Origin of the sequence: Streptomyces sp. NPDC002680, from assembly GCF_042889145.1 — a bacterium.
Taxonomy (GTDB): domain Bacteria; phylum Actinomycetota; class Actinomycetes; order Streptomycetales; family Streptomycetaceae; genus Streptomyces; species Streptomyces adonidis.
In genome coordinates, this window is sequence record NZ_JBIAQP010000004.1 from 1 (window position 1) to 57671 (window position 57671).

The window sequence follows — 57671 nt, forward strand, 5'->3', positions numbered from 1 at the left end:
GCGCGCGGTCTGCTCCGCAGACACGACGCGCCGCCGCTACGCGGCGGGCCAACTCCCTTGCTCCGCAAGGGAGTTGATGGATCGTCACTCCGTGACGATCGGCCGAATTGCTCCGCAATTCGGCCAGGAAATTCGCTCCGCGAATTCCACAAACGCACCTGCTGGGTCGGGTTTCGTCCGATCTGATGACCGGTCAACTGTCCTTGTTTCTGCTTCCATTGCAAGCGTCTCATTTCTTTGGGAAGGATTTCCGAATCCCTTTTCTGGACTCGAATCTGATCTCCCCTCAATTCTATTCATTATCAAATCAATTACGCGCCATACGAGTCAGGTTCGTCGTGCCTTCCGGAAATCCGTGGCCGGAACCCCTTCGCATTGAGGATGGGATCCCGTGTCGAAGGAAGTGCACGTTTCCGCTACGACGGCCCGGGGTTCGCCGCACCCGAACACACCTCTGTCCGCACACTGCCCCAGCAGGCCTGCCAGGGTGATCCGTCTTCGAAGGAACCGTCCGGCCGCGTCACCACTGACCGGACGACCATGGGCCCGGACGCTCACACGGCGGTCTGACCACCAAGCTGCACCTGGTCGTTGCGCAGCGCCAAGAGCCCGGCGTCGTGTGACTGACGACCGACACGCAGACAGACTTCCTGCGAGCAGGCGATGGCCGCTGTCTGAAGGAGTGGCAATGTGCTCAGCCGGTGGCTCGTGAAGTATCCAGGGAACGGGCGAAGCCGGCGAGCGTGCGGAAGTCGGCCTCGTCCCAGCAAGATCGGCACTCATCCACCACGAGTGTCGCTGGCCCCGCCTTCGTACTCATACAGGGAGTCGCCCAACACCGTCGTGACGATGATGAAGGTTTCGGCAGGCGGGCGTGGCGGCAAAGGGCCGGTCTGCGGGAGCTGTCACCTCTTCGACCAGGGAGAAGACATGCGCAGTGTCCGCCGGATCTTCAGCGTGGGAACGGCTGCGTTCGTACTCGGGGCAGGGCTCTTGGCCGGTTCCTCCGGTGCGGTCCAGGCGGCGGCGTCCGACTGTACGGCAGGCGCCAACGGTTTCACCGACATCCCCGACAGTCTCAGCGGACGGGGTGTGGCGGGGGCGGGAGCGCTGGTGATCGGCAATTCCCCACGCCGTCGCCTCGTGGGCGATGCAGGCCGGCACCGTCGGCGGCAGACAGATGGGGTGGGGTGTCCTGAGCACCGGAGGAGCCGGCGATTGGGGACCCGGTGTCAGGGCCGGCGTCTGGATGGATGTCACCAACGACGACAGAGTGTCCTGGATCCAGTGCGGCCCGTTCGAGGTGAGGTCGGCCGGTGTCAGGATCACGACCCCGGCCTACCTGACCAGCAGTTCGGCGAGCCGGGCCTTCCGGGTCTGCGCGGTCCTGTCCAGCCCCGCAGATACCGACGGCATCACCTGCACCCCCTGGTGGTAGACCCTCGGGAGGCGCCACAACGCAGCCCTCACCTGCCTCACGGGGTTCACCCCCGTCCCGTTCGGCCACGATCACTATCCGGGCCGCCAGCTCGGCCAGCCGCCGAATCACCATCTGACGGTTCAGCTCCGGAACTGTCTCCCACCACGGGATCTGGGGAGTTCCGCGACGACTTCATCGGACACCGCGACTCACCATCCTCGCTCTCACCGGCTCGTCGCTCCCGCAACTGCCGCACGACAGCAGCGGCCTGGAGCAAGCCGTCCACCCCTACGACCGGGACATTCCCCGCCCCGGAGTCGTCTATGTGTGCATTACGGCTTGCTCCTTGAGTGCGGCATCAACCGGCTCAAGCAGTCCCGGGCCGTGGCCACGAGATACGAGAAACTCGCGGTCCGCTACGAAGCGACGGTGCTGGTCGCGGCCATCAACGAATGGCTGTGACCAGCACGCCTACGACTGGCACGACGGCGTCGAATCGGTCAGCGACTTGAACAGGTGCACGTCCGCGTGCCCTCCAGGGATACCCAGGGTCCGACCGGTCTCGGCATAGCCGTGGCGCCGGTAGAAGCCGGGAGCCTGGAAGGTGAAAGAGGAGACGGCGACGCGATCGCAACCGCGTCGCCGTGCCTCTGTCTCAGCTGCCTGCAGGATCCCGCTACCCCACCCGTCCTTGCGGCTGTCCTCGCGAACCCACAGCAGCTCGATGCCGCAGAGGCCGCCCCAAGCCCATGCGGCCAGCCCGCCGACCAGTTCACCTGCTTCATCGGTGACCTTGATCGAGAACGTTCCGCGGTCAGTCGCACCTGTGGCGGCCGTGTTGAAGGCGACCAATTCCTCGGTCAATCGGTCGATGAGGTCGGTGTCGCGCTCGCCGATGGTCAGAGTCGGGCCGGAGCCGTGGTCAGTCGTCACGGCGCGGAGTATGTCAGTCCGTCCGACTCCACAGCACGCGATTACTCAAGACCTTGATCCACTTTCGCAACAGACCCTAGTTGGCGCTCAGCTGATGCGAGCTCCCGTGCCGCTGACACGAACGCGCGGGTCCCCCGCGCGCAGCGTCACGGTGAGTTCGCCGGGGCGGCCCAGGTCCTCGCCCTGGTGCAGGGTGAGGACCGCGTCCTCGGGGACCAGGCCGAGTTCGCGGGCGTACGCACCGAACGCGGCGGCCGCAGCGCCGGTGGCCGGATCCTCGACGACGCCGCCGACCGGGAACGGGTCCCGGACATGGAAGACGGCGGCCGACTCGCGCCACACCAGCTGGAGCGTGGTCAGGTCCAAGCGGTGCATCAGGGCTTCCAGGCGCGCGAAGTCGTACGCGAGATCCGCGAGGCGCACCCGGGTCGCCGCACCGAGAACGAGATGGCGGGCACCGGCGAACGCGATCCGCGGCGGAAAGTCCGGGTCGAGATCAGCGGCCGGCCAGCCGAGCGCGGCGAGCGCCTCGATGAGATCCGCCTCGGCGATCTCCTCGACGTGCGGCTCGACACTGGTGAGTGTGGCCCTGACGATCCCGTGCTCCTCGGCCACTTCCACCGGCACGGTGCCTGCGCGCGTCGCGAACACCAGTTCCCCGGGTTCTGTCCGCTCGGCAAGAGCGACAGCGGCCGCGACGGTAGCGTGCCCGCAGAACGGCACCTCGGCCTTGGGGCTGAAGTAACGGATGCTGTACGCCCGTCCTTCCTGGCCGAGGCCCTCCGGGGGTGCGGACAAGAACGCGGACTCCGAGTACCCGAGGTCGGCGGCGATGGCCAGCATGTCGCTGTCGTCCAGGGCGGCGGCATCCAGCACGACGCCCGCGGGGTTTCCGCCGTCAGGGTCGCTGGAGAAGGCGGTGTATCGCAGTACCTCGGGCCAGGGAGCATCCGTCGTCATGCTCGCGGGAACACGGGACGGGCCTGCGGCTATTCCTGGACGCGGAAGGAGTTCCCGGCCGCCGAACGGGATGCGAAGCCGGACCGGATCAAGGAAGTCCTTGACCGCTTCTCCGACCAGGTATCCGCGTTCGACGAGTTCGGCCCGCTCGGGATCTGGCCCACCGCAGGCTCGTGCTGGGCCCAACAGAAACGTCCCGACCGGGTGCCGGCCACCTACCACCGCACCCACGGAGTGCACTGCTTCCACGGTTGTCGCTCGGTCGACGACGACCGCTTGTGGGGTTTCCATCGCCGCAGGAAAGGTTCTGGCAACACGCTGGCCGCGCTGAAGTCGATGGCGTCCCTCCGAGTGGTGTAGCTGGTCGAGGGTCGTGAACGCGTGGGTGTCCGCCCGGGGCGTGCACCCGCTGTGGGTGAGTGCTCCCTGAACAGAGGCAGGCCATCGCGCAAGTCTCCCTGGTGAACGGGCGGTTCGACCGGAGGAGCGCACGATGGCCTTGTCCCGGTCTGACCTGATGCAGCTGCTTCAGTCACTACGTACGGCCGACGGAGTTGAGACGATCAGGATGCTGTGCGAGCGCATCCTGCAGGAACTCATCGAGGCCGAGGCGACCGAGGCCGTCGGCGCCGCCCGGGGTGAGCACTCCGAGACGTGCACCACCTGGCGCAACGGCCACCGCGAGAGGCTGCTGACCACCCAGGCAGGCGACCTCGACCTGAAGATCCCGAAGGTGCGGACCGGGTCGTTCTTCCCCTCTCTGCTGGAGCGGCGGCGGATCGACAGGGCTCTGTTCGCCGTGGTGATGGAGGCATACGTGCACGGGTCTCGACCCGTTCGGTCGATGACCTGGTCAAAGCCATGGGCGCCGACAGCGGGATCTCCAAGTCCGAGGTGTCGCGGATCTGCGGCGAACTCGACGCCGAACTGACCGCCTTCAAGGAACGGCCGCTGGACCACACCGTCTTTCCCAACGTCTTTCTGGACGCGACCTACTGCAAGGCCCGGGTGAACCACTGGATCGTCTCGCAGGCGGTGGTCATCGCGACCGGGATCTCCGCCACCGGGCTCCGCGAGATCCTCGGAGTGATTGTCGGCGACAGCGAGTCGAAGCCGTTCTGGACGAAGTTCCTGCGCAGGCCGCGGGCCCGCGGCCTGGACAACGTCCAGCTGGTCATCTCCGACAGCCACAGCGGCCTGGTGGCCGCGATCCGCACCGTCTTCCTCGGCTCGGCCTGGCAACGGTGCCGGGTTCACTTCGTGCGAGACGTTTTCAGCGTGATCGAAAAGGGTTCGGGAGAGATGGTGGCGGCGACCATCCGCACCGTCTTCGCGCAGACCACCGGCGAGGCCGTGCGCATCCAGCTGAACGTGGTCGCCGACAAGCTCGGACCGCAATTCCCGCAGGTCAAGCGCATGCTGCTGGACCGCTGCGACAGATATCACCGCGTTTGCGGACTTCCCGGCCTACACGGCAGCCGTCGTCGACCTGCTCGCCGACCGCGCGCCCGGCCTGCTGCGCGCCCTGCGCGAGGCCGCCCCTGACTACGTCCTGCTCGACGGCACCCTGGCGGAGTGTGACCGGGTCGGCGACAGCCGGGCCGACTTCTCCCACAAGCACCGTCGGCACGGGGTGAACGTGCAGGTCGTGACCGACCCGGGCCGGGCGGCTGCTGTGGATCTCACCCGCACTGCCCGGCCGTGCCCACGACCTGACCGCGGCCCGCGCCCACCGCCTCATCCGGATCTGTGAGCGCCAGGGCATCCCGGTCCTCGCCGACCGTGCCTACATGGGAGCCGGACCGCGGGTGACGACGGCCCTCAGACGCCCTCCGGGCCGTGACCTCACACCCACCCAACAGACCGTCAACCGCGCGCTGTCCGCGGCGCGGGCACCGGTCGAGCGCGGCATCGCACGACTGAAGTCCTGGCGCATCTTCCGCAGGGCCCGGTGCAGTCCGAATCGAATGACGTCAATCGCCGCCGCCGTCCTCACCCTGGAGCGGCACCGCTGAAAATGCTCCCTACGTTGTTCTGCGGGACGTGGTGAGCCCTTCGTATGGTTCATCCACCCAGGGGCATCGGGTGTGGTTCAAAAGGCTCTGCCGCACGTGGCTCGCACTGATTGGCCGCCCGATGCCCCACGACGACCCGGCTGCCAATTAGGAATTGCGAATGATCGCTCTGTAGGGAGTCGACAGCGAGGTCGTCCGTGGGAGGAACCAGCAGCACACCGCACGGAGGCATCACATGGCCGCGATCTGGGCCGGCATCGACGCCGGAAAGACCCACCACCACTGCGTCGCCATCGACGAGAGCGGCCAGTGCGAGCGCGGCCAGGCAATTACGGACGAGGCTGCCGATGTAGCCGCCGCTGGCCCGGACCATGTCCAGCGGGTGGTGCGCGTCGGCGACTTGCCGCAGCAGAACGCGGGCGGGGCTCCGTCACGGTGAAGAACTGACCTCCCTCCCCTGCGCCTTACGCGACGTCACCGATGACTTCGCTGGGCCCGCCGTCTGGCGCCCCAGCGGCGCAGGTAGTGGGCGAGCGCGGCGTACATGGCGACGATCGAGGCATAGCCGGCGAAGAACCCCACTGTGTCGTTCTCGAAGTCCCAGTAGCCGAACGAGTAGTAGCCGACCAGCTTGGTACCGACGTCGAGGTCGAAGGACGCCTTCACTCCGTAGGCGACGGCCACGACCACCAGGATGCGCAGGGCCACCAGGGCGGCGCGGGAGGACGCAAGACGCCCGACCATGGATCGGGCCACCCCCATCACCGTCTGCCAGTACAGCCCAAGGTGGATGGCCACCAGGATCAACGTCGCTGTCGCCGCGAGGATGTGGATCTGTCGGCCGGTCGCGCCGCCCGACAGGCCCAGGAATGCGAAGACCTCCCGTGAGACGACCAGGCTGCTGCCCAGCAGGACGGTCATGCTGATCAGCAGCAGGACGTTGACCAGGATGGTGAGCCGATGACGCCGATTGCGGGCGTTGCGTGGAAGCCTGGCATACCAACTCAGATGGATGGCGTTGTGGATGGGGACCCCGGCAAAGAGCACAACACCGATCAACTCGTGGTACAGGTCCCCAGTCCACTGATGGGCCATCGCGAACAGCATCAAGGCCAACATCACCGTGACCAGCCCGATCCTGAACAGCCACCGGCCACGACGGCGCGACACTTGGCGAGCGGGCCTCAGGCCGACAGTCCCGACTCCTGGACCCACGATGCCACCTCCCCACGCGAGTCCTGTGCCCCGGGTCCGCGAACGGCCAGGCCGTCACGCAGTTGCGCGCCAGGGCACAGCTTTGCGATGTCCCGCTCACTACCAGCGAGCCCGCTGCCTTCGTGGGTGCAGAAGGGGATGACAATCTTGCCGTTGAAGTCGTATTCCTCAAGGAACGTGAACATGGCCATCGGCATGGTGCTCCACCAGATCGGGTAACCCAGGAGGACGGTCGTGTAGTCGGCCATGTTCTCCACACGGGTACTCAGCCGGGGTCGAGCGTCGGAATCCTGCTCCTCGGTCGCCCTGTCGTTGGTGGCGTCGTAGTCCTCCGGGTACGAGTTCCGGGGCACGACCGGGACCAGATCGGCATTGGCTTCGCCGGCGACGTACTCGGCCACAGTCCGCGTGTTCCCGGTCCGGCTGAAGTAGGCGATCAGCACCCCGGACCCGCCGGCTGCTGCCGACCTCTGCGGCCTCTTGGACATGGACGGGTTGGCGGTCGGCCCGCTCGATTGGTCCTGGGTGCTGTTGGAGCAGCCCACCAAGGTCAGCCCGGCGCCCCCTGCCGCCGCAAGGAACCCGCGCCGACCCAGGTCAGCTCCCTGACGGCCCCCGCTCGGTCGCCACAGCTCGCTCATCGATGGACTCCTCTCACCCCCCGTCAAGGGGACGACCTGTTCAAAATGTGAATTCCAGGCGATTCGACCCACTCGGCGCCGAGCAGCTCCGCAGACGTCTCGTCCCGCTGCGGGACTCTCTACACAGCGCGACGAGAGCGACTACGGCAGCTCTTCAGCCGCGATGACGTACGCCCCCGTCGGCGTGCCGCCGGTCCAGTACGCCGCTTGACCCCTTCGGCCTCATTCAGAGCCACGCCCCGGCCACGCCTTCGTCGGCCTGCCTGCTCCGTGCCCTGCCGGTGGGCTGTGAAAGGAGAATTACATCTGGAGAGAGTTCCAACCAGGTAGAAAAGTCTGCCTCCCACCGCGGTCTATCCGATGGCATGGTTACGGGCGGCTGGTGTTTCAAGCCGCCGGGTCGCATTGCCGGATGCTGGGCCGGAAGTCAAGAGAACTGGGGTGCCGATGACGGGACCCGATTTGATGAACTGGTCAGGGGATGTGGGACAGCATGAATGCCATGACAACCAAGGGTGCCCAAGAACACCCTGGCGAGCGGGCGCATCCAGATCCCATCCGGCTGCTCGCGATCCGGGACACACCGCTCCTGCTGGACGATGTGTTCCGAGCGGTCGGCGACGACGCGGCCGGTGGCACGGCGCTGTTCGTCGGCACGGTACGCAACCATGACGGGGGTGCGGACGTGGACGCCTTGGGGTATTCGTGCCACCCGACCGCCGCCGCCGAACTGCGCCGCATCGCTGAAAAGGTCATCGCGAACCACCCGGTTCGGGCGCTGGCTGCGGTGCACCGCGTCGGTGATCTGACCGTTGGCGATCTGGCCGTGGTTGTCGCGGTTTCCTGTGCCCATCGGGCAGAGGCATTCGAAGCCTGTCGGCAGCTGATCGACGACCTCAAGCACGAGGTGCCCATCTGGAAGCGTCAGAAGTTCTCGGACGGGACCGAGGAATGGGTCGGGGCTTGTTAGATCGGCTCCCAAGGACACTCCTGCAGATGTCGGCACGCCCAGTCCGCTCAGGTCGGCCTGGCATCCCTACTGAATTCCACGCCCCTCACAAGCAGTTGCGGTTACAGGCATCGTCCGGTCCGTCCCGTTGTACGGCGTCGCAGAACTGTCCTCATCGGCACGTGTGTCCCCGCTGCGGTGCCGTCAGCACCAAGACGATCGCCGCCTCGGACGCCGACTACTGCACCCTCGACCGTCTGTAGGGGCCAGACAAAGCCCTTGAAGCCAACAGGTCCAACCGCTGGTTCGCCCAAACCGCGTACCGCGCCTCCTCGATGCTGTGCGCTGACATCTGCGCGCGCTACGACATCCCGAGAACGTCTAGCCGCCAATCGCGGACATCGGCCGGTCCGGCTGGACAAACGTCGGGGCGTCCAGGCCTGCTCCCGCCTTCTTGCCCCACATCGCGAGCCGCCAGATGCGGGCGATCTCCTCGTCGGGGGCGTCGGAGCGGAGCGCGGAGCGCAGGTCGGTCTCCTCGCGGGCGAACAGGCAGGTGCGTATTTGGCCGTCGGCCGTCAGCCGCGTACGGTCGCAGGCCGCACAGAACGGGCGGGTGACCGAGGCGATCACCCCCACGCGGTACGGGCCGCCGTCGACGATCCAGCGCTCGGCCGGGGCGGAGCCGCGCTCGTCGGAGCCCTCCGGCGTGAGCTCGAAGCGGGTGCGCAGGGAGGCCAGGATGTCGCCCGCGGTGACCATGCCTTCGCGCTTCCAGCCGTGCTGGGCGTCGAGGGGCATCTGCTCGATGAAGCGCAGCTCGTAGTCGTGCTCCACCGCCCAAGCCAGAAGGTCGGGGGCCTCGTCCTCGTTCAGCCCCGGCATCAGGACCGAGTTGACCTTGACCGGTGTCAGGTCCGCCTCGCGGGCGGCGTACAGGCCTTCGATGACGTCCTTGTGGCGGTCCCGGCGGGTGAGGGTCTTGAAGACATCCGGGCGGAGGGTGTCGAGGGACACGTTGACCCGGTCCAGGCCCGCGGCCTTCAGGGCCGTCGCCGTGCGCTTGAGGCCTATTCCGTTGGTGGTGAGGGACAGCTGGGGGCGCGGCTCCAGGGCGGCGACGCGCTCGACCATGCCGACGAGGCCCGGGCGCAGCAGGGGCTCACCGCCGGTGAAGCGGACTTCCTGGACACCGAGGGAGGTGACCGCTACGCCGATCAGGCGGACGATCTCGTCGTCCGTGAGCAGGTCCGGCTTGGCCAGCCACTGCATGCCCTCCTCGGGCATGCAGTACGTGCACCGCAGGTTGCAGCGGTCGGTCAGCGAGACCCTCAGGTCGGTGGCCACTCGGCCGTAGGTGTCGATGAGCACGTGGGCCCCTCCCTCGTCGCCCGGGGACTACACCGGCGACGGTGTGGCGGGCTCAAGCCACAGGCCAGTAATCCTCTCTGACCCGAATGAACGATCAGGCTATCGGGGAATCGCGGTTGCCAGAGGGCGGCTGAGGGGGAGAGTTTTCTGCCTGGATACTCCGGCCCTGACAAGGAATTCTTTCCTCACTGGAAATAGCGAGGAATGCCGACGTGGTTCGCGACCAGAACCTGGAGAGGTGTCCGCCCCTGGACCGTTTCCATCGGCAACCTCCCACATCATGATGGGCAGTGCGGTGACCCGGTCGACGAGATCGAGTTGGTGCTGAATGTCGAGGTGGTTGGTGGGGTTCGGCGAGGAGGAGTACGCGGGAACAGTGTTCCTCGGCGGCGTCGGCTCCATGGCGACCCAGCTCGCCTGCTGAGGCGGCGCCACCGCGATCGGCGCCGGCCGCCGCAGCAGCGACCTCGACAACACGGTCACCACTCTCACCGTCGGCATCGCCGCCTACGAAACCCACACCGACCGCGCCCAACTCCCTTCTGGCACCCGCTGTTCAACAACGTCACGCTGCGCCTGTTCAGCAGCGACGACTTCCCTGCCGCGGCCGGACGGCAGGCTCCCCACGGCAGTCGGCGCCCCGACCGTAGACATCGGCGCCCGCTGTCGGCTGGAGGACATCGCCGAGGCCCACGAGTGGGTCGCCACGGGCGGACGCGGCCGGATGCTGGTCACGGTCACTGGTTGACGAACTAGCCGCCGGTCCCGACGCTTGGAGGGTCGGATCGGCATAGTCATCAAGCCGCTTGGTGACCTCGCGCCGAGAGAATTGGCGTGCGGTCGGGGCGCGTTGGAGCGGGACCGGATGTCGGGGTGGCAGGTTGCTGGTTGGTGTGGTGGCGGCGCCAACCATACGGCCTGAGGCAGGTAGCGGGCATCATGCGGGAGGAGAGCCGCCAGGATGCGTATCAGGCGGCGGAAGACCGCGAAACGCACGGCATCGTATGTGGTCCACGTCAGGCACATGCGGTCCCGGATGGCCGGGGCAGTGTCGCGGCGGCCACCCAGATCTGGAGGCGGCCGAGGCGGCGGCCGACCGACCACCAGAGGCGGTCCGGCAGCCAACGCAGCGGGGAAGGGCTGTCGACCAGCAGGGAGCGGACGGCCTCTGCGCCTGCTTCGACATGTGTGAGGTCCTCGTCGACGACACGGTTCAGGTAGGCGCTGAACTCGGTCCAGTCCTTGGGGACTTCGCGCAGTCCCATGCCGTAGCGGCGGAACCAGCCCAGCGACTCCGCGTACAACTCGGACTTCTCGGCGGCGGTCAGAGGCCGTCCGAAGAACTGCGCGCACACGACCTGGCTGTGGATGAACGTGGCGTGTGCCCACACGAGCGGTGCCGGGTTGAGGGCGTGGAAGAGTTGGCCGTTGCCGTCAGTGCCCCGGATGCCGGTGTGGTAGTCGCGCACGGTTCGCATGCGGCTGGCGGCCGGACGGGCGGCCTTCCGTCACTGGCGGCGTACCCGGCCCTTCTGGGCCGGCCTGTTCGTCATGGCGGGAGGCGGGTTCATCATCGCGCCGCCGCTGGCACCGATAAAAGCCGTGCTCACCGGGGGACCCGCAGTGACAACAGGGATCGCCGTCGGCGTGGTCCTCGTCGCTGCGGGCGTGGTGTTCTGGATTCGTCCGGTCCAGCGCGTCTTCACCTCCGTCGTCGCGGCCGCGTTCTCGGTCATCTCCTTCGCGACGACGAACTTCGGCGGCCTGGGCTTCGGAATGCTCTGCGGCGTCATCGGATCGAGCATGGCGTTCGGCTGGCGTGCGAATCCACCCGCCGATGATGCCGAGGACGACGGTGCGGACGGGGGCCGGCCGGCCGGCGGCGAACCAAGTCGGGAGGACGTTCCGGACGACGATCAGGCAGATGGGAAACACCCGTCGGACGGGGACACCGGCGAGCCCGATCCATAGCGCGTCGCGCGTCGCGGCGCGTCCAACGGATCACGGGGCGCCTACACGGTCGGCGGCGACCGGGGGCGCGCGCATCGCCTCGGGGGCGCGCCGCTGTCACAGCCACGCCGGCGCCTACTGCTCGGCACGGCCGCCGCTACCGCGGTCACGGCGCTGGGCGTCATGGCGGCCGTACCGGCCCACGCGCAGACATGCCTGCCGTCAGGCATCCCGTGGCCGAGTTGGTGGAGGCCGGCTCCGCCCGTATGCGGCGGGCCGCTGGTACTTGGGGCCACGCCACCTGCTTCCGCCGACCCGGCTGCTTCCGCGCCAGCGCAGAGTCCCGGTCCGTCCGGAACGCCATCCGCTTCACCGCACGCGGGAGCAACTTCCGCTCCCCCGGGGACGTCCGCGCCTCCAACGCCCTCGGCAACCCCGTCCCGGGCTCCTGGCACCCCGGCCAAGAGCCCGGGACCAGGCGAACCCGTGCCTTCGCCCACGGCCTCAGGTGACATCACCTACCGGCCGGTCCCTCCCCCGAGGAACAGGGCGGCGACGGCCCGCTGCCCGCCCGCATCGCACCCGCCATCAGCGCCGACCGACTCGACGCCGACGCGCTCCGGATCAAGGGCAGCCGTTGGCTGGAGACTCCCACCTGGCGCACCAAGGTGCTCGTGCTGCACGCGGCGTCGATCACCCTCACGAACTACCGGCTGACCACGGCCCAGCCCGGTCCGGGTCTGACGCTGCGTTTCGATGTCACTGTGAACGACGTGGACCTGTACATGGCTTCGCTCAGCGGCGTCCTGCGCCTAGCCGGCCTGCCGCTGCGCATCTCACTGTCAGCCGATCTGATCCCAGACTTCCTGCCGTTGGACGTCACGCTGCCTCGCCTGTCCCTCGACACCGTCGAAGCGAAGCAGACTCTGATCGTGAGCCCGAACGCCACGTTCACCGATCTGGAGATCACCTCCCACTCAGTTGAGCCGACCGGGTGAGGCTGATCACCTGCCGACGTCGGCGACGAAGGAGAGGATCTCCTCAGCCAGTGTTTCGGGGGCGGTCAGGTACGCCTCGTGCGCATGACCGGGGATCTGGACGAGACGGCTGATCGGCAGGACCTCGTGAAGGCGCCGGGAGATGTCGAGCAGAACGGGCGGGCTGAACTCCCCGGTGACGAGGAGCGTGGGAACGCCGAGGCGTGCGAACCGGTCGAGGTCGTCGCCGAAGGTGTCGATGGCCCGCACTTCCCGCGCCCAGGTGGGCGTCATGGACGCCCTGGTGGCCCAAACGGGGCTGCGCCGGAACTCTTCGATCGCCTCCTCCGGCATCCGAAGGAAGTTCCGCGTACCGAAGACGAGGGCGTCTTCCAGATCGCCTTCCGCCACGACCTCTTCGAAGGGCGCGATGGCGTCGCCTCCGACCGGTCCGTGCACCGGGACCGGGGGCTCGTAGAGGATGACGGCGGCAGGGGGCCGCTGCAGTGCCAGGCCCAGCGCCACGATGCCGCCGTAGGAGTGGCCCAACAGGATCGCGTCGGGGCCCGCGAGGTCGAGGACGGCGGCGATGTCCTCCTGTTCGCGTTCGAGGCTGTGATCGAGGCTGTCCCCGCTGGCACCGTGGCCTCGGCGGTCGACCGCGTAGGTCGTCAGGCGCGGAGCCAGGACGTCGGCCAGGAGTTGCCAGTCCTGGGCGGCGTTCAGCGCGCCGGGGGAAATCACCAGCGGACGTCCCTGGCCGTTGACGGCGACGGCGATCTTCGTGCCGTCGGCAGAGGTGACGAAGGTCTGCCGGGACTGCGTGTTGGTCATGGTCGTTTTCCTTCGGTGATGTGACGGGTGGGATGGCGGCGGACGACGGACTCGTTCCGGATCAGACGATGGGCTCTGCCGTGGACGCCTCCGGTGTCCGACCGGCGGGAACGGGGAGATGGGCTGTTTCCGGAAGGCTCCACAGGACCGGCACGGCGACGAGCGCGACGACGGCGACCATGAGGCCGGGGACGAGGCTCCAGCCAGTGGTATCGGTCAGACCTTGGGACAGGTACGGCGTCAAACCGCCGAAAAGGGTGGTGGCCACCGTCGCCACGGCCAGCCCGCTCAGTCGCGCCTCGACCGGAAACTGCTCCGGAGCGGCAGAAGCGCCCACCGCGCTGACGCCGCCCGAGACGAGGGCCAGCACCACCGCGCCGGCCAGGGCCTGGGTGTGGTGACCTTCGGCCATGAACGCGAACATCGCCACTGGCAATACCAGAGACAGCCCGCCGAACAACAGCAGCGCGGGACGCCGTCCGACCCGGTCCGCCAGAAGGCCGGCGATGGGCGTGACAGCGATCACCGCGACGGAGGCGAGGGTCGCCAGCCACAGCGCGTCGGCTTCGGCGAATCCGACGACCGAGATCAAATAGGTCGGGACGTAGGTGATGCCGACGTAGTACGTGATGGACCCGAGCGCGGAGATGGTGAACGTTCGGTACAGGGCCGGACGTTGAGTGCGCAGCGTCTCTCGGAGCGGTCCGTGCGTCGTCGTGCGGGCCTTCTGGACCTGCTCGAACGCCGGGGATTCACGCATGGTCGAGCGAGCGATCAGGGTTCCCACGGCAAGGAGGGCACCGATGAAGAACGGAATGCGCCAACCCCACGCGTCCAGCGACCGACTGCTCATCGTCGCGGTGGTCAGCGCGGCCACACCGACGGCGAGCAAGGCGCCGACTTCGCTGGCGGCGGAGGCGAGCGACGCCACGAGGCCACGGCGCCGGGGCGGGGCTCCTTCGACCAGGTAGGTCATGACGCCGGTGTACTCGCCGCCTACCGAGAAGCCCATCACACACCGCAGCACCAACAGCAACGCCCCGGCCGTCGGGCCAACCTGATCCCGGGTCGGCAACAGGGCCGTGACCAGCATGGCGGCAGTCATCACCGTCATCGAGCCGAGCAGGACCTTACGTCGGCCGAACCGGTCACCGACGTGGCCGAGGACGAGGGCACCGAGTGGACGCATCAGGTAGGCGATCGCGAAGACGGCGAGCGTGGTGAGCAGGGAGTCGGCGCCGGAGCCGAAGAAGACCCGGGACAGCATGGTGGTCATGAACAGATAGAGCGTGAAGTCGTACCACTCGACCACTGTGGAGAACGCTGCCACGGCCATGGAAAGCCGCGGCAGTACCTCGATCGGGACGCCTGGCGCACCTGCGACCGGACCGACGGGGGCACCAGAGGTGCACGGAGGATTCATATCGCCGCTCGCGGGAGATCTGTCAGGCCCGGGGACTTGCCGGGCGACATGGGGACGGGGGCGGGTGCGGCCTCGACAGTGAAGCGGCCCGCAGCAACCGTAACATCGAAACGATGTGCGCATCGTCTCGATGTTCTTATGTGATGATGGAGACATGCTGGAGCTAGCGATCATGGGCTTCCTCGCCGAGGGCCCCCTGCCCGGGCACGAGCTTCGCCGCCACGTCTCAGAGCTGACCGGCTACACACGGCCCGTCAGCGACGGCAGCCTCTACCCGGCGATCAACCGCCTCGCAAAGGCGGGCCTGCTGGAACGCCGCGCCAACCCGGCCGCGGGTGCCGCGAGGTATCTGCTGCGCCTGACCGAGGCCGGGCACACGGAACTGCGTGAACGCCTACGCAGGCCCGCAGACCACGAGATCACCGACTTCACCCGGTTCTTCACCATCCTGGCCTTCCTCTCCCACCTGCCCGACCTGGCCGAACAGCACGCGGTGCTCCGCAGACGGCTGGATTTCCTGGAGGAGCCGGCGAGCTTCTTCTACGACGGCGAGCGGCCACTGCGCGCCGAGGAGGTCGCCGATCCCTACCGGCGCGGCATGCTGCTCACCGCCCGCGCCATCAGCAGCACTGAACGCACCTGGCTGCGTGAGGTCCTCGGTGAAGAGCCTCCCGCGCCCTCCACCGCGCACACCGAAGACGATTCCCCTCGGCTCGAAGAAACCGCGAGCTGACCGGCCCGGAGGTACCCGCCCATGCTTGCTTCCTGGTACGACGAACAAGGCCCCGCCGCCGATGTCCTGCACGTCGGCGAACTGCCCGACCCCAAGCCCGGCCCCGGCGAGGTCCTCGTCCGCGTCACCGTCTCGGGCGTCAACCCAGGCGACACCAAGAAACGACGCGGCTGGCTCGGCTCGTCCATGCCCCACCCGCGGGTGATCCCGCACAGCGACGCCGCCGGCGTCATCAACGCGGTCGGCGACGGTGTCGACGCCCGCCGACTCGGGCAGCGTGTCTGGGTCTACGGCGCCCAGTCCTACCGTCCCTTCGGCACCGCCGCCCAATACACCGTCGTACTCGACCACCAGGCCGTGCCGCTGCCCGACCACGTGAGCGACGACCTCGGCGCGAGCCTGGGAATCCCCGGGATCACCGCCCACCGCACGGTCTTCGCCGACGGCCCCGTCGACGGACAGCTCGTGCTCGTCCACGGCGTCCTCGGCGGGGTCGGCTCCCTGGCCGCCCAGCTCGCCCGCTGGGCGGGCGCCACCGTGCTCGCCACCGTCCGCCGCAGCCCGGACCTCGGCCTGGTTGACCCGGCCGTCGTCTCCCACGCCGTCGCCCTGGACCAGACGGACCCGGCGGGAGCGATCCGGGCATGTGCGCCCCAAGGCGTCGACCGGATCATTGAGGTGTCCCTGTCCGACAACGCCGACCTCGACAACGTCGTCGCCGCCAACAACGCCGTCATCGCCGCCTACGCCACCCGCACCGACCGCACCGAGATCCCCTTCTGGCCCCTGCTGTTCAACAACGTCACTCTGCGTCTGTTCGGCAGCGACGACTTCCCTGCCGAGGCCAGGAGGCAGGCCACACGCGACCTGACCTCCGCAGCAGCCGTCGGCGCCCTCACCGTCCAAGTAGGCGACCGCTACTCGCTCGAAGACATCGCCAAAGCCCACGACCGCGTCGACGCCGGAGGGCGTGGCCGCGTCCTGCTCGGCGTCTCTCAGGCCTGACCGCACCGAGTGCTGGTGAGAGCTGGCTGATCGCCGTCGGCGGTCACAACAGCCCGTGGGCCCGGGCGTTGGCGATCACCTGAGCACGGTTGCGGGCGTCGAGTTTGTGCATGACGTTGCGCAGGTAGCCCTTGACGGTGTTCAACGAGAGTCCGAGTTGCTCGCCGATCTCGCTGTTGGTGTGTCCGAACGCGACCAGCCTCAGCACGTCGTACTCCCGCGGAGTCACCGGTGCGTTCGCCACGGCCGGTTCAGCGCCGCCATAGGAGCCCGTCCGGACGACCTCGCGAAGGGCGTCGCGCAGCGCCGTACCGGAGGCGTCCTTGACCAGCAGTCCGCAGGCTCCCGCGGCCAGCGACGGAGCGACTGCGGCGTGTTCGGGAAACGCGGTGAAGAGCAGGATACGACTTGAGGAGGACACCGCACGCAGGCGCGGTACGACGTCGGCGGCGAGCGCGTCGGGCAGCCGCACGTCGAGAAGGACGACGTCCGGCCGTTCACGGGCGCACTCGCGGACCGCTCCGGCGGCGTCGGCGGCGTATCCGACGACCTCGATGCCGCCGTGCCGGGAAAGCTGGGTGACCACGCCCTCCCGGACGACGGGGTGGTCGTCGACGACGAGCACTCGAATCGATGGCTCGCTCAGCACGGCAGCTCGACCCGCCAGGTCGTACCGCCCTGCGGGTCCGTAGTCAGGCGCAGGGTGCCCCCGAGCCGGCCCACGGCGTCCGCGGTCGAATTGAGCCCGACGCCGCGGGTGTGGTCGGGCGGCAGACCGACGCCGTCGTCGGTGACGGCCACCACGAAGCCACCGCCCGGCCTACGGCCGGCCGTGACGACGACCGCTGTGGCCCGGGCGTGCTTCTCCGCGTTGAGCAGGGCCTCACGCACCGCACCGACCAGCACCTCCGTGCGGGAAGGGGGCAGGTCCGGAGGGGTGCCATCGAGTATCACCAGCTCGGCAGGTACACCGGTGCGGTCGGTGAAGGCGGCGCAGTCGGCATGGAGCGCGACGGACAGCGCGACTGCGGCGGGCGAGGCCCGCAAGGCGCGCAGAGAGTCTCGAAGCGCGGTGGAGGCAGTGGCAACCTGGCTCTGCAGCCGCTCCAGCCGCGCGGTGAGCTCCGGATCCTCGGCGACGGCCTCGGTCAGGCCTACGACATTCGACCCGATCGCGAACAGCAATGCACCGACGCTGTCGTGCAGCTCGGCCGCGAGCCTGCTGCGTTCCTCGTGGACGGCGACCTCACGGGCGAGTCGCGCCCGCTCGGCGACAGCGACGGCGAGAGCCACCTTCTCCGCCACCGCGCTCACCCGATCAACGGCCCGATCGCCGAAGGTCCCCTCCGAACGAGCCCCCACCGCCAGCACGCCGAGCACCCGGCCCTCCCGCATGACAGGCACAGCGAGCAGTCTGCGGACGCCTTCGGCGTCAATGTGCCCGTCGAAGGTGTGGGTGATTTCGGTAGCCCGGAAGTAGTCGTCCACCCAGGCCGGGATGCCTTCCCCGTGCACCTTTCCGGTCAGGCCGAGCCCGCGCGGGACGTGCAGCCCACGCAGCCCAGTTCGGTTGCCGCGCACCAGGCCGAGGACGAGGTCGGTGGCCCCCTCGCCATCTTCCGGCTCGGCCACCCAGGCGAGATCGCCTTCCACGGCGAGCAGGTCAAGCGCAGCACGCAAGGCCTCACGGCGGTCGAGAAGTGAGACGAGCTCAGCCTGCTCCCTCGCCAGAACGGCGATCGGGTCCATATCGGCATTTAACACCGTCGACACCACGCTGTCACTGGGTGACCTGCTTGATCAGTTCCCGGCGCATGATCTTGCCGGTCGAGGTCTTCGGCAGGTCGTCGACGAACCGGATCAGGCGCGGCCGCTTGTACGGGGCCAGCGACGCCGTGCTGAACGCGATCAGCTCCTCCTCGGTGACGCTAGCGCCTGGGGCCAGCACGACATAGGCGCATGCCAGCTCGCCCTTCACCGGGTCGGGCACCGGGCCGGCGCCAACCATCGCCACAGCGGGGTGCGCGGCGAGGACCCGCTCGATCTCGGCCGGGTAGACGTTGTAGCCGCCAGTGATGATCATGTCCTTGCGGCGGTCGACGATGAACACGTGCCCGCTGTCGGTCATCGTGGCGACATCGCCGGTGTGCAGCCAGCCATCCGGTTCGATCGTCTTCGCGGTCGCTTCGGGGTTGCCGTGGTAGCCGAGCATGACGATCGGGCCGCGGATCATCAGCTCGCCCGGCTCCCCGTGGGGGGCGTCGCGGGCCGTGTCGGCGAGATCGGCGACACGGATCTCTACGCCGGGCAGCGACACTCCGATGGAGCCGGACACCAGGGGTGCGTGCAGGGTGTGTGTGGTGCCCAGGCCGGAGATCTCGGTCATGCCCCACAGCTCGATCAGCGGGGCGCCCGACCGCGCCTGCCAGCGCTCGATCGTCGGCAGCGGGATGGTCTGCCCGCCGACCGTGCACCGGGTCAGCGACGACAGATCGGCGCTGTCCAGGCTGGGATCGGCCAGCATCATCGCGTACATGGTCGGCACGCCCTCGAACATCGTCGCGCGGTGTTCGGCGATCAACCGCAGCGTCTCCCCCGGGGCGAACCGTTCCATCAGAACCACGGTGCCACCGGCCAGGAAGGTCCCGTTGATGACGACGTTGCCGTAGACGTGCGGCGCGGGCAGCGCAGTGACGACGACATCGTTCTCATGCCTGCCGTGCATGGTCGCGGTCAGCGCGCAGTTGAGCAGTACCGCCCGGTGGCTCTGCACAGCGCCCTTGGGGTGGCCCGTCGTGCCGGAGGTGTAGCCGATCGCGCACGGCGCGTCCGGGTCGACCGTCACCTGCGGTACCGGGCTGTCGGCGGACAGCAATTCCGCGAACGGAACGGCACCGTCGGCGTCGCCGAAGGACACCACCGTCCGCAGTTCCGTGAGTTCCTTGGTGAGCTCGACGACTGTCGTGGCCTGCTCGGCGCTGGTGAACACCGCGGCAGCACCGCAATCCCTCAGGACGAAGGCGAGTTCCTCAAGCGTGAGCATGACGTTGACCGGGTTCACCACAGCGCCTGCTTTTAGCGCGCCGTGGTAGGCCACCACCCACTCCCACCGGTTCTGCCCGTACAGCGACACAGTTTGACCGGGCCGCACTCCGCGGGCGGCGAGCCACGCCGCGACCCGGTCGCTGAGCACGTCGAGCTCGGCGAATCCGAGCGTGCGCGCCGCTGTGACCAGCGCGGGCTTGTCACCGAAGCGCTTCGCCGAAGCGCGCAGGATCTCTCCTGGACCGTTCACCATTGAACCTCCTGTCGAAATTGGGCGAGTACACCGCCGCTCGGATCGGAGCGGCACACCCGAACGGGCATGGCTCGCTGCGGGGAGACGTGATGTCCCTCGGGACCCGGCGCTCCCGCTTCGCGTGGGCCGAGGGGCGCCCGACTCTCCGATCGCGGCGATGTGGCGTCGCGTGTGAGCTCGGCCGACGGCTCCTGGATACGTCCGCTCGGTCAGGTGCCGGGAGGAACGATCGGCAGGATGATCCGCGATGGCATCGCCATGCTGTGACCGACCGTCTGCTGGGCAGGACGGGACTCCGTGCCACGGTCGTTCGGCTCACCCGTGTTCAGGTTTCGGTCCCACCGCGGGAAGTTGCTCGACGTGACGTGGACGCGCATGCGGTGTCCGGCCCGGAAGACGTAGCTCGTGGACCAGAGATCGATGCCGTGCTCGCTGTCAGGCGAGGTCGCCCGGACAATCCCGTCGACGACGTTCCTCGACACCCCGTCCGCGTCGACGTCGCAGAGGCGCACGACCCAGTCGGTCGACGGGGCATCGGTAGCCGCATACAGGACGGCCCGAACGCGCCCCGTCACCTCGACATCCGTCTCAAGGGGGTCCGTGCTGTATACGAGCACGTCGGAGCGTGCTTCGACCGTGGCCTGGTCAAGTGGTCCAGGACGGAACTCGCTCGTCAGCAAGAGGGCTCCGCCGGTCGTCATCACCGGATCGGCGGGGTCGTACACAAAGGTGTCGACTCCTTCGTCCGGTCCCGGTGGCTCGTGCGCGAGCCGTCCGTCGGCTCGCAGGAACAGGTCCGTTTCCTCGGCGCGAGCGAGGGGCCACTCCTGTTCTTCGCGCCACTCGTTCGTCCCCATCACGAACAGCAGCACAGGTGGCAGCTCCGGCTTCACCGGGGCGCCCTCAGCCTCGGTATCGGCCGACATCCAGCGCTCGAACCAGTCCGACTGCAGGTCCGTGAGGCTGCCGCGGAGGGCGACGAGATCGCCGCTCGCGGCGATACCGAAGTTGACGTCGCCGATCTGTCCCGCGAAGCTGCCGTGGACCCATGGCCCCATGACCAGTGTCGCGGGGTTATCGGCCTCACGCATGGCCGCGAAGTTGTCGAGCGTGCCCTGACAATAAATGTCGTACCAACCGCCGATGTGGAAGGTGGGCAGGCCAACCTCGGAGTGACGGCCCGCCACCCGGCACGACGCGCTCCACTCCGGCTCCCGGCGCGATCGTTCGCAACCGAGTTCCGCAATGCCGTGTCGCACGAAAGCGGGATGTTTGCCGACCGGCAGCTCCCAGTACGCGGAGGTTGCGACGTTGTCGAGCTCCATCAGCAACGCGCCGAGTGCCTGCATACCGCCGACCGGGTCCGCCGCATGCCTGCGCATCACGGTGTCGAGGCCCTGTACGAGCGACCAGGGCACGGAGAGGCCCAGCTCGGTGGCGCCCCCACGGGCGAACAGGCCGTCATCGGGCTCCGACCACGTCAACGCGGGCGCGATGGCCTTCAACTCCGGTGGCTTCGCGAGCGCGGCCATCCACTGTGTGTTGCCGAAGTAGCTGCCTCCGAACATGCCGACGGACCCGTTCGCCCCGGGGAGCGCCGCCGCCCAGCCGACGGTGTCATATCCGTCGCTCTCCTCGAAGGTGTAGGGCTCCCAATCACCGTCCGAGGCGAATCGGCCCCTGACATCCTGGACGACGACCATGAATCCGCGCTTTGCCCTGCTGACCGGATCCACGAAGGACAGGGTGCCGGTCTGATTCTTCCCATAGGGAAGACGGCTCAGGAGCACCGGCCAGGGGCCGCCCGAACCGGGCCGGTAGATGTCGGCTCTCAGGACCGTGCCGTCGCGCATCTTGGCAGGAACGTCGAACTCGATGTTGACCTCGGGCATCTGCTACCTCTTCCTCACAACGTTGTGGGGGACGCAGCGGATCCTGGCAGTTCTCCCAGGACACCGGCACACCCGATCGGGTGTGCCGAGCGACTGAGACGGCAGTTTTCGGCTGACGCCGGGAATCTGGTGGGCGACCCGGGAGGACCGGGCAGCCCTCGAGACTCATCGGCCTCCCCGGTGGAAGCGCTCCGGGATCGATGCAGTCGTAGCGGGGTCGGGGACGGCCCCGACGGACCGAGGTTCAAGAACGGAAGGCACCCAGTGGTGGCCTCCTTCCCTGAGAGGCCACCACTGGGCATGGTCGCGCCGATCCCGTCCCCACAGGCCGGCGCGGTCCGGGGTCGTGCGCCGCTCAAGCGCGACCCCGGAGTGTCGGGGACTCAGACCCGCGTCAGCTCGCGCTTCTCGTCCGGGCCATGACCGTCCTGGGGCGATTCGCTCAGTTGCTTGGTCAGCTGTTCGCCCTCCACGTCCACGTCGGGAAGCGCCTTGTCGAGCCACTTCGGCAGCCACCAGGCGCGGTGTCCAAGCAGCGTGAGCACAGCAGGGACGATGGTCATACGGACGATGAAGGCATCGAAGAGGACCGCGACGGCAAGGCCGAAGCCAATCATCTTGACCATCGACTCGCTCGACCCGATGAAGCCGGCGAAGACGCTGATCATGATGAGTGCGGCGGCGGTGACCACCCGTGCCCCATGCTGGAAGCCGGTGACGATGGCCTGCGTCGGGCTCTCACCGTGGACGTACGCCTCGCGCATCCGGGTGACCAGGAAGACCTCGTAGTCCATGGCCAGTCCGAACACGACGCCGACCATGAAGATCGGCATCATGCTCATGATCGGACTGGTCTCCTCGACGCCCAGCAGGCCGGCGAGCCAGCCCCACTGGAAGACCGCGACGACGGCGCCGAGCGCGGCCAGCACCGACAGGAGGAAACCGAGCGCCGCCTTGAGCGGGACGAGGACCGAGCGGAAGACCAGCATCAGCAGCAGGAAGGCGAGTCCCACGACGAGCCCGAGGTAGGGCGCGAGCGCGTCGTTGAGCTTCTGCGACACGTCGACCTTCATGGCCGTTGCGCCGGTGACCATGACGTTGTCGCCGGTGCGGTCGCGGATGTCGGCGAGCAGATCCTCGGTCCTGGTGCTGTCGGGACCGGTGTCCGGGACAACCGCCAGGATGGCTGTTGTCCCAGCCTCGTCGTATGTGGCGGGGGTGACAGCGGCGACGTTGCTCAGCCCGGTGATGGTCCTGCTCACCTGTGCGGCCTCGGTCCTCGCGTTGCCTCCGTCCGCGACGTCCACGGTGACGAGGAGCGGGCCGTTGACACCGGGGCCGAATTTCTCGGCAAGCATGTCGTAGGCCCTGCGCTGGGTGGTGCTGGTGGGCTGTGTGCCGTCGTCGGGCAGGCCGAGCTTCAGGCTCGCGGCAGGCACGGCGATCACACCGAGAGCGACCACTGCGGTCAGCAGCACCATGACCGGGCGACGCATGACGAAATGGGCCCAACGTGTGCCCATGTTCGGCTTGCCGGCCGGGCCAGTCCCCTTGCGTGTCATGCCACTGAGCACCCGTCGACCCGCGAAGCCGAGCAGGGCAGGGATGAGGGTGAGGGCGATGACCACGGAGATGGCGACCGTGCCCGCAGCGGCGAACCCCATCTTGGTGAGCATGGGAATGTTGACGACGGACAAGCCGACCAGCGCGATCACGACCGTGAGGCCGGCGAAGACCACCGCCGAACCCGCAGTGCCGACCGCTCGGCCCGCCGCCTCCTGCGGTTCACGTCCCTCAGCGAGTTCGCCCCGGTAGCGGGAGACGATGAACAGGGCGTAGTCGATACCGACCGCCAGGCCGATCATCGAGGCAAGGGTGGGCGTGGTGCTGGAGAGGTCGAGGACTTCCGTGAGCGCCATGATGGAGCCGACACCGATACCGACGCCGATGATCGCGGTGAGCAGTGGCAGTCCGGCTGCGACCATCGAGCCGAAGGTAATGACCAGGACGAGGGCAGAGATGGCGAGGCCGATGATCTCGGCAGAACCGGTCTCCGGCACCTCTGCCAGCGCGGTACCGCCGGCCTCGACGGTCAGCCCGGCGTCGCGGCCCTGTTCGAGGACCCTGTCGAGGGTGTCCTTGGATGTGTCGGACAACTCGTTGAACTGCACCGAGTAGGTCGCCGTGATGTAGGCGGTGGTGCCGTCCTCGCTGACCGCGTTGGCCTTGAACGGGTCGGCGACGCTGGCGACTTGCTCGTTTCCGCGGCCGAGTTCGGCCACGGCCTCCTCGACGACCGCCTTGTTGTCAGCGGCTGTGATCCTCTGTCCGTCCGGAGCCCGGAAGACGATGTTGGCCTGGGCGCCGTCCGCGTGCAGGGCCGGGAAACGTTCGTCCAGCTGGTCGAAGGCCTTCTGCGCTTCGGTGCCTGGGATGGAGAAGCTGTTATTGCCGGTGGTGTCGGCGCTGGCGGCGCCGATTCCGACGGTGGCGAGCAGTGCCACCCAGAGCAGGGCGACGAGTCGTCGACGGCGGAAAGAGAACCGGCCGAGTTTGTATAGGAAGGTGGCCACGAGTGCGTACTCCCGGTCAGGTCGTTCGGAGCAGAAAAGGGCGTGGGGTATCAGCCCGACGACGTGAGCGGTGCGCCAGGTAGGGCTTGATGAAGGTTCTGAGGGGGCCGTACGCCGGTGTACGGAGGATCAGACGCCGAGGGCGGGGAGGACCACGGCGTCGATGTAGCGGCGGAGGAAGAGCTGGCCGATCGGCTGCTCTTCGGTCAGCGGATGGGCGAAAAGAGCACCGATCAGCATGTGGGGGACGTACTCCAGGGCGGGCGTGTCCGCGCGGAGTTCACCCCGGTCGACCGCCCGCCGCAGCAGTTCGTCGAGTCCGGTCAGCTCGGGATCGATGAGCAGGTGCCGAACCGCCTGCAGGAGATCGGGGTTGGAGTTCACTGCGTGGATCAGGCCCCGCATCAACGCGGAGTCCTTCTCCAGCCTCCCGTTGTCCAACCGCACCATCTCGTGGAAGTCACCGCGCAGGGAGCCGGTGTCTATGTCGGCGAGATCTACGGCCTTGTTGTGGCGCAGCGACCTGGCGACCAGCTCCGGCTTGCCGGTCCACTGACGGTAGAGGGTGGCCTTGCTGCAATGGATACGCGCGGCAACGGCGTCCATGGTCAGGGCGTCGTAACCGACCTCCCGCAGCAGGGCGAGGACCGCTTCGTACAACTCGGCCTCGCGCTCAGGGGTGAGGCGAGTGCGACGCGCCCTTACCTCGGACCCCGGCTCAACCTCCGCGGCCTGTGTCGTAGGTCCACCTACGGCTGTCATCCCTACCTCCCCCCTTCGAACGAAACTGTTTCGTACAGGAAGACCTTAACCCTGGAAATCATAAATACGAAACCGTTTCGGTAGTGGAATGGGTCACGCTGAACCGCAGGCTCCTCCGTGAGGGCTCGCACGCCGCCCCGGTTGCCCTGTTCCCTTGCTCCACCTGCGAAACTGGACCGGGAGCACAGGTGGGAGACACACGTATGACAAGCACGTCACCGGTCGCGGCGAAGCCTGGGCGCCCCCGCGACCCGGGCGCCGACGACCGCATCCTCCAGGCCGTCGTCGACGAACTCGCCGAGGCCGGGGTCGCCGGTTTCCGGATCAACTCCGTCGCCGCACGCGCCAAGGTCGCCAAGCGAACCCTCTACACGCGCTGGACCGAGCGGGACGACCTGATCCTGGCGGGCCTGTCCACCCTCTGTGTCCATCTGCGCTCACCGCGCACCGGCAGCCTCGAACGCGATCTGCGGCTCCTGTTCGACGCGACCGCCGACGCCTTGGACAGCCCCCGATGGCTGATCGCGGCCCGCTGTTCCGTCGAACTGCCGGAGTACCCCGAGCTCTATGCGATGTTCCAGCGCGACTGCATCGACCAACCCCTCGCCGTCGTCGAAGACGTCCTCTTCGACGCAGAGCGACGAGGCGAACTGCGCGCCGGCATTGACCGAACCGTGGCCGCCGAGACCTTTGCGAACTCGCTGGCGGGCTTCAGCACGCACATCGCCCGCCTTCGCGGCATCAGCGCGCACAACGTCCGCGAACAGTTCCTGGACCTGTTCCTGCACGCGGTGCGCGCCGAAACCGCCGGTTAGACGTCCGGCTGCTGCTCGTGCCAGGTATGTGATCACGGCGAAAGCCGTCGGCCATGCCTCCGATGTGGCAAGACGCTCACCGGGAGGCATGGCGGGAGGTGTCAAGAAGCGCCGAGGGTTCCGTCTGCTTCGGGCCGGTGGTTGGCGGCAGCGAGAACGAAGTCGACCACGCGCTCGGCGTAGCGGTCGCTGTTCGCTTCAAGGGCGGGCAGCCTGTCAAGCGGTGTCATGAGGACATGGTGGGTGACGGTACCCGCTATGGAGTCGAGGATCAGCGCGGGTGACGCGTCGGGGGGGAGCTCGCCCCGTTCGACGGCGCGGAACACGACCTCGCGCCCCAGTCGTGTCTCCTCCTTCTCCAGGTCCTCCAGTGCCTCACCGAACAGATCCGGATAGATCTTGGCCTCGATCATCGCGCGCAGGCGGACAATCCCGTCCGACCCGAAATACCTCGCCAGCATCCCCTTGGCCACCACCAGCAGGTCGCCCCTCAGGGACCCGGTGTCGAGGAGTTCGGCCGGCACCAGGCGGGTTTCGAGCGCGGCGACGATGAGCTTCTCCTTGGTGGGCCACCTCCGGTAGAGCGCGGCCTTGCCCACGCCCGCTCGGCGCACCACCAGGTCCATGGTGAACCCGGCCCAGCCGACCTCCGCATACACCTCCATGGTGGTGCTGAGCACGCGCGGCTCGATGTCGGGGTCGGCGCGGCGGCCCCGACCGGGCTTGGAGGTGACGTCACCGGACATGTACGTGAGTCTGCCATGGGGCATCGGCGCTCAGGGCCGCTGGTTGGCGAGTACGAGGCTGGCCGCAGCGGCGAAGAACAGGCCGACGCCCTGGACGAAACTGGTACGCACACCGGGCACCTGCGCGGCGGCCGTGCCCCGGAGCTGACGGACCGCCTCCTGTATGGCGAACATGCCGTACATACCGGTGTGGGTGTAGGCCAGGCCGCCGCCGTTGGTGTTCATCGGCAGTCTTCCGCCCGGGCCCGTGTGACCTTCGGCAACGAAGGCGCCGGACTCCCCGTGCCCGACGAAACCGAGGTCTTCCAGCATGTACAGAGGAAGGTGGGCGAAGGCGTCGTAGCACATCAGATGGTCGATGTCTGTTTGGCCGAGACCAGCGGTGGCGAACGCCTCGGCCGATGCGCGGCGGAAGGACTGGAACGAGCCCACCTCGTCCATCTGCGAGACCATCGTGGACTCTGCCGACTCGCCCGATCCGAGCAGGTAGACGGCGCGCGAGCCGGACGGCAGGTCGGCGGCACGCTCGCTGGTCGTGAGCACCAGCGCTCCGCCACCGTCGGTGACCACGCAGCACATGTCACGGGTGAAGGGGTAGGCGACCATGGGCCCCTGAAGGACCTCGTCGACGGTCACCATGTCGCGGCGCAGCGCCCGCGGGTTCTTGGCCGCCCACTCGCGTTGGGCAACGACGACGTGGGCGAGATCCTCGGGTCCCATGCCACGGTCGTGGAGAAAGCGCAGCGCGGGGACGGTGAACGCCGAGTACGGCATGACGGCGCCGTACGGTGTCTCGAACTGGCCCGCCGGGGAGGAAGGGTTCGGCGCCCACGGTGGTTGCCCCACCCCGGACCGGCCGGACTCGCCGTGCGTGACGAGGACCACCTCGGCCGCGCCCGAGGCGATCGCGGCTGCGGCGTGACGGACGTGCAGCATGTAGCTCCCGCCACCGATCACCGTGCCGTCCAACCAGCGGGGAGTGATACCGAGGTGGTGGGAGACCTCCATGGGCAGAGGCCACGCGGTCGCCAAACCGTCGACGTCGGAGGGGGTGAGCCCTGCGTCGCGGAGGGCGTTCAGCCCCGCCTGGGCATGCAGTTCCAATGCCGACATGCCGGGCAGACGACCGATCTCGTCGGTCTCCGCGGCACCTACGATCGCGATGTCACCGCCGTGCATGCTGGTCATGCTGTCTGCCCTTCCTTCTGCGCGGTCTCCGGTTCGGGGCGGAAGACGGGGAGCATGATGTCGCCGCGTGCCTCGAACTCAACCTGGAGCCGCATGTCCAGCCGCAGGTGCTCCGGGAGCGGCGGCACGCCGACGATGTTGGTCATCAGGCGCGGCCCCTCGTCGAGTTCCACCAGGGCGATGACCGGTGACACCGAGCCGAAGGCGGGCAGCGGCCGGTGGTTGACGGTGTACGAGATCAGGCGTGCCCGGCCGGAGACGGCGGTCCATGCCACGTCGGCGGACGCGCAGTAGCGGCAGAACGACCGCGGGTAGAAATAGTGCCGCCGGCAGCTGTTGCAGCGTTGGATACGCAGTACGCCTTCGCGGGCTGCGTCCCAGTACGGTGCCGACTCGGGGGTCGGCAGCGGGGCCGGAGGTACGGGGGGCACGGTGAGGGCTGTCATACGGACTTCCTGGTGAACGTGCCGCGGTCCAGCACCACCGTGTCGCCCACCCTCGTCTGGAACAGGCAGGTGTCGCCCTCGTCCCAGATGTGGACGCTCAGTTCCTGGCCGGGCAGGACGGGGGCCGCGAACCGGGCGGAGAAGCTGCCGAACGACGCGGGATCGGACCCGCAGACGGCGTGCAGCAGGGCGCGTCCGGTGAAGCCGTAGGTACACAGGCCGTGCAGGATCGGCCGGTCGAATCCGGCGCGGGCGGCCAGCCACGGGTCGGAGTGCAGGGGGTTGCGGTCGCCGGAAAGCCGGTACAGCAGCGCCTGGTCCTCGCGGGTACGGCAGACCACGACCTGGTCTGCAGGACGTGCGGGCAGCGCCCATGCCTCACGGCTGCCGCGGGTGCCGCCGAAGCCGCCTTCGCCCCGGACGAAGATGCCACCGCGTGCCTCGACCAGCAGTTGCCCGGTTTCCGCGTCGACGCTCGACGACTCGGTGCTGATGAGGGCACCGGAGCCCTTGTCGTGGAAGCCCGTGACACGCGAGGTGGTGTGGACGGTCCCGGCGACCGGCAGCGGGCCGTGGAGGGTGATGGACTGTTCGGCGTGCAGCATCCGCGACAGGTCGATGTCACCGAGCTCGGCCACCGGCACGCCGCCGGCGAGCGTCACAGCGAAGGTCGGCAGCACCTGCTGATCCACGCCGTGCGAGTTCTCGGTGGTGAACGGCAGTTCGGCGAGCGGTGCGTCCGCGCCCGCGCCGACGCCGAGTGCGTAGAGGAGGGCGTCGGTTGAGGTCCAGGTACGGGTCCCGGGCCACTCCTGGCCGACGGCCCCATGGTTCAACGGCATCTCAGCCCTCTTCCTGCGGCACGAGCCCGAGCATGTCGACGTTCGGCGCTGCCTTCTGCACCAGATCGGGGATGACCGAACCGAGTTCGGCGGCGTCCCACAGGCCGTCCGTCTCCGCGGTGGGGCCCAGCCGCCATGCCTCGGCGACTCCGATCTGGCCACCCTTGACGTCGAAGACCCGACCGGTGACGTCCGCGCTCTCGGGGCTGGCCAGCCAGGCCACCAGCGGTGCGATCTGCTCCGGTCCGAGCCGGTCGGAGTCGCCGGTCCAGACCGCCTCGGTCAGCCGGGTGAAGGCGGTCGGCGCGATCGCGTTGACCGTCACCCCGTACGACGCCAGCTCCTTGGCCGCGATGATGGTGAAGCCGGCGATACCGGCCTTGGCCGCGCCGTAGTTGCTCTGGCCGAAGTTGCCGTAAATACCGGAGGGGGAACTGGTGTTGACGATCCGGCCACCCGTCGGTTCACCGGTCGCCTTCGCCTGCGCCCGCCAGTACGCGGCGGCGAAGTGCGAGGGTGCGGCAGTGCCCCGCAAGTGCACATGGATCACCGCATCCCATTCCTGCGGGGTCATGGCGGCCAGTGTGCGGTCCCGCAGGATGCCGGCGTTGTTGACCAACACGTCGAGTCGGCCGAACGCGGTGACCGCCTGCTGCACGAGGCGCTCCGCGCCGTCCCAGTCGGCGACGTCGTCGGTGTTGGCCACCGCCGACCCGCCGGCCGCGATGATCTCGTCGACCACCGTCTGCGCGGGGCTGGCATCAGCGCCGCTGCCGTCCGGGGCGCCACCCAGGTCGTTGACCACCACACTGGCTCCCTGACGGGCGAGTTCCAGTGCGTACGCACGCCCGATACCCCGCCCAGCGCCGGTGACGACGGCCACCCGGCCTTCGCAGATTCCGCTCATGTCGTCAGCTCTCCTTTATGTCTTGTCAGTTACCGGACAGCGCCTGGCGCGCGGGGCGGGCCAGCACCTGGAGTTCGGTGAAGCCATGCAGACCCCAGGGGCCGTTCTCGACACCGATACCGCTCCACTTGTGGCCACCGAAGGGCAGGTCGGGGCGCACAGCACCCCCGTGGACGTTGACCGACACCTGGCCGCAGTCCAGTCGGGCCGCGACGGACGAGGCACGGTCCAGGTCCGGAGACCACACGGAGGCGGTCAGGCCGAACTCCGACGCGTTCGCTCGCTCGATCACGTCATCGAGGTCGTTGTACGAGACGACCGGAAGGGCCGGGCCGAACTGTTCCTCGTCGACGATGCGGGAGCCGTCCGTCACCCCGGTGAGAATGGTGGGCTCGAAGAAGTAACCGGGCCGGTCGAGCGGTTTGCCGCCGGCCGCTGCCACGGCGCCGTGCGCCAGCGCGTCGCCGACCAGATCACGGACGCGGTCGAACTGCGGTTTGTTGTTCAGCGGTCCGAGCTGGACGTCCGGCTCCGCGCCGTCGCCGACCCGTACCGCTTGGGCCCGCGCGGCGAGCGCCGCGACGAGGTCGGCGTGCCGACGCTCGTGGACGTACACACGCTTGACGGCGAAGCAGAGCTGCCCGTTGTTGACGAACGCGCCCCAGAACAGGCTGTCGGCGATCTGCTCCGGGTCGGCGTCGTCGAGCACGATCGCGGGATCGTTGCCGCCGAGTTCGAGCGTCAGGCGCTTGAGGTCGTCGGCGGTCGATGCCGCCACCCTCTTTCCGACCGCCGTCGAGCCGGTGAAGCTGACCTTCCTGGTGGCCGGGTGCCCGGTCATCCAGGTGCCCAGCGGCTCCGGTCCGCTGACGACGTTGAACACCCCGGGCGGCACGACGTCCCGCCAGACCTCACCGAGGAGGAGGGTGGTGAGCGGGGTGAAAGGAGAGGGCTTGAGCACCATGGTGTTGCCCGCCCGCAGCGCCGGAGCGATCTTCCATGTCGCCAGCGCGATCGGGAAGTTCCACGGGGTGATCGCCGCCACCACGCCCAGCGGGCGGCGCACCACTTCGGCGAATCCGTGCTCGTCGTCCTGGACCACCTCGCGCGGTGTCTCCAGGTCCGCGTAGTAACGCAGCCAGACCACGGAGTGTCCGATCTCCTGGCGTGCGTCGCCCAGGGACTTGCCCTGCTCGGCGGTGAGCACCAGGGCGAGCCGATCGGTCGCGGCCTCCAGCGCGTCCGCCATCTCCCGCAGGACCACCCGGCGGGTCTTGTCGTCGGTCTTCCAGGTCAGGTAGGCGGTCCGGGCGGCGGCCATCGCCTCCTCCAACCGCGGCCGGTCGCAGGCCGGCGCCTGGGCGAAGACCTCGGCGGTGGCGGGGTTGATGACACCGAAGGTGCTGGCGGACGACACCGCCGTCCCGTTGATCGTCATGGTGAAGTCGGTCATCTCAGCTCCTCAGTGATTGATGCGATCTGCGCGGTGGCCACTTTTCTCACCAGGTGACGGGAAGCTCGTTGACGCCGTTGATGAACGCCAGGCTCTTGAACGGCACCTCCTCGACCGGGACCGCCAGTCGAAGCGTGGGGATGCGGCGCAGCAGAGTCTCGAAGATGACGTGCAGTTCCACCCGGGCCAGGGGCTGGCCCAGGCACTGGTGGACCCCGTAGCCGAAGGCGAAGTGGTCGCGGGCATTGCGGTGGATGTCGAACCTGTCGGCGCCGGGGTAGTGGGCGTCGTCCCGGTTGGCGGAGAAGTTGAGGGGGATGATCCCCTCCCCTGCGGGGATGACGACACCTCCGATCTCGATGTCCTCGGCGGCTACGCGTGTGATGACCAGGTGGACGATGGTCAGGTAGCGCAGTAGCTCCTCGACCGCGTCCGGGATCAGCTCGGGCTTGGCCCTCAGTTCGGCGAGCTGGTCGGGATGCTGCAGCAGCGTCAGTGTTCCCAGCGCGATCATGCTCGCCGTGGTGTCGTGGCCGGCGACGGTGAGGAGGAAACCGGCGCTGACCACGTCCTTGAGGGTGATGGCCCCTTCCTGGGACGCCTTCACCAGCTGGCCCAGGATGTCGTCGCCGGGGTCGTCGGCCGCATTCCGCTCGGCGGCCAGCTCGGCGGCGTACGCGTAGAGACTCGCTTGCCCTTCGAGGGCGCTCTTCATCGCTTCGGGGTCGGTGCCGTCGCCCATCGCGAACATCTGCTCGGTGGCCTTGTTGAAGAAATCGCGGTCCGTCTCCCGTACACCCAGGATCCAGCTCAGCACGGTCGAGGGCACCGGCAGCGCGAGCGCCTGTACCAGGTCGACAGGGTGATCGGAGCTCGCCAGCATGGCGTCGATCGTGTCGTCGACCAGCTTCTGGATGGCCGGACGCATCGCTTCGACGCGCTTGACCATGAAGTTCTTCGACAGCAGGCGTCGGTACAGCGTGTGGTCGGGCGGATCCATCCGCACGAACGACAGACCCGCGGCCTGCGACGGTTCCTTGGCACCCGGCATCATGTAGGGCAGACCCGGGTTGTTGATGTCGGCGCTTACCCGTGGGTCGGCCAGAACCGCACGGACGTCGTCATAGCGGGTGACCAGCCATGCCGGGTCCCCTCCCTTGGTGATGACCCTGGTGACCGGGCGTTCCTCGCGCAGCCACTGGTACACCTCGGGCGGGTCGAACGTCTGACGCGGCCACGGGAACGGTTCGGCGATGGTGGCTTCCGCGATATCTCTGGTATCTGTCACTTCGCACCTCCGGATACGGGGCCTTCGGCCAGCTGATTGCGGTACTCACGCACCTGTCTGGCGCTGTTCCAGCCGAGGGCGCCGACGGTCCGGCCGTCCTCGCGATAGAGCGCTACGAACCTGCCGCTGGCTGGGCTGCCCTCCACCACCTGCGGCCTGGCACCGTCCGGGAAGACGCCGTGCGCCTGGATTTTCACGTCGTACTGGTCGGTCCAGAAGTACGGAACCGGGTCGAACGCCTCGACGTTGCCGTGCAGGAGATTTCGCGCCGCCGCAGTGCCCTGCTCGGTGGCGTTCATCCGGTGCTCCAGGCGAAGCCGGCGCCCGTAGCGCGGGCTGGGCCACGATGCCACGTCACCCGCGGCGTAGACGCCCGGTGCCGCCTGGCAGTACTCGTCGCACTGGATGCCGTTGCCGAGTTGGACGCCCGAGGAGCGCAGCCATCCCACCTCGGGTGCGGCGCCGATGGCGACCAGTACGCAGTCGGCGGGCTGGACCGTGCCGTCGTCCAGTTGGACACCGGTGACCCTGCCGTCGGAACCGAGGAGGTCCGTGACCCCGGTGCGGGTGCGCACCTGTACTCCGTGGTCGCTGTGCAGCCGGGCGATCAGGGCACCGATCGCCGGACCGAACTGACGCACCATGGGGGTGGGCAGTGGATCCACGACCGTGACGTCCAGGCCCAGGCCGCTGACCACGGCGGCCACCTCCATACCCAGGAAACCTGCGCCGACGACCACCACGCGCGGCTGCCCGGTCAGCGCGGCGCGAAGGCGCAGGGCGTCCTGCTCGCCGCGCAGCACATGGACTCCGTCGAGTTCATGGCCGAAGGGCAGCCTGCGCGGCGTCACACCGGTCGCGATGACCAGCCCGTCGTAGGCCAGCGGCTCGTCGTGGTCGAGGAGCAGCGTCCGTCCCGGCAGGTCGAGGTCGATTGCCCGGCGGCCGACCCGCAACTCGACGTCCAGTTGCGCGTAGTGGTCCTTTTCGCGCAGCAGCGTCCGGGTGAAGTCCCAGGTGCCGGCGAGAACGTGCTTGGACAGCGGCGGACGGTCGTACGGCAGGGTCGGCTCCTCGCCCACCAGGGTCAGTCGCCCGGTGAAGCCCTCCCTGCGCAGGGTCTCCGCAGAAGCGAGTCCGGCGGCTCCCGCCCCGACCACGACGATGTTCTTCATCTGGCGCTCAGCTCTCCTGGCAGCAGGACGGCCTTGACCGTCTCGCCGCTGGCCGTGTCGCGCTCCGCGTCGTTGATCGCGTCCAGCGAATAGGTGCGGATCAGACGGTCGAACGGGAACCGGCCCCGCTGCCACAGGTCGATGAGCTGGGGGATGAACTGCTGGGGGACGGAGTCACCCTCCAGCAGGAAGGACAGCGTCCGGCCGGGCGCGAGCACCTCGGGCGGCAGTGTGATGTCGCCGCCCACCCCGACCAGACCGCACACACCCCGTGCGCGCAGCGACTTCATGGCGGTGACGACCACCGAGGAGACACCGGTCGTGTCGAACGCGCGGTCCAGGCCGCCCGTCCACCCGATGATCTGTTCCGCGATGTCCGGGTCGGCGCCGTCGAGTGCGCGGGTCGCGCCCAGCTCCAGTGCCAGTTCCCTGCGTTTGGCGTTCAGGTCGACCGCGATGATCTCGCTGGCACCGGCTGCCTTGGCCGCCATCACAGCGGAGAGGCCGACCGCGCCGGCGCCGAAGACCGCGATGCTCGAACCGGCCCGCACCTGAAGGGACAGCAGCACCGATCCCGCTCCGGTCTGGATCCCGCAGCCCAGCGGGCCGAGCAGCTCCAGTGGCAGGTCCCGGTCGACCCGGACGAGGTTGCGCTCGGTCGCGATCGAGTGGGTGGCCAGTGAGGACTGTCCGAACCAGCGCGCCGAGACCGGCAGGCCGTCGCGGTCGGTCATGGGCGTCGAGCCGTCCGGCCGGACACCGCGGATGTTGCGCATGAAGTCGTCGCAGTAGGCCGGTTCGCCACCGAGGCAGCGCGCGCACCAGCCGCAGCAGTCGAAACTCATGACCACGTGGTCCCCGACGGCCACCCGGGTGACCCCGGGGCCGACCGCCTCGACGACGCCGGACCCCTCGTGTCCCATTACCATCGGCAGCGCGAGCGGAATGCCGTGCCTGACCAGCAGATCGGTGTGGCACAGGCCCGCACCGACGACTCGGACCAGCGCCTCGCCCGGGCCGGGGGACGCCAGCTCCACCTCTTCTACGGCGAAGGGCGAATCGCTCTCCCGCAGCACCGCGGCATGTACTTTCATCGTTCCCAGTCCTTCAGTTCAGTCAGCAGCCGATATGGCCGCTGCAGGGCAAACGCGGATCGATTCCCTGACGGCTTCCGTCTCGGGAGCGTCGGGTTGTTCCTTGAGCAGGACGACGATGCCGTCGTCGTCCTGGTCGAACACGGTGGGCGCGAGCATCACGCACTGCCCCGATGCGACACACCGGTCGGGCTCGGTCGACAGACGCATCAGTCGGCCTCCTTGATGTAGGCGTCGCGCAGTACGCGGCGCTGCAGCTTTCCTGATTCGGTCCGGGGGAAATCGGACAGAAACTCGAATCGGCGCGGGCATTTGAACGAGGCGAGAGCTTCGCGACAGAAAGCACCCAGATCTACGGCCAGGTCGTCCCCGGGCGTGGCCTCCGGGACGAGCTGGATGACCGCCAGGACGCTGTGGCCCCACTCCGGATCCGGGACGCCGATCACCGCGACGTCCGCCACCGCCGGATGGGCGGCGAGACGCTGCTCGACCTCGGCCGGGTAGATGTTCACTCCGCCGGAGACGATGAGGTCCGTGCGACGGTCGAGCATGAACAGGTAGCCGTCTTTGTCGAAGTAGCCCATGTCGCCGACGGTGGCGAGGTCACCGACGCGACTGGCCGCGGTTTTCTCCGGGTCGTTGTGGTACTCGAAGGACGGGGCTCTGCCCTCGGTCCCGAAGTAGATGGTTCCGGCCTCGCCCTGAGGGACTTCCGTACCGTTCTCGTCGAGGATCCTGACGATCGCACCGGGTGTGGGCCGGCCCAAGGTGCCCGGTCTGGACAGCCATTCGTCCGGGCCGACCACGGTCGCAAGCCCCTCGGTGGAACCGAGGTACTCCCACAGGATCGGGCCGAGCCAGTCGAGCATCTGCCGCTTGACGTGGACGGGGCAGGGTGCGCCGGCGTGGATCAGCAGGCGCAGGCTGGACAGGTCGTAACGCCGCCGCGTCTCCTCGGGCAGCCGGAGCAGCCGGTGGAACTGGGTCGGCACCATGTGGCTGCTGGTCACCCCGTACCGCTCGATGTCCCGCAGGGTGGCTTCGGCGTCGAACCGGTCGTGGCATACCAGCGTGTGTCCGGCATGCAGGAACGCGAATGCGTAGCCTCCGGGAGCGGCGTGGTACAGCGGAGAGCAGACCAGGTGTACGCCGTCTCCCGACGTGATGCCGTACCACTCCAGCAGCGGCAGGAACATGGAGCGGACCAGTTCCTCCGGTTCCATGGGAGGCAAGGCCCGCTTGACGCCTTTGGGGCGACCCGTCGTTCCCGAGGTGTAGCCCATGGTCATGCCCGCCGTCCGGTTGGGCGGGGGCACGCTGGGCTCACCGTCCCCAAGGCTGGCGTAGGGCAGCCAGCCCTCGGCCTCGCCGGGCACGGAGCCATGGGCCACGACGAACCGGTGGGCCGGCAGGTCCTCGGCCTTGTCAGTGACTGCGGCGAGGGCACGGGCCGTCTCCGCGTTCGCGACCACAACCTTCGCGCCGCTGTCCTGAATGATGTATACGATCTCGCCCGGGGCCAGGTGCCAGTTGACCGGCACCAGACTCATACCGACCTGAGAAGTGGCCAGCACGAGTTCGAAGTACTCGGCGCCGTTGTGCACGATGGCCGCCACGGTGTCTCCGGCGGCGAGCCCCAGCGATCGCAGGGCATGCGAGATGCGGTTGGCGCGCGCCCCGAGATCCCCGTAGGTGACCTCCTGACCAGAGGGCAGGATGATCGCCGGCCGGTCGGGGTGGAGTACCGCCAGGCCGTAGAAGCTGTCGGCTTGCTTGTCGCGTCGGGAACTGGCTGTCACTGCCGAGGGAACGAACGAGGACATCCCGCCTCCTTTGGTGCCATGGAAGTAGTGCGGCGAAGCGGGCCGCCGAGGCATTGCCCACGGCGATCACAGGGCAGAAAACACCGTGCGTCACCGGCCAGCTAATTTCAGACGAAAATCGTCTGTTGCAGTGACGTTAAGACGGGAGTGCACGACGCGTCAAGGTCCGGCCATGGGCGATTCGCCGGGAATCCGAGATCGCGCACAGATGGAAGCCAGGCGAGGCCCTGCGCTGCCGACGCTCACCGGCCTCCACGGAACCCCGCGGCGACTACCCCTTCACCACAGGCGGCCTCGCGTGGTCAGAGGAACAAGGCGGGCGGACGGAGGCGAGTATCTGCACGTGGGGAGCCCTGGAGATGGGCTCGACAACGAGCCGAAAGCCGTCGCCGAACCGTCGTCGAGTCCCTGGCGGCCTCGGGCGGAGCCCAGAAGCGCCGACCTCGAACGCGTCTGCGCAGTTCCCGGCCTGACGCCGGATCAGGCCTGCACCTGCGCGGTGGCACGCCTGCACGCGGGACACCGGGGAGTCGAGAACAAGCTCCACCGCGCGCGGGATGAGGATGCCTCACAGAGCGGAACGTGATTACACTCCGTGATCGAACGTGTGGTCCGCTGATTCATGTCCGGTGCCGAGTCGGGTTCCGCGTCGGTTCACGGGCGCCTCGTCGAGGGCGGGTTGGTGCGCATCGCGGGCGGCACTCCGGCTCATGACTTCGGGGCGGTGTGGGTGGGGCCCGTAGTCACGGGCGGCCTGTCGCTCGCAGGGCTTCGGAAGTGCCGATCCGTAAGCAGAGGAGCGACTCGATGCAACCGAGTGTCGTACCTTCGAGAGCTGTGCCCGTCGCGGCCCTTCGCCCGACCGGCGCCGGGAGGATCCGCCACCTCGCATCCACTCCGGCCTGCGCCCCTGAAGAACTGGCGGGCACTGGCACGCCACCTCGGCCGCCGCGAGCACATGAGCGACACCGTCCAGGCCATCGCCGGCCTGCTGTCCCACCAACAGATCACGGACCTGAAATCGGCACTGCAGCCCCGAGTCCCACCGCAGTCCTCGACGTCTCGCTGCCAACCATGCACGAGCTCGTTAAAGGGCGTGCAGGTAAATAACCTGCGGATTATGAGACTTGAACTCGCAGGTCAGCGCGTTGTCCGTCGGCAGGTTGTTTCTCTGCGAGCCCTTAGGAACACACCTCGGACCAACCTGCCCAATAACGCGGGAAGGGATCTCTTTCCCTGCCCCCAGCACTCGGGTGCAGCTCGCCTGATCATCCCGGGCGTGCACTGCCCGGCACTCGGTACGCGGGCAGGGGGCCCGGGTGACCCCGAACCCCCTGCCTGATATTCGGTTGCGCGTCGCCGGGCAGGCGGGCCTGCCGGGCGGGAGTCGGTGTCTACACCACGAGCGGTGCGTTCGGGCCGGGGTCGTAGTCGAACCGGAAGTTGAACCGGGCCTCGCCCTTGCTGCAAGTCATGGTGGTGAGGATCTCGGTTCCCCACCCGAAGTCGGTGTCGTCTCCGAGACACGTACTCCGGTTGTCCGGCTTGAGCCTGAGTTCCCCCGTGTCGCTCCAGTACTGAACGTCGAAGCGTTGTGCGACGCTGCCATCGCACGGGTATCGGCGAAGTCGTGAGTCGCGGGCATCCAAGCACTGTTCGTTGGTACCTGAATCCCTCTTCGTGACTCTGATGGTATATCTGTCGAAGCCTTCGGGGACGAACTTGAAGTGGCCATATGCTCCCGGCGTTATGTTGCCTGTCACTATGCTGGAGCCCCAGGTAGTACTGTTCTGTGACTCCACGTCAAGAACACGGTTGCCGTCGTGGGCGTCGAACAGTCGGACGCCGGCATTCGCGGCCAGACGGCGGAACATGACGGCATGGTGGTCGGAACCGTAGCCGTGGGCGACGCCGCCGTAGCCGGGGATCGCCTCGTTGGACACCATGTAGTCCAGCTCCCGGTTGGTTCCGTTCCCGCCCATGTGGGTGGGAGTGCCGGCCGTGTACCTGTGCATGCCCTGCTGGATCGGAAGGGTGTTCGGTTCACGGTTCCAGTCGCCCATCGCGGCCCAGTCGCGGCCTCCTGCCAGCCCTGCGATGTTCCGCAGCAGACCCGCGCCGTCATTTCCGCTCGGCGACACGGCGTGCACGGAGAAGAAGAGCGTCTGCGCCAGTCGGATGCCCAGCGCCGGCCGGGATGAGGGAAGCCCGTTGTTGCCCCAGAAAGTAGGCCGGGCGATGAACACCTCGGGGGCATCCTGGTTGGAAAGAATGGCGAGGTTCACGCGGCCGCCGTTGACACCCGCCGGACCACTGAAGTCGGTACGCACCCAGTAGATGTGCCACGGCAGGTTGATGCGCCGAGGGAACGGGTCCCATTCGTATTCGTATACGCGCCAACCACTCCACTGATCGTTGCCCGCCAGGTAGCGAGACGTCCATAGCAGACGGGCGGTCGGCGGCGGCTGGGGGCCCGCCTCCTGCAACGCGATCACGTTGTAGCCGGCGTTCATCAGCTGCGGGATGTCGGTCGTCCACTTGCTGCCGCCAGCACCGCCACCACCCTGCATGTTGTAGGTCGCGGGCCGGTAGTCCTCAACGGCCGCCGATGCACGCTCCGGCGTCGTGAGGGAGACGATCAGACCCGCCAGCATGGCTACCGCGAGCAGCGGCACAAGAGCTCTCATCCGCGTCCGACCGCCACGTCGGTGTCTGTTACCGCGGAATGCCCCAAGGAGGGGAATTCTCATCGCTTGTCCTTTCCAGCTCACGCCGGCAACGGCGTGAAAGGTGTGCAACGGTCGGCTATTCGACGAGTGCCGATGAGTCGGCGGTGTCGGCCGGAGCGGGTTCGGTGATCGTTTTGATCTTGACCCGGTGCGGGTAGGCGGTGAGCAGCGGGTCGGTGACCGACGCCGGGGCGTCGGTTTCCACAACCACCTGGTCGACCATCGGGTCGTAGTGGACGGACACGCTGTAGGCGGTGGTGTCACCGTCCGCCGATATCTGACGGATGGCCGCGTCCTGAACCTCGGTGACCTTGGCGAGTGTGAACTGCTGGCTGTACCCGGCCCTGGGGGCGGGCCAGTCGACCGGGACGTCCCCGTACTCCGAGGTCCATCCCGGGGGCTTCTGCAGGTCGTAGAGGCCGCCGGTGTAGTCCGACGGGAAGATGATCACCGGCCCGACCTCGGGATCGTCGAACGCCCCGAGTGCGCAGTTGTAGTCGGCGAGTGCCTGGACCTGCTGCCACTGCAGTTTCGTCGCGGCGTCCTGGAAGCCCGCCTCCGGCCCGGCGGCCTCCGACAGGACCTTGCCCGCGGTCCTCTCCTCGGGAAGGCACTTGCCGGGCGGCGTGTAGTCGAGGGTGTAGTGCTCGACGCGGAGCCTGCCGGGATAGGCGGCCAGCAGCGGATCGGTGACCGACGCCGGGGCGTTGGTCTGCGCCATCACCTGGTCGACCATCCCGTCGTAGTAGACGTTCAGCTGATAGGTGGTCATGTCGCCGTCGGGCTGTATCTGTGCGGTGACCGCGTCCTGGATGTCGCTGATCTGATCGAGCGTGAACAGCTGACTCCGCCCGGGGCTGGGGGTCGGCCAATGGGCGGGTGACTGCCCGAACTCGTCGACCCAGTCGGGCGGGGTCGGCAGGTCGTAGAGGCTGCCGGTGTAGTCCGACGGGAAGATGATCACCGGTCCGACTTCGGGGTCGTCGAACACCGCGAGCGCACCGTTGTAGGAGGCCAGGGCCTGGAGCTGCTCCCACTCCTGCTCGGTCCCGGTGGCGACGGCCTGCACCTCGGAGGAGGAAAGGGCACGGTTGTAGACACGGAAGTCCCGCATCCGGCCCTTGAAGTACAGGTCGTTGGCATACAGCGAGCGGCCGAGGTAGTTCGCGGTCGTCGTCCCGCCCCCGATCGCGCCGGGGGCGATCGTCACATTGGTTTTGCGGGCCTTCTCCACGCCGTTCTCGTACATGATGCCGGTGTTGCCGGTCTGGGTGTACGTCACGTGCTTCCACATACCGCGGTCGAGCTGGTAGGAGGAGTTCGTCGGCAGGATGTCCTGCTTGGCTGTGTAGTCGGTCATCGAGATCGACGTCCGGAAGCCGTTTCCGGTGGTGAACAGATAGCCGTTGCCGTTGCTGCCACTGGTGTTGCCGAGCCCGTAGAAGAAGTAGGGCTTGCCCATGGCCGGGTCGATCCACACGTCGAAGGCGACGGTGATCGAGCTGAGCCCGGCCATGACGTTGTTGGGCATCTTGACGTAGGTGTTCGAGCCGTTGAAGGCCAGGCCGTCCTCACCGCCCCAGGAGGCCGTGCCGTTGACCGTGCCGTCACGGCCATGGCCCGAGGCGTCGTGCGCGACCGTGCCGGACGTCTCGTCCAGCTTGTAGCGCAGCAGCAGGCCGTCGGTGATCTCGGCCTGCGCCGGCGCCGCGGTGGTCAGCACACCGGCGGCCAGCGCGAGCGACAGGACGGTGACGGCACCGGTGGACATCCGCCGTCGCAGCGAGAAACCCGCGCGAGCCCGGCGGGAGGGGGGCGGAGCAGCTGGGCCACGCCGTGGCCTGGCTGCGGCGCGGGCAGTGGCAAGCACTGCCCTGGCCACGTTCGCTCTTCGCATGATCTTCCTTTCAAAGGGGCACATGGACATCCGATTCGACGGCTGAGGCGCAGCGCTGGGCCGCCATCCGAGAGGTCGGGGGCAGGGCAAGGGCACCTACCGAGGCATGCCGAGGGAGGCTTTGGGACACCAGGGGTTCCCGATGGCAGTCACCAAGGTGGATCAGGACCGGTCGGCTCCTGGTCCGTGGTCGACGCCGATGTCCGAGACTGGCCAGCTGTCGGAGGCGGAAGCTTCTGAGAGAGGGCCCGGCTGCCCGGATCCGTTTGTCCCGGCGCCACGGAACGCTGAGGTGAACCAACCCGTCACAAGCGCGCTCGGCCGGCTTCGATGTGGCGTCATGCCGAGAAGGATCGCTGCGGGGATCCGCATCCAGCCATCGGTGGTTCTACGGAGTTTTACGGGGTAGGTGGTTGGTTCGCCGTCCACCAGGCCGCGATCCGGGTACGGGAACCGAAGCCGAGCTTGGCCAGGATGTTCTCGACGTGGCTGTCGACTGTGCGCGGGGAGAGCACCAACTCGGCGGCGATCCGCCGGTTGGTCATGCCCCGGGCCACCAGCGCGGCCACCTCACGCTCACGGCGGGTCAGCGGACTCGGGGCAGCCGGTTCGGCGCTGGTCTCTGTGCTCAGGGCATAGTCGATGGCAAGTCCGAGGCTGTCGTGGCCGCCGCCGTGCACGAGTGCCCTCTCGTACGCCGTCGCGCCCAGGGCGCGTACGACCGACTCCTCACACCGCGCGTGGGACTCGGCCATCAGCGGGCCGAACGCGGAGATGCTGTTACCGATATCCCGCCACAAGCCCCGTACGACGCCCAGCAGTCGTCCCGCTCGCTCGTATTCGCCACCAGAAGCATTGAGCCAGGCAAGCAGCTCCAGCATGAGTGCGGCCCCGAGACAGTCGTTGAAACCCCGCTCGATCTCGAGCCCGGCCAGGGTCAGTGCCATGCTCTCCTTCCGGTCACCGCGCACCCAGGCGTCATAGCCCAGCGCCCACAGCGCGTGCGCACGGCCCCACCGCTCTCCATGCGCCTCCGCCAAGACGACGGCTCTCCGGCCGGTCTCCGACGCACCCGGGTCCCCGAGGTGGGTCCTGGTGAGGGCCAGCTGGAACAGCACGAAGACCGCGACGGCTCCCTCATCGGCCGTCGAGTCAGTGGCAACTGCGCACTCGAACAGGGACATGGCCTCTTCCAGCCGCCCCTGGAACATCGCCGACGAGCCACGGAAGACCGTGACGTAGTAACCCACCATCGGATCGTCCAACTGCTCGCCCAGTTCCCCGGCCTCGGCCAACCACCCGTCGGCCGCGGCGTGATCGCCCTGGAGCAGCGCCACCCAGGCGGCAACCCACAGTGCCTTGGCCCGAGCCGGTGTGGGCTCGGGTGCAGCAGCAAGCGCTTGGCCGAGTCTGCGGCGCCCCTCTCCGAGGAATCCGCCGACACACCAGTGGAAGCGCAGCGCCGCGGCCAGCGCGAGCGTGACCTGTGGGTCGCCGCCGCGGTCCAGCGCCGCCAGCAGATTGAAGTGGTCGGCGCGGAGGCGGGCCAGGGCCTCCTCCTGGCCAGCGCCGTACCAGCCGTCGCAGATCCGTTCTGCGACGGCGAGGAAGAAATCGCGGTGCCGCAGCAGCAGTCGCTGTTCCTCACCGGACTCGGCGAGCCGGGCTCTGCCGTACTCGCGGATGGTCTCCAGCAGCCGGTAGCGAGACATGCCCTCGTGCTCGGTGGTCAGGACGACGGACTGGGCGACCAGTCGGTCGAGGAGATCCAGCACCTCCTGCCGGTCGATGCCCTCGCCCGCGCAGACTTCCTCGGCAGCATCCAGGCCGAAGCCGCCGACGAAGACGGACAGCCGGTTCCACAGCAGCCGCTCGGCCGACGTGCACAGCTCGTAACTCCAGTCGATCAGCGCGCGCAGCGTGCGCTGATGGGGGCGGGCGGTCCGGCTGCCGCCGGTGAGCAGCGCGAAGCGGTCCTCCAGCCGGCCCAGCGTCTGTTCGACGGTGAGCGTACGCAGCCGGGAGGCGGCCAGCTCAATGGCCAACGGGAGCCCGTCCAGGGCGGTACAAAGCCGAGAGACACCGGCCCAGTTCACGTCGGTGATCCGGAACTCCGGCCGGACAGCGGTGGCCCGGTCCCGCAACAGTTCGACCGCTTCGTCCGGCACCGACAGAGGTGCCACAGTGAAGACGTGCTCGCCCGCGATGCCCAGCGTCTGGCGGCTCGTCGCCAGAATGTGCAGATCAGCCGCGGCCGACAGCAGCGTGCTTGCCAGCTCGGCGCAGGCATCGACCAGATGCTCGCAGTTGTCCAGCACGATCAGCGCCCGGCGCCCAGCCAGATACCCGGCAAGCTGGTCGAGGGCCGGCCGGGTGCCCAGGTCCGCAATCCCCACCGCGGTCGCGGCCGCACTCGCCACCGACGCCGGGTCCCGCACCGAGGCCAGGTCGACCAGCCACGTCCCGTCCGGGAATGCCTTTCTGGACGCGGCGGCCACCTCCAGCGCCAGCCGCGTCTTGCCCACGCCGCCCATCCCGGTGAGCGTCAGCAGCCGCGCCGAGCCGAGAACGCGGCGCACCTCGGCGATGTCGGGCCGCCTGCCCACGAAGGTGGTGAAGGCCACGGGTAGATTCCCCGCTTCCGAGATCAGGCTGGTCACGTTTCTCCCTCACCTCCCTCGCGCCCGCCCAGAACGGTTCTCGGCGCTGGCACAACCCGATGGCCGGCTACGCCCGTACACTGCACGACCCGCCGTAGCCGCTGTCACAGCTGGCCGCTCATCGTGCCCGAAGCTGCCCAAAGACCCGCGAACCGGGCTTCCGGGGCTCAGAGTAACCTCCCCATTTGCAGCACAGACGCGGGGGATGCTGCACAGGTGGCAAGGCCCCTGGCGGGGACGGACGCGGACCGGGTATGCCGCCACGTCGCCACCGTCCGGGGCGACTCCGCGTGCCCCCGGGAAACCCTCAGACCGCCGACTGGAGGTGTCGCGAAACGGGGCCCAGCAAGGCTTGGCATCGGACAGGTGCTACCCCGGAATGGTCTGCTCCGCCCAGACGGTCTTGCCCGACTGGCCGTAGCGGCTGCCCCACCGTCTGGCCAGATGAGCAACGAGGAAAAGTCCCCGGCCGCCTTCGTCGTTCGTGTGGGCGCGGCGTAGCCGGGGCTGCGTGTTGCTGGGGTCGGACACTTCGCAAACCAGGTGGGTGTCCTGGATGAGGCGCAGGGAGATAGGGCCGCCTGCGTAGCGGATGGCGTTGGTGACCAATTCGCTCACGATGAGCTCCGTGGCGAAAGCAAGGTCGTCCAGCCTCCACATGGCGAGCTGTCGAGTGGCCGCTTTCCGGGCATCGGCCACTGCGGCAGGATCGGCGGGGAAGTCCCATACCGCTGTCGCGTCCTGTCGCAGAGCCCGGACGCGGGCGAGCAACAGAGTCATGTCGTCCCGCGGCGCCGGATCAGCGGCCTCAGCGAGCAGCGTACGACCGATGTCCGCGAGGGAGCGCTGGGGCGGCTCGCTGCGACAGAACGCTGAGAGCACGTCGACCAGCCGACCCGTGACGCCCTCCGCGTCGTCGTCGATCTGACTCAGCCCGTCGGTGTACAGCGCGAGAACGCTGTCCGGCTCCAGTCGGACACGGGTGAGTTCGAACGGCATGCCGCCGACGCCGAGTGGCGGCCCCGGGGAAATCGCGAGTGTCTCGGATGTGCCGTCGGCGCGGACCACGACGGGTGGCGGGTGGCCGGCGCTGGCCAGGACGCATTGCTGGGTGACCGGGTCGTACACCGCGTAGAGGCAGGTGGCACCGATCGTGTCGCGCCGGTCGGGGGCGGCCTCTTCGGCGAGCTTCTGCACAAGATCGTCGGCGTGAGTGAGAAGTTCGTCGGGTGCCATTTCGAGGTCGGCGAGCGTCTGCACCGCGGTGCGCAGCTGTCCCATGGTCGCGGTGGCGTGGAGGCCGTGTCCGATGACGTCGCCGACGACCAGTGCGACACGCAGCGATGGCAGAGGTATCACGTCGAACCAGTCGCCGCCCACCTCCGCGCCGCCCCCTGCGGGCACATAGCTTCCGGCCGTCTCAACCGCCGGGACGTCGCTCGTCGCGCGTGGGAGCAGGCGCTGTTGCAGCGCGGTGGCCGTGCGGTGTTCGCGCGCGTAGCGACGGGCGTTGTCGACACTGAGCGCGCCGCGGGTGACGATCTCCCGCAGCGTTTCGGCATCCTCCTGTTCGAAGGCAGGCGAAGACCGAGTGCGCCAGACCAGGACGCCTCCGAGGAGGAGCCCGCGCGCGAACAGCGGCGCTACCAGGCAGGCGTGCACGTCGAGAGGCACCAGGAGTCGTATCAGCGCAGGATCGCCGCTCAGCCCTGACAGTGCGATCATCTGCTCCCGGCCGGTGACGGCAACGACGCCGCCGCGCTGGACGTCCCACAGCGCCTGTGAATCCGGGAGCCTCGGCCACCGGGCCCCGGCCTGAAGCAGCTGGTCGGGCCAGCGCCCGTCCGCCGACGCCACCGCCACCTGGCGCATGTGCAGTTCACCGCCGCCGACCGCCCTTGTGGGCTCGTTGCCGTCGAGGACCGCCTCCGCGAGAGTCACGGCCGCCAGGTCACCCATCGTCGGGACGAGTACGTCGGCCAGGTCCTGCGCTGTGCGCGCCACATCGAGTGAGCGGCCGACACGCAACGAGGCCTCGTGGCGCATCGCCCGGTGGGTCACGTCCTCACGACCCGTTGTAGCGTCCGAGTACAGTGCGGCGACGCCCACAGGGCGGCCTCGGGAATCGATCAGGCGGAAGGCCGAGACGGACAGCGCCCATACCCGCCCGGACGCATGTGCCAAGCGCAGGTGCGAGCGCTGTCGGGAAATGGGGGTACCTGTTTCCAGCACCCGCCGCAACAGCTCCTCGACCTGGCCGGCCGACGGCTCGGCCAGGATCGAGTTCAGTGCGCTGCCCGGAGGCACAGGCGGCGCATCAAGTGCCCACGCCGTGAAGTTGGTCTGCGTAATCCGCAGGTCGAGATCGTGGACAGTGACCCAGAGCTGGTTCTGAGCGAGCAGGGCCTGCCCCAGGGCTGCCTCCACCTGCTGATCCGCTCGCTCCGGGAACGGCCGATCACGAGGGTGATCTGCGAACGTGTCCATGTCACTCCTACTCTGGGCGGTACCGCCAAGCAGGCGACCACAGCCATATGACTAATTGTCCTATACATCCCTTATTCGCATCCAGTGGACGACCCCGCCCACGGAGGTCGGGGACGTAGGCGATCTACACGTAGTACGTGATGAAGCCCAGGGACCAGATGGCGAACGTCCGGTTCAAGGCCGATCGCCGGGTTCGCAGCGTCGGCAGCAGCCGACGGCGTGAGGTGACATCGGCCCGTCGCTGCTCGAAGGCCGGGGACTCGCGGATCGTGCTGGAAAGGACACGCGACAACATTCGTGTGCACTAGGCCTGTTTCGAGGCCAGTTCGACCACGGTGATGTCGGACGGGGCGCCCACGCGGACCGGTGGGCCCCAGGCGCCGGCCCCGCGGCTCACGTACAGCTGGGTGTCTCCGTAGCGTTCGAGACCGGCGACCGTAGGGTTCGCCAACTCGGCGATGAAGTTGCCGGGCCACAGCTGGCCACCATGGGTGTGGCCGGAGAGTTGGAGATCGACGCCGTGGCGCACGGCGTCGTGGACGACGATCGGTTGGTGGGCCAGGAGGACCGCGGCGCGGGAGCGGTCCCGGTCGCCAAGGGCCTTGGCGAAGTCGGGGCCCTGCCCCTCGCTCTCACCGCGGATGTCGTTGACACCCGCCAGGTCGAATCCGGGCATCTCCGTGCGTGCGTTCTCCAGTGGGTTCAGTCCCAAGTCGCGCACCTTCTCGACCCACTGCTCGGCGTAGCCGGAGAAGTATTCGTGGTTGCCAGTGACGAAATACGCCCCATGGCGCGCCCGGAGCTGGGCGAGCGGCTCGACGGCCGGACCGAGGTCCTCGACGCTGCCGTCCACGAGGTCGCCCACAACGGCGATCAGGTCTGGCTGCGTCGCGTTGATCGTGTCGACGACCCGCTGGGCGAATCCACGGCCCAGAACCGGACCAAGGTGGATATCGCTGACGACGGCAATCCGGAACCCGTGCGCGCTGCGGGGCAGATTGGCCAGAGGGATGGTGAGGCGCTTCACCTTGGGGCCACGGAGCACTCCGTAGGTCCCGTAGCCGACGGTGCCGACGGAGACGGCCGCCGCAGCGCCGCCCACGACGCGGGAGACGAAGAGGCGGCGGGACGGGCCCGTGGGGCTTGTTGACGAGAGCCCGGGCTCCAGACCATGCGGCTGGTCGGCCACGGCAACGGGCTCCGGAATGTCCCGTGCGACTCCGGACACGCCGGGGTCCACCGTCTGAGATTGGGGCCGGCCGACGACGACTGGGTCTTCGTTCCGCTGCTCCCCGGGCTCCCCGGGCAGTCCGGCGACGGACCGCCCGGAGGGAGGTACCGTCTCCGGCCTGGCTGTTTCAGCGTCCCGTCGCGCGAGCCACCGTCGCAGTAGGGGCCGGACGGCCTCGCCCGCCAGCAGTGCGAGCAGCAAGTACAGGAACAGGACCATCCACAGGTATCCGGGCCAGGACAGGAACTGCTCAAGCCGGAACGGGACCCATGGGTTCTCGGCCAACAAGGCGCCGCCTGTCAGCAGAGGCCCGGCCACGAAGACGATGGTTCCTGCACGCCGCTGGAGCGAGCCCAGGCGTGTCGTGTCGCGTACGAGACGACGCCACGCGTACCAATGGAGGGCTCCGAACGCCACCAGTACGGCAAGTCTGACGAGCATGTAGATGATGATCACGGCCGAACAGGGCCCTTCCCTTGGAGCATTCGTCGGGACGGAAGAGTCCCACTACGGGCGACACCGACCGCGTCCTATGACCCGCGACGCGGTGAGCCCGCAGTCTGCGGATCCCAGGGATGAGCGGGACGCGGCGCGGTCAGTAGCTTGACACCGAATGCCCATCAACTGGGAGGGAGAGTTTTCTACCTGGGTGCTCCAGTCACGACACCGCACCAAGGTTGATGTTTCCGCACGGCAGTTACGAAGCACGGGATTCCCCGAGGCTGTCGTCAGTACTGTGACTGTGCAGCCGCTTGATTGGTTATTCAAGAAATACGCTGCCCGAGGCACGAGTTCAGCGGTGACGGCCATCCAAACAGCTCCCTCCTGACACGGCCGGCACAGAACTCGCAACGCCTGACTTCGGCATTCCTGGCTTGAACGCACACCCGCCCCTAAAAGCGGAGCCGCTCTGGCGGGCTTACATATCCCCGCTTCATGGTTCACCGTCAGGGACATGGCTTCCACGCATCTCATCGGCCGGGCCGCCAAGAACCTGCGACACCTCGGGACCACCGACTTCCTACATTCCTGCACCTTTCAGCCGGATCGCTCCAGTCCCGATATGAAAGAAGCCGAAAGACAATCCGGTCCGTTCGACGGATACGTCCGGCAAGCCGTTCACACCTCGACCTTATTTCCGACATTTCAACCGTCGCGGCCATCCGAAGAAGGTGCAGGGTTCCATCCTGGGAGTCCGGCATCCAGGCAGAAAACTCTACCCCCCACACCTCTGCCAAGTGATGGCAAACTAACGGGCATGACCAGCCGCACGCACCGCGGCGAGCTGGGTGAATTCCCCGAAACTCTGCACCGCGTCCTTCATCACGACTGACTGACACCGCCGGATTCACACCGGCGATGACGACGCGGTACCGCCTCCCGGCACCCCGACGAGCAAGGCAATTGACCTTCCGCCGACCGAAAGCGTACGCATGTCCACTGAACTCACCGAGTCAGCTGTTCCCCCCACCACCGAATCCTCCTCAGATCCGTCCCGGCGCACGTTCATCGCGACGACCACCGTGGTCGGCGGTGCTGTCGTGGCCGGCGGCCTGGTCGCAAGCCCACTGCTCGGCGCCCAGGAGGCGGCCGCGGCCGAGGCGCCGCCGAGCAGCCGTGTCAGGCTGACGGTCAACGGCAAGCGACACACCGTCACGGTCGACAACCGGACCTCGCTGCTGGACCTGCTGCGCGAGCGCCTGGAACTGCCCGGCACCAAGAAAGGCTGCAACGCCGGTGCCTGCGGAGCCTGCACGGTCCTGGTCGACGGGCAGCGAGTCAACTCCTGCCTGACACTGGCCGTGCGCCTGGAGGGCGCCGAGGTCACCACCATCGAAGGCCTCGCTCCGGGTGGCGCGGACGGCGAACTGCACCCGCTGCAGACGGCGTTCATCGAGCAGGACGCCTTCCAGTGCGGCTACTGCACGCCCGGTCAGATCATGTCCGGCGTCGGCTGCATCCAGGAGGGCCACACCGGCACCAAGGACGAGATCCGGGAGTGGATGAGCGGCAACATCTGCCGCTGCGGCTGCTACGTCAAGATCGTGCGCGCGGTCGAGCAGACCGCACGCGGGAAATGAGGCCCGGTCTCCATGTATCCCTTCTCCTTCACCAAGGTCTCCGACACCCGCGAGGCACTCATCGCCGGTCGTCGCGGCGGGCGGTACATCGCCGGCGGCACCACCCTCGTCGACCTGATGCGTGAGACTGTCGAACGACCCGAGACGCTGGTCGACATCAGTGGCCTGCCCTTGCGCGAGGTCACGGTCACCGAGCGCGGCGGGCTGCGGATCGGCGCGCTGGTGCGGATGGCCGAGGCCGCCGCCCACCCCAAGGTCCGCACCCTCTACCCCGTGATCTCGCAGGCGTTGGAGCTGAGCGCGTCGGCCCAGCTGCGCAACATGGCCACCATCGGCGGCAACATCATGCAGCGCACCCGCTGCACGTACTTCCGTGACCTGACGGCCGCCTGCAACAAGCGTGAGCCGGGCTCGGGCTGTGCGGCACGGGAGGGCGTCAACCGCACCCACGCGATCCTCGGCGCCTCCGACGCCTGTGTCGCCACCCACCCCTCCGATGTCGCGGTGGCCTTCGCGGCGCTGGAGGCCAGAGTGCACCTGCTGGGCCCGGACGGGGAACGCACCGTTCCGTTCGCCGACTTCCTGCTGCGGCCGGGCAGCACCCCGAACCGCGAACAGGCCCTCCGCCAAGGTGAGTTGATCACCGCAGTGGAGATCCCCGCCCTCCCCCGCCCGCTGAAGTCGGGCTATCTGAAGGTGCGTGACCGGCAGTCGTACGAGTTCGCCCTGACCTCGGCGGCCGTCGCGCTGCACATACGGGGCGGAGTGATCCGGGAGGCGAAGGCCGCCGCCGGCGGTGTAGGCACCGTGCCGTGGAAGCTTCCCGCCGTCGAGAAGCACCTCATCGGCGAGCGGCCCTCGGAGACCTTGTGGGCCGAGGCCGCGAAGCAGGCGGCCGACGGGGCCCGCCCGCTGGAGCACAACCGTTTCAAGGTCGAGTTGCTCCAGCGCACCGTGGAACGCCAGCTGCGCATCGTAGGAGGTACCAAGTGAGCCCGCAGCCCCAATCGGCCGTCGGAGCGCCGTTGTCCCGCGTGGACGGCCGGCTGAAGGTGACCGGGAAGGCGACGTACGCCGCCGAGCACGACATCGAAGGCGTCGTCCACGCCGTCATCGTCGACAGCGCGATCGGCCGCGGACGCATCACCGGTATCGACACCCGTGCCGCCCTTGCCCAGCCCGGCGTCATCAAGGTGATCAGTCACCTCAACGCGCCCAAACTGGCATATCGCGGTAATCCGGACACGTACGATCCGCCGGGCAACAAACAGCTGCGGGTCTTCCAGGACGACAAGGTTCTCTTCCGAGGTCAGCCGGTCGCCGTCGTGGTCGCCACCACGCTGGAGGTCGCCCAGCACGCTGCGGAGCTGGTGAAGGTCCGCTACAACGCCGAGCAGTCGTCGACCGACATGGCCTCCGCGCCGGCCGGCGAGCCCGTCACCTACGCGCGGGGTGACGCGGACAATGCGTTCGCATCCGCCGCCGTACAGGTGGATGCGACCTACCAGCAGGCCCGCGCCCATCACAACGCGATGGAGCCGCACGCCACCATCGCCCGCTGGGACGGCGACAAGCTCACTCTGTGGGACAAGACCCAGTGGCCCATCGGTATGCAGAAGGACGTCGCCGCCCAGTTCGGCATCCCGATCGACTCGGTGCGCATCATCGCGCCGTTCGTCGGCGGCTCGTTCGGCAACGCGATGCGCGCCTGGCCTCACATCGCCACCACGGCCCTCGCCGCCCGCGAGACGGGCCGCCCGGTCAAGCTCGTGCTGTCCCGCAGGCAGTTGTACTTCGGGGTGGGCTACCGGCCCTCGTACGAGTACCGGGTGCGGCTGGGCAGTGACCGGCGCGGCCGGGTGAGCGCCATGGTGCAGCACCTCAAGGCCGAGACCTCGTCGTACGAGAACTTCACCGAGGGCGTTCTGCACGCCGGGCAGATGGTCTACAAGGCGCCCCACGTCCGCCAGGACTACCGGACGGTGCCGCTGGACGTGAACACGCCGGTGTGGATGCGAGGTCCCGGTTTCGCCACCGCCGCCTTCGCCCTCGAATCGGCGATGGACGAACTCGCCCACGAGCTGGGCATCGACCCCATCGAGCTGCGCCGGCGCAACGAACCGGAGGAGGACCCGTCCAGCCAACTGCCGTTCTCCACCCGGCGGCTGCGCGAGTGCTACACCGTCGGCGCCCGCGAGTTCGGCTGGCACCGGCGCAATCCCCGTCCGCGCTCCACCCGCGACGGCGACTGGCTGATCGGCACCGGCATGGCCGTCGGCACCTACGACGTCCTGCGGAGCGGAGCTCAGGCCCGGGTCAGACTGAACGCCGACGGCACCGCCCTGATCCAGTCCGCGACCAGCGACATGGGGCCGGGCACCTACACCTCCCAGAGCCAGGTCGCCGCGGACGCCCTCGGCCTGACCATGCGGAACGTGACCTTCCAGCTCGGCGACTCCACCATGCCGGTGGCACCGCCGCACGGCGGCTCACAGACCATGATCAACGTCGGCTCCGCCGTCCAGGACGGCTGCGACAAAGTACGTCTGCAGGCGATCAAACTGGCCGTCGAGGACAAGGACTCGCCGCTGTACGGCGCCGACGCCGACGACATCGTGGTCCGCGCCGGACGCCTGCACCGGAGCAACGACCCCGCGCGCGGGGAGACCTACCGGCAGCTCCTGGCCCGCAACAACCGCACCCACCTCGAAGTCCTCGGGTCCTGGACCCCGGGCGAGGCCCGGCACTCCATGTACACCTACGGCGCGATCTTCGCCGAGGTCGCCGTCGACGCCCGCCTCGGCCTGGTGCGGGTACGGCGGATGCTGGGTGTCTTCGACGCCGGCCGCATCATCAGCCCCAAGCTCGCCGACAGCCAGGCGCTCGGCGGCATGGTCGGCGGCATCGGCGCGGCACTGCTGGAGCACACGGCGACCGACCACCGCGACGGCCGGATCGTCAACGCCGACCTGGCCAACTACCTCGTCCCCGTCAACGCCGACATCCCAGAACTGCGCGGGATCTTTCTCGACGGCGGCCAGGACCTGGAGGCCGACCCCATCGGCGTCAAGGGACTCGGCGAGATCGTCTACATCGGCGTGGCGCCCGCCATCGCCAACGCGGTCTTCAACGCCACCGGCCGCCGCGTCCGCGAACTGCCCATCACCGTCGAAGCCATGATCTGAGCACTCAGGTGCTCACCCGACCGTCCGGCGGCTGACCATGCCCAGCCGCCGGACCCCCGGGGCCGCCGCCGTGTCGTTCTCCCCCGGGCGACACCGCGGCGGCCCGCCCCAAGGCCGTCATCCCACGTCGCCCCACCCGGAGACCCGCCCATGCTGAACATCGCGGACACGCTCTACGACTGGTGCCGCGAGGCCCGCCCCTTCGCCCTCGCCACCGTCATCCAGGTCAGCGGCAGCGCACCCCTGCCAGTCGGCACCGCGCTCGCCGTCGACGCCGACGGCGCAGTGGTCGGCAGCATCTCCGGTGGCTGCGTCGAAGGCTCCGTCTACGAACTGTGCCAACAAGTACTCACGGACGGCGGAACCCCCGCACGGGCCCGCTTCGGCTACTCCGACGACGACGCCTTCGCCGTCGGCCTCACCTGCGGCGGCGAGATCGACGTCCTCGTCCAGCGCGTCGACCCAGCGGACCGGTCACATCTCACCGATGTCCTCGACGCGGTCGTGCAGGGTCGCCCCGCCGCTGTGGCCCAGATCGTGGACGGCCCCGAAGCGCTCCTCGGCCGTACCCTCACGGTGCTCGGCGACGGCAGCGCATACGACGGAACAGTGGGCAGCGAGCGCGAAGACCGGGCGGTGGCAGCACAGGCCCGCGCACTGCTGCGCACCGGCCGCACAGCCCGGACCGAGGTCGGCGGCGACGCCGACACCTGCCCCGAGAAACTCTCCGTACTCGTCCACACCCACGCACCCCGCCCCCGCATGCTCATCTTCGGTGCCACCGACTTCGCCGCCGCCCTCAGCCAGGCCGGCAGCTTCCTCGGCTACCGGGTCACCGTCTGCGACGCCCGCCCCACCTTCGCCACTCCCGCCCGCTTCCCCTACGCCGACGAAGTCGTCGTCGACTGGCCGCACCGGTATCTGGCGGACACCGAGGTCGACGCCCGCACCGCCGTCTGTGTCCTCACCCACGACGCCAAGTTCGACATTCCCCTGCTGCGGCTGGCCCTCGACCTTCCGGTCGGCTACATCGGTGCGATGGGCTCCCGCCGCACCCACGACCACCGTATGGAGGCATTGCGAGAGGTGGGTGTACACGAGGACCGGCTCGCGCGCCTACGCTCTCCCATCGGCCTCGACCTCGGCGCCCACACCCCCGAGGAAACAGCCCTCTCCATCACCGCCGAGATCATCGCCCACGCCAACCACGGCACCGGCCTGCCCCTGACCCGCGGCACCGGACCCATCCACCGCCCCATTCCCAGCGCCCTCGCATCGGCCCTGCTGACAGCCGTGTGAGGAACGACCGGCGGGTGGATACGCACGCGAGTTGGGGAGCCGCTTCGATGTGGCCCTCAACTGACGTCAATGGTCCTGGCCGTGGTATCGGTGACGCTCGGAGGTCCGGGCGCATCATGAGCGGGGGCGCGGCGCCTTTCTCCCAAGGCGAGGGCGTGCCGTGGCGGGCAGGGGCTGCTACCAGCGAGGATGCGCGCCATGACTACCGACCAGACCCTCGTTCTCCTCCGCTCTACGCACTCGACACCGGTGGTGTTCGGTGCGGGAGCGGCCATCGGTGTTCTGGGCGGGATGATCGGTCTGGGCGGTGCGGAGTTCCGCCTGCCGCTGCTGATCGGGCTGTTCGGGTTCGCCGCGCTTTCCGCGGTCATCTTGAACAAGGCGATGAGTCTGGTTGTGGTCCTGGTCGCGCTGCCCGCCCGCCTGGCGGCGGTTCCCGCCGGCGAGGTGGCCGCGCACTGGACGGTCGCGGTCAACCTGCTGGCCGGGAGTCTGCTGGGAGCCTGGGCCGGAGCGACGTGGGCGGTGCGGATGCGCAGCTCCACCCTCTACAAGGTGCTGGCCACTCTGATGGTGCTCATGGCCGCGGCTCTCCTGTTCACGCACCTCAGCACCGTAAAGACGCTCGCGCTGCCGCTGTGGGCTCAGGTGACCTGCGGAGTGATGGCCGGCTTCGGTATCGGAGTGGTCGCGGCGATCATGGGCGTGGCCGGGGGAGAGCTGCTGATCCCGACGATCGTGCTGCTGTTCGCGGTGGACATCAAGGCCGCGGGCAGCCTCTCGCTGTTGGTGTCGCTGCCGACGATGCTGATCGCCTTCGCCCGCTACAGCCGTGACGGCAGCTTCGCCGTGCTGGGCACCCACCGCCGCTTCACCCTGGTCATGATCGCGGGCTCGATCACCGGAGCGGTACTGGGCGGGCTGCTGCTCGGGGTGTTCCCGGACCTGGTGCTCATCCCCCTGCTGTCCGTGGTCCTGCTCATTTCCGCGGTCAAGCTCGCCCGGCACGACTGATGGCGGGCAGCAGGGGTCTGCACCCGGCTCTTCGCGCATCCGTGTGACATCGAATCTCATCGGTGTTGACCTTCGGATGAGTCACCGAATGACTGGCAGAGTCAGCGAGAAAGGACTCCCGGAGAAACCGCCACAGTCGGGCTCGACTGGTCGGGACACGGCCCAAGTGGCCGCACGCTGTGGCTGTTTGCTACCGGAGGCGGTTCTCGACGGGAGGTGCCCAGCGTCAGGGGGCGGTCTCAGTGCTCGACTGGTGGGTGGCGGACCAGGAGGCGAGAAAGCGCAGTCTCTCGTGGGAGGGGGTGCCCGGTTCCGCGCTCAGGACGGTGAGCTGCTGGTCAGGATCCGTGGGGCAGGCGAGGGTTTCCCAGTCGAGGGTGAGGTCACCGGCCACAGGATGACGGAAGGCCTTTGTGCCCATGGCGTGATGAGCCACCTGGTGGGCACCCCACCACTGCCGGAACTGGCGATCGTGTACGGAGAGCTCGTCGACGAGTGCGTTTAGGCGGGGATCGTCGGGATTCTGTGCGGCTTCCATACGCAGGAAGGCCACATTGGTGCGGGCGACATCTTCCCAATCCGCATACAGATCTCGCATCGCCGGGTCGGTAAAAACCAGTCTCACAGAATTACGCTGCTCTTCCGGGATCTGGGAGAAATCCGTCATCAAGGCGGCAGCGAGGGGATTCCAGGCGAGAATGTCCATGCAGCGGCCGAGAACGAGAGCAGGGGTATCGGTGAGATTGTCGAGGAGCCGTCGCATCGACGGCCGGACCTTCTGCGCTGCACGTCGGCGTGGCAGTGCATTTTCCTTCCCCGCCAGTTCGAGCAGATAGTCGCGCTGGTCGTCGTCCAGGCGCAGCACCTGGGCCAAGGCGAGAAGGACCGGTGTGGAGGCTTCGATGCGGCCCTGCTCCAGGCGGGTGTAGTAGACGGTGCTGATCGAGACCAGCTGCGCCACTTCCTCCCGGCGTAGGCCCGGGACCCTTCGCAGAGCCCCACTCTCGGGCAGACCCATCGCATGGGGGCTCAGTTCGGCGCGCCGGGCCTTGAGAAATTCACCCAGCTCACTGAGGTGTACGTCCCTGCTCATGCCGGTCACGATACTGCGGAAGCCGCCTCGGCACAGCTCTGCTGAGGGGTAGGGATTTATACCTGGAACATATATTCCCGGCAAGGCTCTTCCCCTTCGCCGGGACCTGCGGAGCGTGTGACACTGCATGTACAGCCAGTGGCTGTCCGATGAGATGCCGCATGGCCAGTTCGTTGGGGGGCAGGGTTTTATACCAGGAAAGATCTCTCCCATTGTCGCGTTCAGGATGTCGATGGCACTGTTTCCTCTGCGCTCGTCGATAGATCGAACAGAAAACTATGAGCCGGAAATCTTTTTCTCGACGCAGGTACGTCGGAGATCCTCATGGTCGGTCGCCCTGGCCGACCAGAACGAGCACCTGCGTCAGGGAGACCACCACGACGGTGACTCCGGGGAGGACGAGACCCGGCGCCGCACGCCGCGACCGACCCGCCCAGAGGTCTATGCGACCGGTCCGGCCCAGGCGACTGATGTGACGCCCCTGCTCCCTGCCACCACGCCGAACATCTAGCGGAAAGGACAACCTCGATGGCATCGCGACTGACCGGCACCGTCGCTCTCGTCACTGGCGCGAGCAGCGGAATCGGCGCCGCCACCGCCCGTCGACTCGCCGAGCAGAAGGCCTCCGTCGTGCTGGTGGCCCGCCGCAAGGACCGCCTCGACGACCTCGCCGCCGAGATCGAGAAGGCCGGCGGCACAGCCCTGGTCCTGGAGGCGGACATCACCGACCGCGCCCAGGCCGAGGCCGCCGTGCAGCAGGCCGTCGAGCACTTCGGACGCCTCGACATCCTGGTCAACAACGCCGGCCTGATGCTCCTGGGCCCCGTCGTCGACGCGGACGTCGAGGAGTGGGAGCGCATGATCGCCATCAACCTCCAAGGCCTGCTCTACACCACCCGCGCCGCCCTCCCCCACCTGCTCAAGGCAGCCGAGAACGGGCCCCGCCGGGTCGCCGACATCGTCAACATCAGCTCCATCGCCGGCCGACAGGCGTGGGCGAACTACGGCGTCTACAACCTCACCAAGTTCGGCGTGAACGGGTTCACAGAGTCCCTGCGCCAGGAGGTCACCCAGCGGCACGTGCGGGTGAGTGTTCTGGAGCCGGGCGCCGTCGACACCGAACTCGGCTCGCACAACAACGACACCATCCATACGGAGATCCTCGAGCCGTTCAACGAGCAGCACGAGCGACTGGAACCGGCTGACATCGCCGACGGGATCGCCTACATCGTGACCCGGCCCCGGCACGCCTCGATCGCCGAACTCT

The 57671-nt window shown here is 68.2% G+C and carries 48 protein-coding genes and 3 pseudogenes (1 of these 51 running past the window's edge); 19 read left to right on the plus strand and 32 right to left on the minus strand.

Annotated features, from left to right (window positions below; all coding sequences use genetic code 11):
- Positions 1–1249: 1249 nt before the first annotated feature.
- Positions 1250–1438 carry a hypothetical protein gene (locus ACFYXF_RS12280; protein ID WP_389349473.1) on the plus strand — a complete coding sequence of 63 codons (189 nt, stop codon included), beginning with the start codon at positions 1250–1252 and terminating at the stop codon, positions 1436–1438.
- A 309-nt stretch (positions 1439–1747) separates the two neighbouring features.
- Positions 1748–1882 (plus strand): hypothetical protein, encoded by a 135-nt coding sequence (locus tag ACFYXF_RS12285; RefSeq protein WP_389349474.1) that lies wholly within the window; start codon positions 1748–1750, stop codon positions 1880–1882.
- Positions 1883–1891: 9 nt separating this feature from the next.
- Here the strand turns inward: ACFYXF_RS12285 and ACFYXF_RS12290 are convergent, their stop codons facing one another.
- On the minus strand, positions 1892–2353 hold the full coding sequence (locus ACFYXF_RS12290) for a GNAT family N-acetyltransferase (RefSeq protein ID WP_389349475.1): 462 nt from the start codon (positions 2351–2353) through the stop codon (positions 1892–1894).
- A gap of 87 nt (positions 2354–2440) precedes the next feature.
- Positions 2441–3313, minus strand: a complete 873-nt coding sequence (locus tag ACFYXF_RS12295; RefSeq protein WP_389349476.1) for a PhzF family phenazine biosynthesis protein — start codon at positions 3311–3313, stop codon at positions 2441–2443.
- Between the two features lie 39 nt (positions 3314–3352).
- On the opposite strand from ACFYXF_RS12295, the pseudogene ACFYXF_RS12300 reads away from it, so the two are divergent.
- The 4 genes and pseudogenes from ACFYXF_RS12300 to ACFYXF_RS12315 all read left to right on the plus strand — a co-directional run.
- Positions 3353–3664, plus strand: a pseudogene (locus tag ACFYXF_RS12300) (IS630 family transposase); the annotation flags it as partial.
- A 142-nt stretch (positions 3665–3806) separates the two neighbouring features.
- Positions 3807–4778: pseudogene (locus ACFYXF_RS12305) on the plus strand (IS256 family transposase); the annotation flags it as partial.
- A pseudogene (locus tag ACFYXF_RS12310) lies at positions 4779–5328 on the plus strand (transposase family protein); the annotation flags it as partial.
- A gap of 235 nt (positions 5329–5563) precedes the next feature.
- Positions 5564–5767: a hypothetical protein gene (locus tag ACFYXF_RS12315; protein WP_389349477.1), complete on the plus strand. Its 204-nt coding sequence runs from the start codon at positions 5564–5566 to the stop codon at positions 5765–5767.
- A 35-nt stretch (positions 5768–5802) separates the two neighbouring features.
- On the opposite strand, the gene ACFYXF_RS12320 is transcribed toward ACFYXF_RS12315, so the two are convergent.
- Positions 5803–6498, minus strand: a complete 696-nt coding sequence (locus ACFYXF_RS12320; RefSeq protein WP_389349478.1) for a DUF4405 domain-containing protein — start codon at positions 6496–6498, stop codon at positions 5803–5805.
- A gap of 14 nt (positions 6499–6512) precedes the next feature.
- On the minus strand, positions 6513–7184 hold the full coding sequence (locus ACFYXF_RS12325; RefSeq protein ID WP_389349479.1) for a flavodoxin: 672 nt from the start codon (positions 7182–7184) through the stop codon (positions 6513–6515).
- A gap of 502 nt (positions 7185–7686) precedes the next feature.
- Between ACFYXF_RS12325 and ACFYXF_RS12330 the strand changes: the two genes are divergently transcribed.
- A complete protein-coding gene (locus tag ACFYXF_RS12330; RefSeq protein WP_389349480.1) occupies positions 7687–8154 on the plus strand; it encodes a molybdenum cofactor biosynthesis protein MoaE in 468 nt (155 codons plus the stop codon).
- Positions 8155–8514: 360 nt separating this feature from the next.
- Here ACFYXF_RS12330 and moaA read toward each other — a convergent pair whose 3' ends face one another.
- Both moaA and ACFYXF_RS12340 read right to left on the minus strand, forming a co-directional pair.
- Entirely contained in the window at positions 8515–9504 is a 990-nt protein-coding gene (gene moaA, locus ACFYXF_RS12335) for a GTP 3',8-cyclase MoaA (RefSeq protein WP_389349481.1), read from the minus strand.
- Between the two features lie 1016 nt (positions 9505–10520).
- Positions 10521–10973: an oxygenase MpaB family protein gene (locus ACFYXF_RS12340; RefSeq protein WP_389349482.1), complete on the minus strand. Its 453-nt coding sequence runs from the start codon at positions 10971–10973 to the stop codon at positions 10521–10523.
- A gap of 7 nt (positions 10974–10980) precedes the next feature.
- Here ACFYXF_RS12340 and ACFYXF_RS12345 point away from each other — a divergent pair, with 7 nt between their 5' ends.
- Together ACFYXF_RS12345 and ACFYXF_RS12350 are read left to right on the plus strand one after the other, a co-directional pair.
- On the plus strand, positions 10981–11475 hold the full coding sequence (locus ACFYXF_RS12345; RefSeq protein ID WP_389349483.1) for a DUF6114 domain-containing protein: 495 nt from the start codon (positions 10981–10983) through the stop codon (positions 11473–11475).
- A gap of 653 nt (positions 11476–12128) precedes the next feature.
- Positions 12129–12452 (plus strand): hypothetical protein, encoded by a 324-nt coding sequence (locus ACFYXF_RS12350; RefSeq protein WP_389349484.1) that lies wholly within the window; start codon positions 12129–12131, stop codon positions 12450–12452.
- A 6-nt stretch (positions 12453–12458) separates the two neighbouring features.
- Here the strand turns inward: ACFYXF_RS12350 and ACFYXF_RS12355 are convergent, their stop codons facing one another.
- Together ACFYXF_RS12355 and ACFYXF_RS12360 are read right to left on the minus strand one after the other, a co-directional pair.
- Positions 12459–13265 carry an alpha/beta fold hydrolase gene (locus ACFYXF_RS12355; RefSeq protein ID WP_389349485.1) on the minus strand — a complete coding sequence of 269 codons (807 nt, stop codon included), beginning with the start codon at positions 13263–13265 and terminating at the stop codon, positions 12459–12461.
- A gap of 61 nt (positions 13266–13326) precedes the next feature.
- Complete coding sequence (locus ACFYXF_RS12360; RefSeq protein WP_389349486.1) at positions 13327–14595, minus strand: MFS transporter; 1269 nt, start codon at positions 14593–14595, stop codon at positions 13327–13329.
- A gap of 247 nt (positions 14596–14842) precedes the next feature.
- Between ACFYXF_RS12360 and ACFYXF_RS12365 the strand changes: the two genes are divergently transcribed.
- Together ACFYXF_RS12365 and ACFYXF_RS12370 are read left to right on the plus strand one after the other, a co-directional pair.
- On the plus strand, positions 14843–15421 hold the full coding sequence (locus ACFYXF_RS12365) for a PadR family transcriptional regulator (protein ID WP_389349487.1): 579 nt from the start codon (positions 14843–14845) through the stop codon (positions 15419–15421).
- Between the two features lie 21 nt (positions 15422–15442).
- Positions 15443–16426 carry an NADPH:quinone reductase gene (locus tag ACFYXF_RS12370; RefSeq protein ID WP_389349488.1) on the plus strand — a complete coding sequence of 328 codons (984 nt, stop codon included), beginning with the start codon at positions 15443–15445 and terminating at the stop codon, positions 16424–16426.
- Between the two features lie 43 nt (positions 16427–16469).
- Here ACFYXF_RS12370 and ACFYXF_RS12375 read toward each other — a convergent pair whose 3' ends face one another.
- From ACFYXF_RS12375 to ACFYXF_RS12400, 6 genes are all read right to left on the minus strand, one after another.
- Entirely contained in the window at positions 16470–17075 is a 606-nt protein-coding gene (locus ACFYXF_RS12375) for a response regulator (protein ID WP_389349489.1), read from the minus strand.
- Positions 17069–18175, minus strand: coding sequence for a GAF domain-containing protein (locus ACFYXF_RS12380; RefSeq protein WP_389349490.1), 1107 nt, complete (start codon positions 18173–18175; stop codon positions 17069–17071). Before ACFYXF_RS12380 ends, ACFYXF_RS12375 begins: the two co-directional genes overlap by 7 nt.
- 31 nt (positions 18176–18206) lie before the next feature.
- Positions 18207–19724, minus strand: a complete 1518-nt coding sequence (locus ACFYXF_RS12385) for a class I adenylate-forming enzyme family protein (RefSeq protein WP_389349491.1) — start codon at positions 19722–19724, stop codon at positions 18207–18209.
- 209 nt (positions 19725–19933) lie between these two features.
- Positions 19934–21616: a CocE/NonD family hydrolase gene (locus ACFYXF_RS12390; RefSeq protein ID WP_389349492.1), complete on the minus strand. Its 1683-nt coding sequence runs from the start codon at positions 21614–21616 to the stop codon at positions 19934–19936.
- 383 nt (positions 21617–21999) lie between these two features.
- Complete coding sequence (locus ACFYXF_RS12395) at positions 22000–24189, minus strand: MMPL family transporter (protein ID WP_389349493.1); 2190 nt, start codon at positions 24187–24189, stop codon at positions 22000–22002.
- A gap of 129 nt (positions 24190–24318) precedes the next feature.
- Complete coding sequence (locus ACFYXF_RS12400) at positions 24319–24951, minus strand: TetR/AcrR family transcriptional regulator (protein WP_389349494.1); 633 nt, start codon at positions 24949–24951, stop codon at positions 24319–24321.
- A gap of 203 nt (positions 24952–25154) precedes the next feature.
- Here ACFYXF_RS12400 and ACFYXF_RS12405 point away from each other — a divergent pair, with 203 nt between their 5' ends.
- Complete coding sequence (locus ACFYXF_RS12405) at positions 25155–25766, plus strand: TetR-like C-terminal domain-containing protein (protein ID WP_389349495.1); 612 nt, start codon at positions 25155–25157, stop codon at positions 25764–25766.
- 101 nt (positions 25767–25867) lie between these two features.
- Here the strand turns inward: ACFYXF_RS12405 and ACFYXF_RS12410 are convergent, their stop codons facing one another.
- From ACFYXF_RS12410 to ACFYXF_RS12490, 17 genes are all read right to left on the minus strand, one after another.
- Positions 25868–26512, minus strand: a complete 645-nt coding sequence (locus ACFYXF_RS12410) for a TetR/AcrR family transcriptional regulator (protein WP_389349496.1) — start codon at positions 26510–26512, stop codon at positions 25868–25870.
- A 30-nt stretch (positions 26513–26542) separates the two neighbouring features.
- Complete coding sequence (locus ACFYXF_RS12415; RefSeq protein WP_389349497.1) at positions 26543–27700, minus strand: thiolase; 1158 nt, start codon at positions 27698–27700, stop codon at positions 26543–26545.
- Positions 27697–28146 (minus strand): Zn-ribbon domain-containing OB-fold protein, encoded by a 450-nt coding sequence (locus tag ACFYXF_RS12420; protein WP_389349498.1) that lies wholly within the window; start codon positions 28144–28146, stop codon positions 27697–27699. The genes ACFYXF_RS12415 and ACFYXF_RS12420 overlap by 4 nt, the downstream gene beginning before the upstream one ends.
- Positions 28143–28988 (minus strand): MaoC/PaaZ C-terminal domain-containing protein, encoded by an 846-nt coding sequence (locus ACFYXF_RS12425; protein WP_389349499.1) that lies wholly within the window; start codon positions 28986–28988, stop codon positions 28143–28145. Before ACFYXF_RS12425 ends, ACFYXF_RS12420 begins: the two co-directional genes overlap by 4 nt.
- Position 28989: 1 nt before the next feature.
- Positions 28990–29895 carry an SDR family oxidoreductase gene (locus ACFYXF_RS12430; protein WP_389349500.1) on the minus strand — a complete coding sequence of 302 codons (906 nt, stop codon included), beginning with the start codon at positions 29893–29895 and terminating at the stop codon, positions 28990–28992.
- A gap of 25 nt (positions 29896–29920) precedes the next feature.
- Positions 29921–31348, minus strand: coding sequence for an aldehyde dehydrogenase family protein (locus ACFYXF_RS12435; protein ID WP_389349501.1), 1428 nt, complete (start codon positions 31346–31348; stop codon positions 29921–29923).
- 46 nt (positions 31349–31394) lie between these two features.
- Positions 31395–32636 carry a cytochrome P450 gene (locus ACFYXF_RS12440; RefSeq protein ID WP_389349502.1) on the minus strand — a complete coding sequence of 414 codons (1242 nt, stop codon included), beginning with the start codon at positions 32634–32636 and terminating at the stop codon, positions 31395–31397.
- On the minus strand, positions 32633–33811 hold the full coding sequence (locus ACFYXF_RS12445; RefSeq protein ID WP_389349503.1) for an NAD(P)/FAD-dependent oxidoreductase: 1179 nt from the start codon (positions 33809–33811) through the stop codon (positions 32633–32635). The genes ACFYXF_RS12440 and ACFYXF_RS12445 overlap by 4 nt, the downstream gene beginning before the upstream one ends.
- Entirely contained in the window at positions 33808–34905 is a 1098-nt protein-coding gene (locus ACFYXF_RS12450; RefSeq protein WP_389349504.1) for an NAD(P)-dependent alcohol dehydrogenase, read from the minus strand. The genes ACFYXF_RS12445 and ACFYXF_RS12450 overlap by 4 nt, the downstream gene beginning before the upstream one ends.
- 18 nt (positions 34906–34923) lie before the next feature.
- Complete coding sequence (locus ACFYXF_RS12455; RefSeq protein WP_389349505.1) at positions 34924–35115, minus strand: ferredoxin; 192 nt, start codon at positions 35113–35115, stop codon at positions 34924–34926.
- Positions 35115–36728, minus strand: a complete 1614-nt coding sequence (locus ACFYXF_RS12460) for an AMP-binding protein (RefSeq protein WP_389349506.1) — start codon at positions 36726–36728, stop codon at positions 35115–35117. Before ACFYXF_RS12460 ends, ACFYXF_RS12455 begins: the two co-directional genes overlap by 1 nt.
- 1394 nt (positions 36729–38122) lie before the next feature.
- On the minus strand, positions 38123–39403 hold the full coding sequence (locus tag ACFYXF_RS12465; RefSeq protein WP_389349507.1) for a hypothetical protein: 1281 nt from the start codon (positions 39401–39403) through the stop codon (positions 38123–38125).
- Positions 39404–39533: 130 nt separating this feature from the next.
- On the minus strand, positions 39534–41228 hold the full coding sequence (locus tag ACFYXF_RS12470; protein ID WP_389349508.1) for a LamG domain-containing protein: 1695 nt from the start codon (positions 41226–41228) through the stop codon (positions 39534–39536).
- A gap of 524 nt (positions 41229–41752) precedes the next feature.
- Positions 41753–44014 (minus strand): ATP-binding protein, encoded by a 2262-nt coding sequence (locus tag ACFYXF_RS12475; protein ID WP_389349509.1) that lies wholly within the window; start codon positions 44012–44014, stop codon positions 41753–41755.
- Between the two features lie 369 nt (positions 44015–44383).
- Positions 44384–46501: a SpoIIE family protein phosphatase gene (locus tag ACFYXF_RS12480; protein WP_389349510.1), complete on the minus strand. Its 2118-nt coding sequence runs from the start codon at positions 46499–46501 to the stop codon at positions 44384–44386.
- Positions 46502–46625: 124 nt separating this feature from the next.
- Positions 46626–46796: a hypothetical protein gene (locus tag ACFYXF_RS12485; protein ID WP_389349511.1), complete on the minus strand. Its 171-nt coding sequence runs from the start codon at positions 46794–46796 to the stop codon at positions 46626–46628.
- A gap of 9 nt (positions 46797–46805) precedes the next feature.
- Positions 46806–48173: a metallophosphoesterase gene (locus tag ACFYXF_RS12490; RefSeq protein WP_389349512.1), complete on the minus strand. Its 1368-nt coding sequence runs from the start codon at positions 48171–48173 to the stop codon at positions 46806–46808.
- Positions 48174–49165: 992 nt separating this feature from the next.
- Between ACFYXF_RS12490 and ACFYXF_RS12495 the strand changes: the two genes are divergently transcribed.
- From ACFYXF_RS12495 to ACFYXF_RS12515, 5 genes are all read left to right on the plus strand, one after another.
- Positions 49166–49813, plus strand: coding sequence for a (2Fe-2S)-binding protein (locus ACFYXF_RS12495; RefSeq protein WP_389349513.1), 648 nt, complete (start codon positions 49166–49168; stop codon positions 49811–49813).
- A 12-nt stretch (positions 49814–49825) separates the two neighbouring features.
- Positions 49826–50806 (plus strand): FAD binding domain-containing protein, encoded by a 981-nt coding sequence (locus ACFYXF_RS12500; RefSeq protein ID WP_389349514.1) that lies wholly within the window; start codon positions 49826–49828, stop codon positions 50804–50806.
- Complete coding sequence (locus ACFYXF_RS12505) at positions 50803–52998, plus strand: xanthine dehydrogenase family protein molybdopterin-binding subunit (RefSeq protein WP_389349515.1); 2196 nt, start codon at positions 50803–50805, stop codon at positions 52996–52998. The genes ACFYXF_RS12500 and ACFYXF_RS12505 overlap by 4 nt, the downstream gene beginning before the upstream one ends.
- 150 nt (positions 52999–53148) lie before the next feature.
- Positions 53149–54297 (plus strand): XdhC family protein, encoded by a 1149-nt coding sequence (locus tag ACFYXF_RS12510; RefSeq protein ID WP_389349516.1) that lies wholly within the window; start codon positions 53149–53151, stop codon positions 54295–54297.
- A 198-nt stretch (positions 54298–54495) separates the two neighbouring features.
- Positions 54496–55311 carry a sulfite exporter TauE/SafE family protein gene (locus ACFYXF_RS12515; protein ID WP_389349517.1) on the plus strand — a complete coding sequence of 272 codons (816 nt, stop codon included), beginning with the start codon at positions 54496–54498 and terminating at the stop codon, positions 55309–55311.
- A gap of 226 nt (positions 55312–55537) precedes the next feature.
- Here ACFYXF_RS12515 and ACFYXF_RS12520 read toward each other — a convergent pair whose 3' ends face one another.
- A complete protein-coding gene (locus tag ACFYXF_RS12520) occupies positions 55538–56404 on the minus strand; it encodes a helix-turn-helix domain-containing protein (protein ID WP_389349518.1) in 867 nt (288 codons plus the stop codon).
- Between the two features lie 127 nt (positions 56405–56531).
- Here ACFYXF_RS12520 and ACFYXF_RS12525 point away from each other — a divergent pair, with 127 nt between their 5' ends.
- Both ACFYXF_RS12525 and ACFYXF_RS12530 read left to right on the plus strand, forming a co-directional pair.
- Complete coding sequence (locus ACFYXF_RS12525; protein WP_389349519.1) at positions 56532–56915, plus strand: hypothetical protein; 384 nt, start codon at positions 56532–56534, stop codon at positions 56913–56915.
- Between the two features lie 17 nt (positions 56916–56932).
- Positions 56933–57671, plus strand: partial view of an SDR family NAD(P)-dependent oxidoreductase gene (locus tag ACFYXF_RS12530; protein ID WP_389349520.1) — the 5' portion only. 26 nt of this gene lie beyond the right edge of the window; the window shows 739 of its 765 coding nt (coding positions 1–739); it begins with the start codon at positions 56933–56935; its stop codon lies beyond the right edge, outside the window.

Bases quoted from the DNA above. Each gene is read 5' to 3' on its own strand.
- ACFYXF_RS12280 (WP_389349473.1), top strand. From the start codon at position 1,250: ATGGATGTCACCAACGACGACAGAGTGTCCTGGATCCAGTGCGGCCCG.
- ACFYXF_RS12295 (WP_389349476.1), bottom strand. From the start codon at position 3,313: ATGACGACGGATGCTCCCTGGCCCGAGGTACTGCGATACACCGCCTTC.
- ACFYXF_RS12315 (WP_389349477.1), top strand. From the start codon at position 5,564: ATGGCCGCGATCTGGGCCGGCATCGACGCCGGAAAGACCCACCACCAC.
- ACFYXF_RS12325 (WP_389349479.1), bottom strand. From the start codon at position 7,184: ATGAGCGAGCTGTGGCGACCGAGCGGGGGCCGTCAGGGAGCTGACCTG.
- ACFYXF_RS12330 (WP_389349480.1), top strand. From the start codon at position 7,687: ATGACAACCAAGGGTGCCCAAGAACACCCTGGCGAGCGGGCGCATCCA.
- ACFYXF_RS12345 (WP_389349483.1), top strand. From the start codon at position 10,981: ATGCGGCTGGCGGCCGGACGGGCGGCCTTCCGTCACTGGCGGCGTACC.
- ACFYXF_RS12355 (WP_389349485.1), bottom strand. From the start codon at position 13,265: ATGACCAACACGCAGTCCCGGCAGACCTTCGTCACCTCTGCCGACGGC.
- ACFYXF_RS12365 (WP_389349487.1), top strand. From the start codon at position 14,843: ATGCTGGAGCTAGCGATCATGGGCTTCCTCGCCGAGGGCCCCCTGCCC.
- ACFYXF_RS12370 (WP_389349488.1), top strand. From the start codon at position 15,443: ATGCTTGCTTCCTGGTACGACGAACAAGGCCCCGCCGCCGATGTCCTG.
- ACFYXF_RS12380 (WP_389349490.1), bottom strand. From the start codon at position 18,175: ATGGACCCGATCGCCGTTCTGGCGAGGGAGCAGGCTGAGCTCGTCTCA.
- ACFYXF_RS12385 (WP_389349491.1), bottom strand. From the start codon at position 19,724: ATGGTGAACGGTCCAGGAGAGATCCTGCGCGCTTCGGCGAAGCGCTTC.
- ACFYXF_RS12390 (WP_389349492.1), bottom strand. From the start codon at position 21,616: ATGCCCGAGGTCAACATCGAGTTCGACGTTCCTGCCAAGATGCGCGAC.
- ACFYXF_RS12400 (WP_389349494.1), bottom strand. From the start codon at position 24,951: ATGACAGCCGTAGGTGGACCTACGACACAGGCCGCGGAGGTTGAGCCG.
- ACFYXF_RS12405 (WP_389349495.1), top strand. From the start codon at position 25,155: ATGACAAGCACGTCACCGGTCGCGGCGAAGCCTGGGCGCCCCCGCGAC.
- ACFYXF_RS12410 (WP_389349496.1), bottom strand. From the start codon at position 26,512: ATGTCCGGTGACGTCACCTCCAAGCCCGGTCGGGGCCGCCGCGCCGAC.
- ACFYXF_RS12415 (WP_389349497.1), bottom strand. From the start codon at position 27,700: ATGACCAGCATGCACGGCGGTGACATCGCGATCGTAGGTGCCGCGGAG.
- ACFYXF_RS12420 (WP_389349498.1), bottom strand. From the start codon at position 28,146: ATGACAGCCCTCACCGTGCCCCCCGTACCTCCGGCCCCGCTGCCGACC.
- ACFYXF_RS12425 (WP_389349499.1), bottom strand. From the start codon at position 28,988: ATGCCGTTGAACCATGGGGCCGTCGGCCAGGAGTGGCCCGGGACCCGT.
- ACFYXF_RS12430 (WP_389349500.1), bottom strand. From the start codon at position 29,895: ATGAGCGGAATCTGCGAAGGCCGGGTGGCCGTCGTCACCGGCGCTGGG.
- ACFYXF_RS12435 (WP_389349501.1), bottom strand. From the start codon at position 31,348: ATGACCGACTTCACCATGACGATCAACGGGACGGCGGTGTCGTCCGCC.
- ACFYXF_RS12445 (WP_389349503.1), bottom strand. From the start codon at position 33,811: ATGAAGAACATCGTCGTGGTCGGGGCGGGAGCCGCCGGACTCGCTTCT.
- ACFYXF_RS12450 (WP_389349504.1), bottom strand. From the start codon at position 34,905: ATGAAAGTACATGCCGCGGTGCTGCGGGAGAGCGATTCGCCCTTCGCC.
- ACFYXF_RS12455 (WP_389349505.1), bottom strand. From the start codon at position 35,115: ATGCGTCTGTCGACCGAGCCCGACCGGTGTGTCGCATCGGGGCAGTGC.
- ACFYXF_RS12460 (WP_389349506.1), bottom strand. From the start codon at position 36,728: ATGTCCTCGTTCGTTCCCTCGGCAGTGACAGCCAGTTCCCGACGCGAC.
- ACFYXF_RS12470 (WP_389349508.1), bottom strand. From the start codon at position 41,228: ATGTCCACCGGTGCCGTCACCGTCCTGTCGCTCGCGCTGGCCGCCGGT.
- ACFYXF_RS12480 (WP_389349510.1), bottom strand. From the start codon at position 46,501: ATGGACACGTTCGCAGATCACCCTCGTGATCGGCCGTTCCCGGAGCGA.
- ACFYXF_RS12485 (WP_389349511.1), bottom strand. From the start codon at position 46,796: ATGTTGTCGCGTGTCCTTTCCAGCACGATCCGCGAGTCCCCGGCCTTC.
- ACFYXF_RS12490 (WP_389349512.1), bottom strand. From the start codon at position 48,173: ATGCTCGTCAGACTTGCCGTACTGGTGGCGTTCGGAGCCCTCCATTGG.
- ACFYXF_RS12495 (WP_389349513.1), top strand. From the start codon at position 49,166: ATGTCCACTGAACTCACCGAGTCAGCTGTTCCCCCCACCACCGAATCC.
- ACFYXF_RS12500 (WP_389349514.1), top strand. From the start codon at position 49,826: ATGTATCCCTTCTCCTTCACCAAGGTCTCCGACACCCGCGAGGCACTC.
- ACFYXF_RS12510 (WP_389349516.1), top strand. From the start codon at position 53,149: ATGCTGAACATCGCGGACACGCTCTACGACTGGTGCCGCGAGGCCCGC.
- ACFYXF_RS12515 (WP_389349517.1), top strand. From the start codon at position 54,496: ATGACTACCGACCAGACCCTCGTTCTCCTCCGCTCTACGCACTCGACA.
- ACFYXF_RS12520 (WP_389349518.1), bottom strand. From the start codon at position 56,404: ATGAGCAGGGACGTACACCTCAGTGAGCTGGGTGAATTTCTCAAGGCC.
- ACFYXF_RS12525 (WP_389349519.1), top strand. From the start codon at position 56,532: ATGTACAGCCAGTGGCTGTCCGATGAGATGCCGCATGGCCAGTTCGTT.